General features: G+C 43.1%; 46 protein-coding genes and 1 CRISPR repeat array (2 of these 47 only partly in view). Of the genes, 25 read left to right on the top strand and 21 right to left on the bottom strand.

Annotated features, from left to right (window positions below; translation table 11 throughout):
• From GDK41_RS19830 to GDK41_RS19820, 3 genes are all read right to left on the bottom strand, one after another.
• On the bottom strand, window positions 1–1081 hold the 5' portion of the coding sequence (locus GDK41_RS19830; RefSeq protein ID WP_152088203.1) for a hypothetical protein. The gene continues 563 nt to the left of window position 1, outside the view; 1081 of the gene's 1644 nt are visible here — the first part of the coding sequence; it begins with the start codon at window positions 1079–1081; the stop codon falls past the left edge of the window.
• A gap of 68 nt (window positions 1082–1149) precedes the next feature.
• Window positions 1150–3036: an alkaline phosphatase PhoX gene (locus GDK41_RS19825; protein ID WP_152088202.1), complete on the bottom strand. Its 1887-nt coding sequence runs from the start codon at window positions 3034–3036 to the stop codon at window positions 1150–1152.
• A gap of 181 nt (window positions 3037–3217) precedes the next feature.
• A complete protein-coding gene (locus GDK41_RS19820) occupies window positions 3218–3763 on the bottom strand; it encodes a lipocalin family protein (RefSeq protein ID WP_152088201.1) in 546 nt (181 codons plus the stop codon).
• Between the two features lie 105 nt (window positions 3764–3868).
• On the opposite strand from GDK41_RS19820, the gene GDK41_RS19815 reads away from it, so the two are divergent.
• The 3 genes from GDK41_RS19815 to GDK41_RS19805 are packed head-to-tail and all read left to right on the top strand — an operon-like array spanning window position 3869 to window position 5271.
• Window positions 3869–4321 (top strand): YaiI/YqxD family protein, encoded by a 453-nt coding sequence (locus tag GDK41_RS19815; protein WP_152088200.1) that lies wholly within the window; start codon window positions 3869–3871, stop codon window positions 4319–4321.
• Window positions 4318–4845, top strand: coding sequence for a DUF6942 family protein (locus tag GDK41_RS19810; RefSeq protein ID WP_152088199.1), 528 nt, complete (start codon window positions 4318–4320; stop codon window positions 4843–4845). The genes GDK41_RS19815 and GDK41_RS19810 overlap by 4 nt, the downstream gene beginning before the upstream one ends.
• A gap of 42 nt (window positions 4846–4887) precedes the next feature.
• Complete coding sequence (locus GDK41_RS19805) at window positions 4888–5271, top strand: response regulator (protein ID WP_152088198.1); 384 nt, start codon at window positions 4888–4890, stop codon at window positions 5269–5271.
• Here the strand turns inward: GDK41_RS19805 and GDK41_RS19800 are convergent.
• Genes GDK41_RS19800 through GDK41_RS19785 form a run of 4 tightly spaced genes read right to left on the bottom strand, consistent with a single transcriptional unit; the run spans window position 5243 to window position 11071 of the window.
• Complete coding sequence (locus GDK41_RS19800) at window positions 5243–5908, bottom strand: class I SAM-dependent methyltransferase (RefSeq protein ID WP_152088197.1); 666 nt, start codon at window positions 5906–5908, stop codon at window positions 5243–5245. The genes GDK41_RS19805 and GDK41_RS19800 overlap by 29 nt on opposite strands.
• The gene (locus GDK41_RS19795) at window positions 5908–9570 is read right to left on the bottom strand and encodes an AAA family ATPase (protein ID WP_152088196.1); all 3663 of its coding nucleotides are present in this window, start codon (window positions 9568–9570) and stop codon (window positions 5908–5910) included. The genes GDK41_RS19800 and GDK41_RS19795 overlap by 1 nt, the downstream gene beginning before the upstream one ends.
• On the bottom strand, window positions 9567–10778 hold the full coding sequence (sbcD, locus tag GDK41_RS19790) for an exonuclease subunit SbcD (protein WP_152088195.1): 1212 nt from the start codon (window positions 10776–10778) through the stop codon (window positions 9567–9569). The genes GDK41_RS19795 and sbcD overlap by 4 nt, the downstream gene beginning before the upstream one ends.
• Window positions 10779–10831: 53 nt before the next feature.
• Complete coding sequence (locus GDK41_RS19785) at window positions 10832–11071, bottom strand: hypothetical protein (RefSeq protein WP_152088194.1); 240 nt, start codon at window positions 11069–11071, stop codon at window positions 10832–10834.
• A gap of 501 nt (window positions 11072–11572) precedes the next feature.
• Between GDK41_RS19785 and GDK41_RS19780 the strand changes: the two genes are divergently transcribed.
• From GDK41_RS19780 to GDK41_RS19770, 3 genes are all read left to right on the top strand, one after another.
• Window positions 11573–12166: an HAD family hydrolase gene (locus GDK41_RS19780; protein WP_152088193.1), complete on the top strand. Its 594-nt coding sequence runs from the start codon at window positions 11573–11575 to the stop codon at window positions 12164–12166.
• 90 nt (window positions 12167–12256) lie between these two features.
• Window positions 12257–12982, top strand: coding sequence for a YebC/PmpR family DNA-binding transcriptional regulator (locus GDK41_RS19775; protein WP_152088192.1), 726 nt, complete (start codon window positions 12257–12259; stop codon window positions 12980–12982).
• A gap of 67 nt (window positions 12983–13049) precedes the next feature.
• Window positions 13050–13400, top strand: coding sequence for a cupin domain-containing protein (locus GDK41_RS19770; RefSeq protein WP_152088191.1), 351 nt, complete (start codon window positions 13050–13052; stop codon window positions 13398–13400).
• A 7-nt stretch (window positions 13401–13407) separates the two neighbouring features.
• Here GDK41_RS19770 and GDK41_RS19765 read toward each other — a convergent pair whose 3' ends face one another.
• The 7 genes from GDK41_RS19765 to GDK41_RS19735 form a co-directional block, all read right to left on the bottom strand.
• Window positions 13408–14142, bottom strand: a complete 735-nt coding sequence (locus tag GDK41_RS19765; RefSeq protein WP_152088190.1) for a 5-oxoprolinase subunit PxpA — start codon at window positions 14140–14142, stop codon at window positions 13408–13410.
• 8 nt (window positions 14143–14150) lie between these two features.
• On the bottom strand, window positions 14151–15944 hold the full coding sequence (locus GDK41_RS19760) for a glycoside hydrolase family 3 protein (RefSeq protein WP_232056593.1): 1794 nt from the start codon (window positions 15942–15944) through the stop codon (window positions 14151–14153).
• 129 nt (window positions 15945–16073) lie between these two features.
• On the bottom strand, window positions 16074–17402 hold the full coding sequence (locus GDK41_RS19755; RefSeq protein WP_152088189.1) for a sensor histidine kinase: 1329 nt from the start codon (window positions 17400–17402) through the stop codon (window positions 16074–16076).
• An 18-nt stretch (window positions 17403–17420) separates the two neighbouring features.
• Window positions 17421–18803: a sigma-54-dependent transcriptional regulator gene (locus GDK41_RS19750; RefSeq protein ID WP_152088188.1), complete on the bottom strand. Its 1383-nt coding sequence runs from the start codon at window positions 18801–18803 to the stop codon at window positions 17421–17423.
• A 104-nt stretch (window positions 18804–18907) separates the two neighbouring features.
• Window positions 18908–21343, bottom strand: coding sequence for an ABC transporter permease (locus GDK41_RS19745; RefSeq protein WP_152088187.1), 2436 nt, complete (start codon window positions 21341–21343; stop codon window positions 18908–18910).
• 10 nt (window positions 21344–21353) lie between these two features.
• Complete coding sequence (locus tag GDK41_RS19740; RefSeq protein ID WP_152088186.1) at window positions 21354–22082, bottom strand: ABC transporter ATP-binding protein; 729 nt, start codon at window positions 22080–22082, stop codon at window positions 21354–21356.
• Between the two features lie 9 nt (window positions 22083–22091).
• Window positions 22092–23342: an efflux RND transporter periplasmic adaptor subunit gene (locus tag GDK41_RS19735; protein ID WP_152088185.1), complete on the bottom strand. Its 1251-nt coding sequence runs from the start codon at window positions 23340–23342 to the stop codon at window positions 22092–22094.
• A 263-nt stretch (window positions 23343–23605) separates the two neighbouring features.
• On the opposite strand from GDK41_RS19735, the gene GDK41_RS19730 reads away from it, so the two are divergent.
• Window positions 23606–24496 (top strand): hypothetical protein, encoded by an 891-nt coding sequence (locus GDK41_RS19730; RefSeq protein ID WP_152088184.1) that lies wholly within the window; start codon window positions 23606–23608, stop codon window positions 24494–24496.
• 8 nt (window positions 24497–24504) lie between these two features.
• On the opposite strand, the gene GDK41_RS19725 is transcribed toward GDK41_RS19730, so the two are convergent.
• Window positions 24505–24945, bottom strand: a complete 441-nt coding sequence (locus GDK41_RS19725; protein WP_152088183.1) for a DoxX family protein — start codon at window positions 24943–24945, stop codon at window positions 24505–24507.
• Window positions 24946–25162: 217 nt separating this feature from the next.
• Between GDK41_RS19725 and GDK41_RS19720 the strand changes: the two genes are divergently transcribed.
• The 7 genes from GDK41_RS19720 (at window position 25163) to cas6f (ending at window position 34742) form a co-directional block, all read left to right on the top strand.
• Window positions 25163–26029, top strand: a complete 867-nt coding sequence (locus GDK41_RS19720) for an AraC family transcriptional regulator (RefSeq protein WP_152088182.1) — start codon at window positions 25163–25165, stop codon at window positions 26027–26029.
• 329 nt (window positions 26030–26358) lie between these two features.
• Entirely contained in the window at window positions 26359–27336 is a 978-nt protein-coding gene (cas1f, locus tag GDK41_RS19715) for a type I-F CRISPR-associated endonuclease Cas1f (protein WP_152088181.1), read from the top strand.
• On the top strand, window positions 27333–30743 hold the full coding sequence (gene cas3f, locus GDK41_RS19710; protein ID WP_152088180.1) for a type I-F CRISPR-associated helicase Cas3f: 3411 nt from the start codon (window positions 27333–27335) through the stop codon (window positions 30741–30743). The genes cas1f and cas3f overlap by 4 nt, the downstream gene beginning before the upstream one ends.
• A gap of 46 nt (window positions 30744–30789) precedes the next feature.
• The gene (csy1, locus tag GDK41_RS19705) at window positions 30790–32082 is read left to right on the top strand and encodes a type I-F CRISPR-associated protein Csy1 (protein ID WP_152088179.1); all 1293 of its coding nucleotides are present in this window, start codon (window positions 30790–30792) and stop codon (window positions 32080–32082) included.
• Window positions 32079–33017 (top strand): type I-F CRISPR-associated protein Csy2, encoded by a 939-nt coding sequence (csy2, locus tag GDK41_RS19700; RefSeq protein ID WP_152088178.1) that lies wholly within the window; start codon window positions 32079–32081, stop codon window positions 33015–33017. The genes csy1 and csy2 overlap by 4 nt, the downstream gene beginning before the upstream one ends.
• Before the next feature lie 36 nt (window positions 33018–33053).
• Complete coding sequence (gene csy3 / locus GDK41_RS19695; RefSeq protein WP_152088177.1) at window positions 33054–34082, top strand: type I-F CRISPR-associated protein Csy3; 1029 nt, start codon at window positions 33054–33056, stop codon at window positions 34080–34082.
• Between the two features lie 9 nt (window positions 34083–34091).
• Complete coding sequence (cas6f, locus tag GDK41_RS19690; RefSeq protein ID WP_152088176.1) at window positions 34092–34742, top strand: type I-F CRISPR-associated endoribonuclease Cas6/Csy4; 651 nt, start codon at window positions 34092–34094, stop codon at window positions 34740–34742.
• 152 nt (window positions 34743–34894) lie between these two features.
• Window positions 34895–37385: a CRISPR direct-repeat array (repeat unit 28 nt; unit sequence GTTCACCGCCACACAGGCGGCTCAGAAA).
• A 211-nt stretch (window positions 37386–37596) separates the two neighbouring features.
• Here the strand turns inward: cas6f and GDK41_RS19685 are convergent.
• Window positions 37597–38406: a sulfite exporter TauE/SafE family protein gene (locus GDK41_RS19685; protein WP_152088175.1), complete on the bottom strand. Its 810-nt coding sequence runs from the start codon at window positions 38404–38406 to the stop codon at window positions 37597–37599.
• A gap of 455 nt (window positions 38407–38861) precedes the next feature.
• On the opposite strand from GDK41_RS19685, the gene GDK41_RS19680 reads away from it, so the two are divergent.
• Both GDK41_RS19680 and GDK41_RS19675 read left to right on the top strand, forming a co-directional pair.
• Window positions 38862–39839 carry a DUF1852 domain-containing protein gene (locus GDK41_RS19680; protein WP_152088174.1) on the top strand — a complete coding sequence of 326 codons (978 nt, stop codon included), beginning with the start codon at window positions 38862–38864 and terminating at the stop codon, window positions 39837–39839.
• A gap of 25 nt (window positions 39840–39864) precedes the next feature.
• Window positions 39865–40893: a methionine synthase gene (locus GDK41_RS19675; protein ID WP_152088173.1), complete on the top strand. Its 1029-nt coding sequence runs from the start codon at window positions 39865–39867 to the stop codon at window positions 40891–40893.
• Window positions 40894–40982: 89 nt separating this feature from the next.
• Here GDK41_RS19675 and GDK41_RS19670 read toward each other — a convergent pair whose 3' ends face one another.
• The 3 genes from GDK41_RS19670 to GDK41_RS19660 form a co-directional block, all read right to left on the bottom strand.
• Window positions 40983–42578, bottom strand: coding sequence for an ATP-binding cassette domain-containing protein (locus GDK41_RS19670; protein WP_152088172.1), 1596 nt, complete (start codon window positions 42576–42578; stop codon window positions 40983–40985).
• 264 nt (window positions 42579–42842) lie between these two features.
• The gene (locus GDK41_RS19665) at window positions 42843–43865 is read right to left on the bottom strand and encodes a hypothetical protein (RefSeq protein WP_152088171.1); all 1023 of its coding nucleotides are present in this window, start codon (window positions 43863–43865) and stop codon (window positions 42843–42845) included.
• A gap of 292 nt (window positions 43866–44157) precedes the next feature.
• Window positions 44158–44547 (bottom strand): hypothetical protein, encoded by a 390-nt coding sequence (locus tag GDK41_RS19660; protein WP_152088170.1) that lies wholly within the window; start codon window positions 44545–44547, stop codon window positions 44158–44160.
• A 448-nt stretch (window positions 44548–44995) separates the two neighbouring features.
• Between GDK41_RS19660 and GDK41_RS19655 the strand changes: the two genes are divergently transcribed.
• The 8 genes from GDK41_RS19655 to GDK41_RS19620 all read left to right on the top strand — a co-directional run bounded on the left by GDK41_RS19655 (window position 44996) and on the right by GDK41_RS19620 (window position 55449).
• Window positions 44996–45463: a DUF3293 domain-containing protein gene (locus GDK41_RS19655; protein WP_172971690.1), complete on the top strand. Its 468-nt coding sequence runs from the start codon at window positions 44996–44998 to the stop codon at window positions 45461–45463.
• A 275-nt stretch (window positions 45464–45738) separates the two neighbouring features.
• Window positions 45739–46458 (top strand): glycoside hydrolase family 25 protein, encoded by a 720-nt coding sequence (locus GDK41_RS19650; RefSeq protein ID WP_152088168.1) that lies wholly within the window; start codon window positions 45739–45741, stop codon window positions 46456–46458.
• Entirely contained in the window at window positions 46446–47342 is an 897-nt protein-coding gene (locus tag GDK41_RS19645) for a hypothetical protein (RefSeq protein ID WP_152088167.1), read from the top strand. The genes GDK41_RS19650 and GDK41_RS19645 overlap by 13 nt, the downstream gene beginning before the upstream one ends.
• Window positions 47343–47758: 416 nt before the next feature.
• Entirely contained in the window at window positions 47759–50377 is a 2619-nt protein-coding gene (locus tag GDK41_RS19640) for a TonB-dependent receptor domain-containing protein (RefSeq protein ID WP_152088166.1), read from the top strand.
• A 46-nt stretch (window positions 50378–50423) separates the two neighbouring features.
• Complete coding sequence (locus tag GDK41_RS19635; RefSeq protein WP_152088165.1) at window positions 50424–51287, top strand: substrate-binding periplasmic protein; 864 nt, start codon at window positions 50424–50426, stop codon at window positions 51285–51287.
• Complete coding sequence (locus GDK41_RS19630) at window positions 51284–52948, top strand: methyl-accepting chemotaxis protein (protein WP_152088164.1); 1665 nt, start codon at window positions 51284–51286, stop codon at window positions 52946–52948. Before GDK41_RS19635 ends, GDK41_RS19630 begins: the two co-directional genes overlap by 4 nt.
• Window positions 52949–53010: 62 nt before the next feature.
• A complete protein-coding gene (locus GDK41_RS19625; protein ID WP_152088163.1) occupies window positions 53011–54234 on the top strand; it encodes an Nramp family divalent metal transporter in 1224 nt (407 codons plus the stop codon).
• A gap of 105 nt (window positions 54235–54339) precedes the next feature.
• Window positions 54340–55449, top strand: coding sequence for a DJ-1/PfpI family protein (locus GDK41_RS19620; RefSeq protein WP_152088162.1), 1110 nt, complete (start codon window positions 54340–54342; stop codon window positions 55447–55449).
• A 124-nt stretch (window positions 55450–55573) separates the two neighbouring features.
• Here the strand turns inward: GDK41_RS19620 and GDK41_RS19615 are convergent, their stop codons facing one another.
• Window positions 55574–56086 carry a pyridoxamine 5'-phosphate oxidase family protein gene (locus tag GDK41_RS19615; RefSeq protein ID WP_152088161.1) on the bottom strand — a complete coding sequence of 171 codons (513 nt, stop codon included), beginning with the start codon at window positions 56084–56086 and terminating at the stop codon, window positions 55574–55576.
• Between the two features lie 263 nt (window positions 56087–56349).
• Window positions 56350–57129: a thioesterase II family protein gene (locus GDK41_RS19610; protein WP_152088160.1), complete on the bottom strand. Its 780-nt coding sequence runs from the start codon at window positions 57127–57129 to the stop codon at window positions 56350–56352.
• A 221-nt stretch (window positions 57130–57350) separates the two neighbouring features.
• On the opposite strand from GDK41_RS19610, the gene GDK41_RS19605 reads away from it, so the two are divergent.
• Window positions 57351–57671 carry the start of a bifunctional 2',3'-cyclic-nucleotide 2'-phosphodiesterase/3'-nucleotidase gene (locus GDK41_RS19605; protein WP_152088159.1) on the top strand. 1722 nt of this gene lie beyond the right edge of the window, so only the first 321 of its 2043 coding nucleotides appear in the window; it begins with the start codon at window positions 57351–57353; the stop codon falls past the right edge of the window.

The raw sequence follows: 57671 nt of genomic DNA, 5'->3' as shown, positions 1-57671 counted from the left end.
TGTTTACGCCGCGATCTCCGATATACAGCGTCTGAGGCAATTGTTCAAAAGATTTTTCTTTGGCTTCTCGATAATAAGAAGAAGCTAGGGCTGCCTTTGATTTAAAGCGGTGTTTTTTCATATAGCGCACTTCTTTCATTCTTGGGGCGTTGTAGATAGCGCCATCTTTTGTCACACCGATGTATCTTACCGTATGTAAAAACTCGGTCCCCTCTGGATACAATTGATAATCGAGCGTATCACTTGTGTCACCAACATAATGGCTCTGTTTGTTCAAGTGCGAGATTTTACTAAGTTGGCCATCATTATTGAGGTCCTTGCCAATTCTTTGTTCGTCTATTTCTGGTGTTGATAAACCGTCTAAGCCCTTAAGTGCTATTTCAACCAAACTTAAGTTTGCTAGATATACATCCTGATTGTACACGCCCTTAAGGTTTCTAAACGCCTCTGGGAGACGGATCATCACATCGCCTGTTGAGCCATTGGTTGGCCAAAACGTGCTTGGAAAAGGTTTGTAGTTAAAAGCGACCCACCCGCTGCCGTCGCGAGCAAAACCAAGTTTATCAAACGCTTTTTCAGGGTATGCTAGATTCTCAATTGGAGTAACTTCGCCTTGCCAATCATTGTTGTTTTTTTGCTTGGCGATAAAGTCACTGAAGTTATCATGATTGATCCAATCCAATATCTGTTCGTCAGATATATTTTTAACTAATTCTGTTCGATCAATAAATAGGTTTTTCCAATGGTTTTTAGTGCCAAGATCTGAAAAGTCGTAACTACCTTGCAAGTGCCCATCAAACATTTGATTTGGTCTGTTAGTGTCACTTTTGTCGGTTTGGTGACAAGCGTAGCATGGGTTATTTACGCCATCGGTTTTTGTATAGCACTGTGGTGGGATGACGGACTCTGCATTATAAGTCTCATTATGCTTGAGGTACGCTGTAGCGGGAATATCTTCACCTACATTGTAAGGGGCATCCAGCACAGTATCTTGAGAGTGTGTGACATGATGTTGTTGTGGTTGATCACAACCTGCTAGCAAGCTTAATGCGATAAAGGCAACAAAAGTAGGGTATTTCATTTTTATGACTTCCATATTTTGGGCAAAAAAAACGGCAGCTCTTATGAGCGCCGTTTTAGAGTGTGTTGTTACTTAGATCTTGGGTCGTAAAGCCATAGAGTGTTGTTCTCTTGGAAACCGTCTTCACCAATGATGATACGGCCATCACGCATAACGATTACGTTATCTGGCTGAGAAAGTTGATTAACGTCACAGCGCTCTGCACCTGTTAGGCTTGAACGATAAGTACCACCCATTACAACGGGTTCAATGCGGGTTAAGTTGTAGTTGTTATCAATCGCTGCACGGTACACACCGCCACAGTCTTTAACACGGCTTGAAAGCTGGATGTCGCCTTCACCATCTATCATGGTGTTATCAATGTCTGCGATGCCGATGTACATGTATGCTTTGTCAACTATTTCACCAGCAATAACATCTTGACCTGTTACAGCTTCAAGTACGCGATCATGGTTGATGCTGATCCCTTCGAGTTTACGCCACTCTGCTGTTGCGCCTTTAAGGCGTGCAGCTTGTCGAGACTCTAAAAATGCAACACGGTCATCCATTGGCTTACCTGCGGTTACCGGGCTACCGCCTTCGGCTTCTGTTGGATAAGTTGCTTTACCGTCGGCCCATGCTTGCACGTCAGCCATAGAGATATAGCTCGTCTTGCCTGCAACGTAATCAGCTGTTGTAATGTTGTCGTATTGCGCAACCCAAGTTTCAATATTCGCGTTGCTGCCGCTTGCAAGCTCAACCCACTCAATATCAAAACCAGTTACAGCAGGGTCATTTAAACCTTCATCTTGTTTTAGTTTCGCACCATACAGAGTACCTGAACTTAAATCTTCAGGTTGATCCGCAATGAATTTAAACAATACACCACCGGTATCATCTTGTGATGAATAAACGGTACGGCGGTCAGGCATTACAACTGAATTTTCATGCTCATAACGGCCAATGGTGAAATGCTTAACAACATCAGGAGACGCGCTAGTTGGGTTTTTTACTTCTGCAATGTAACCATAGCGATAAGGGTTAGGGAAGTCAGGGGCTACGAGCGCTTCAATGCCATCAGTCCTTGTATTTGCTGGATCATTCCAGCTTGCGTCAGTGGTGGTATCTACCTTTGAGTTAACAATCCACTCTTCCGATGTTAATGGTGTGCCCCATGGAGATACTGAGCCAAAACAGTTGGCAGCAGTACCTTGAACGCCATCAAAGTTAACCATCATGGCTTCTGTGACTGACCACTTGCCTTTGGTATCTTTACTCATTTTTAAGCGGCTCATGCCACCTGGGTATGATTCCCAATTGGTAAATAAGTAGCCTTCGTTATCTGAAGTCGCAATAAAGCCATTGAAATCTGGGTTATCGTTTTTGATGATTTCTTCTTTGCTGTTGATGCCGTAGTGTACACCTAATCCACCAGAAACACCCTTTGCACCTAGCTCTGAGAATACATCGCCGGTTTGACCTAACACTTGATATTGGCCAATTGCTGAAATAACAGTTTGTTGTTCTTGTTCGGTTGCTGGCACTGGAGAGTTAACAATATTATTAGGCAGGTTGTTAAAATCTACACCTGTTAAAACGCCAACAGTCCCCTTATTGAACGTTTTGCCATCCTTTTCAACGGTATTGCTATCTGCAGGGTGCTGGACATTGAAAAACAAATCGCCTTTTTCTGTTAAGTATAAGCCAGTAACTTCGGCACCACTTGGCACGGTTGCAATGCGCACAAGGCCTGCACCACCATTTTTACCATCAACACCGTTTTGTCCATCAGCGCCATTTTGACCATTTGCTCCATCTTGACCATTAGAGCCATTAGTACCGTCTACGCCATTTTGGCCTGCTGCACCTTGTTCGCCTTGAGCCCCTTGGGGACCTTTTGCTCCATCATCACCATTACATGCTGTGAGCGCAAGTGTGACGGCACCTGCGATCAAAGAAAACGCTAAACGCTTCATATTGTTACTCCAGTTTACAATTGCTAATTATTGTTGCGGAGGCAATAGCTTGGTTTGTTGCTGTTACAGGTGCCTGACAGTAATGTTAAAGTTTTCAGACAGTTAAAAGACTATCTGAAAACTGGCATGACGTATTGTGTCATCAAACTGTAAAGGGGGTTTACAGATAAAATCAGTGATTTCATTCAATATCATTATGTTGAACGTAGATTAGTTGCTCTACTGCAAAGTTGTATTGTTGTGCAGTTTGCACAAAATCATCGATGATGGATTGACTTACTGTTGGTGTGCGCGCTAACAGCCATAAATACTCTTTATTATAGCTAGTGACATAGGCGTATTGATACTCGTCTTGTTCTAACTCAAAAACCACATACGAACCATAAAAAGGGCCAAAAAAAGACACTTTCAAATGTCCAACGCGGTTACTACCAACAAACTTTGCAACGCCATCAGCTTGCTGCCACTCTTTGTCTTGGGTGTGATAGCCACGATTAACGACTTTAACTGAACCATCTTCATTTAAAGAGTATGTTGCAGTGACATTATTCATATTGCGCTCAAAGCTATGATCTAAACGTGCTATTTCGTACCACTTTCCTTGATATTTCTCTAAATTAAAGTTACTAACGGGCCTAATATCTTCAGGTAACCCGGTGCACGCACTGAGCAAAGTTACGGATCCTATAGAAACAACTAACGGTTTTATTATTGAGCCTAACAACATGTTAATTCCAAATTTTGGTTATTTATATAAATAATAGTAGGTTACGTGAGCAAGAAACGTTAAGATCAACTTTATACCAAGTGAGATATAAAGTGAGTGAATACGATGAAGATTTGGGTTGATGCAGACGCTTGCCCTGCCGTTATAAAAGAAATTATATTCCGAGCTGCGCAACGTACTCAAACTGTTACAACATTAGTGGCAAATCACTCAATGCGGGTACCCGCTTCGCCATATGTGAGCCTTTTGCAAGTAAATAAGGGGTTTGATATCGCCGATAATGAAATAGTAAAACGTATACAGTCGGGCGATGTTTTGATCACTGCTGATATCCCTTTAGCCGCTGAAGTTATAGAGTTAGGAGCCTTGGCTATTAACCCCAGAGGAGAGGAATATACGACTCATAACATTAAGTCGATTTTAAATATGCGTGATTTTATGGACACCATGCGCAGTAGTGGCGTAGAAATGAGTGGTGGTCCAGCAAAGCTATCAAACGCAGATAAACAAGCCTTTGGCAACGCGCTAGACCGCTTACTTACCAAAGCCAGGTCATGAAAATACTAACTCATGGATTTGGGCAAGCAAGTGGTTTGGTTGCAATATATATTGAGCATATGCCACCTATGCTGGAATATAAAAATTTAGAACTTGTTCAGCCACTTAGCATTGGTGAGACTGAAATGATAAGCCTAGCGTCTGGGAATGGTTGGCGAAAAATATTTAATGTTTATGCCAAAATACTGGGCCAACTAAAGCACAGAGATCACAATTTTACTAACTATGGAAGCTGGCAGGCCTATCGGGAGCAATGTTTATTGCAAAGCCACAGTCAAGAAGCCTTACTATTTAGCCCGCCAAAGTTAGATAATCCCAAATACCGCTTTCATATTATTGCGGGAAGAACCTACGCGAAAAAGCTATTAAGAGATCATATTTTTACCAACTCACTTGTTTGGCTAGATACGGAGTTTGCAGTGGATAAAACGCATAACCTCGTAGTTTGCCCCTTCTTAGACTATCGACAATTAAGTAATATAAAAATCAACAAACTATGTGACATATTACATAGCTTGGACTAGCCTCTATACTCTACTTTGACTGCTTTTAAGGATATAAAAAGCATGAAAATACTCGTGGTCGATGATATGCCTCTGATGCGCCATGTGATGATCAATATGCTACGACGCTTAAAGTATAAAGACATTACGGAGGCAACCGATGGCGCGCAAGCATTGAGGCTGTTAAAGGCGCATAACTTTGATTTATTGATCACAGATCTCAATATGCCGAGAATGAGCGGCAAAGAGCTTATTGGTAATGTCAGGCAAGATCAAAAATTGACTGGTTTGGCGATTGTAGTGGTGACATGTGATGATAATAAACAAACCATACTTAACCTAATATCTGAAAAAATAGATGGTATGATTGTTAAACCCTTTACTCTCAATACGTTACAAAAGCAGCTCCAATATGTTGCTAATCGGCGCGACAAACTACCCCTGTAAAGCCTAGTGCTTTGAAATAATGATGTGGCGTATCAAATCCCGTTTGTGCAAGTAGCTCAGATAAGCGCATTCTATCTAGTGGGTAAAACTCATGATGTAGGTTGTGACGCATGCGTTGCTCCCCAACCTCTGTTAATCCTAATTGTCTGCATGCGAAAAGCTGAGATTCTCGTTCAAATTCTGTTTCTGGAGCAATCAAATCGGCTAAAAAGAAAGGGGCTTTATGGGGAAGCTGACTGCGAATAGCTTTTAGTAACGCTTCTTTATCACCGTCATCAGGTAAAAAGTGTAACACGAGCAAGCATAAAGCTGCATCAATGTGCTCGCCTGTTGGCGTTAACGGACCATTGACGATTGTGACTCTGCTGCTCAAACCTAAGTTAGTAAAATTACGATCTGCAATAGCAAGCATGTCTTCAGAAATATCTTGCGCAATAAAGTGCCAAAGAGGATTTATTTGCGCAAGCTCAATGATATCTTTGCCGGTACCTGCGCCGACGACCAAAATGGTAGCCTCATCGGGTAATAGGGTTTTTAATTGTGCGGCGGTTAGCTCGTGGAGTAGCTCATACCCTGGTACTAAACGAGTGATACGTTGATCGTAGTTTAGCGCTTCATCAGCTTTAAAATTTGGCATTAAGCTTGTCCTTTTATTTGAATGCTGGAGTAACCACCGGGCTGTTTTTTAACGTGTACTTGTGTTGCAACACGCTCTGTCATTTCACTAACGTGAGAGATCACGCCGACCTTTCGGCCTTGTGCTTGCAATGAGTCTAGCGCATCCAGCGCAACACTCAAGGTCTCAGGGTCAAGTGTTCCAAACCCTTCATCAATAAATAGCGAGCTTATCTGCACTTTGTTCGCCGACAGCGACGCTAAGCCCAGCGCTAATGCTAAAGAAACCAAAAATGATTCACCCCCTGAGAGGGTGTTAACTGAGCGCTGTTCATCGGCCATGTCTTTGTCGATTATGGCGATGTTAAGTGAGTGGCCTATCACTGTTAGCCGATACCTTTTCGATAAACTACGCAAATGCTGGTTGGCATACTGTAGTAAAATTTTCAGCGTTTGCGTTTGCGCTATATTACGTAGCTTTTTGCCTGTGGCATCTCCTAGCAATTTGTCTAGTAAGTACCAATGTTCATACTGTGTTTGCAGCTGTGTTAGGGTTGCTTGTTGCTGAGCGCGTGACGTGATGTTTTGTTCATGCTGCTTTAACCGACTGTTACATTCCAACCACTGAGCTTGCGTTGATTCAATATTTACATGAATTTTATCTAGTGACTCTACCAGCGCTTGTTTGGAGGCATTGCTGTGAGCCTGCGCGGCATGATGCTCAATTTCTTCAAGAAGATGGCTCAGTCGAGCATGAGCCTGCGTATGACGCTGTTGTTGTTGATGGTGTGCTTCAAGTACTTGCTCATATTGCTCAAATGGCGTTGATAGCAGCTCACTGACTCGTTCCGTTGTAAGTTCTTGATGTTGCTCTCGTTGCGTATTTAGCCATGTGTCAAAGCGCTCTGCTACGGTATTTTGTTGTGTTTCATTATCATCAAGCTGAGCGCGTAAGTGAGTCAGTTTAAGGGCTTGTTGGTGTTTTTCATGCTCAAGTCGTGCAAGCTTTTCTTTGGCTTGATTGAGCTGTTGATTCGACTGCTCTAGCTGAGTTTGCAGTGATCCAAACCAGTCATCAACGTTATGTTCGAGCGCGAGTAATTGGCTGCGCTGCGTATCGAGCTCGAACAGTGTTTGTTGTAGTTGCGCAAGTTGCGTTTGTTGCTGAGTAAGTTGATTGCTTTGCAAATGATGATGGTGCTCACAACTTTCTAGCTTGGACTGCAGTTGTTGCTGCGTTTGTACTAACCCTTCGGCTGTTTTTTGCCAGACATCATATTGTTCAACATCAGCACGCAGTGAATCAAGCGCATTATGTGGGTTGTGCTCAAAGCTCAACCACCAAGTATCGTCACTAAACAGCTGTTGTGCATCGTTTTTGAGCTTTGACAAGTTTTGTTGATTGTCTTGAGTACTCTGTTCGCAAGCTGCGATAGTGTTTGTTAGATGCTGCAATTGCTGTTGCGCTTCAGTATATTGTTGCTTACATGTACTAAGGGACTGCTGCGACGACTTAATCTTTGACCATAACGTTTGTTGCTGTTTACTGAACTCACTATATCGCTTGAGGTCTTGTTCAAGCGCTTGCACTTGTTGTTGTGCTTCATCACTATTTGGGTAAGCATCATAGCCAAATACTTTTAACTGTTCGCTAATTTGTGCTTGTTGCTCGATAAGTTGCGCTTTGCGCTGCAAAGACACTTGCAGCTGGGCGTTCACTTGCTCATGCGCAACCATTTGCTCGTTATAGCGTTGCTGCGATTGTTGCTGAGCTTTAACTGCGCTTTGCTGCTGTGCTGAAAAGTCGGCAATGAGTGCTTGCCAGTGACTGTCAATATGCTCTACGCCATAGGGGTGCTCGGTGGCACCGCATACCATACACTCTTCGCCCTCTTTAAGCTGCGCTCGCAGCGCGCTGATATTGTCACTAGCGCGTACTTGAACTTGAGTGAGGTTTTGTTGGGTTATTAGCGCGCGTTGTTTATGTAATTCAACCTGTTTTTCAGTATCTTGAAGTTGTAATTTGAGCGTTGTTTGTTGATGGCGACCTTTATCAATGCTGGTTGCAAGTTGTAAAAGCTCATGCTCACATTTTTGCCCTTGCGATGATAAATTAATCGCAGACTTTAAATCATAGTGTTGTTTTTGTATTGCTTCATAATCTAAAGACGACAGTTGTTTCTCAACTTCTAGCTGCTGCAATTCAAGCTCATTGAATGACTGTTGCTGCTGCTCTATTTGCACTTTTAACGGGTCTAGCTGCTGTATCAGCGCTTGATGCTGCGTGCGCTGCTCGTTGCACTGGTGCTGATACTGCTCAATGCGATCAGAACAATCCTTTATATTCTCAAATATGCTGTTTAGATGTGACCAGTGTTTATGAGCACTTGCAAACTTACTGCTTTGCGCGAGCTGTGTTTGAATGTCATCTTGCTGTGCTTTATTTTTACTAAGTTGATCAGTTAAATCTGTCAGTTGCGCTTGATTATCTTCTACGGTTTGTTGCGTTGCTTTTATTTGTTTTTGGCTATCAGAAACTTGTTGCTGAGCAACGCTGCGCTGATTATCTAAAGCCCGCACTTGTTTGACCTTAGGCTCTTGCCCTTTTAGCTGCTCAGTTGCGGTTTGCTGAGCCCTTTGTGCTGAAGCGACCGTATTTTGTTGTTCGCTAATTTGTTGAGAATAGTCTTGTTTGCTCAGTTCGCTATGCTGTGCTTGTAGCTGACTATGCTGAGCATTTAGCATTTGCGCTTGTTGCCTATTGTCGGCTATTTGCTGTACAACTTGGGCTAATTGAGCCTGCTCTACAGCTGGTGCTTGGGCACCAAGTTGTGTATTAATCTCAAGTAAAAGCTGTTGATATTGGTCATGTTTTTGTTGCAGTTGCTCATTGGTATTGAGCCATTGCATATCTTGTTGATATTGGTCTCGCTGGGTTTGTAATTGTTTGAGTTCATTATCAAGGCTTTCTAACTGTATATTTAGTGCAGTAAGTTCTTCAGTAGTTAGAATTTGATAGTGGGCTAAACTTTGTTTTGTTTGTTCAAGTTTTGATTTTTTTTCTTTGTGACGCTCAAAAATTGCCTGACCAAGGCGGCTAAATTTGTCGGTGCCAGTTAAACACTCAAGTAATTGTGCGCGTTCATCCGCACTGGCTTTCAAAAATGCAGCAAACTCATGCTGAGCGAGCAATACCGCTCGCGTAAACTGCTCGAAACTTAAACCAATCAACTGCTCGACTTTATTAACTGTTGCACTGCTTGATTGAGTGAGTACAGACTCATCACTGCAACGAATTAGCAGATGCTCTGCTCGCTTAAGCTTGCCATCAGCTTTTTTTCGAGCGCGCTCTATTTTCCAACGAGCAATATAGCGTTCACCATCTTGCCCTATAAACTTTGCTTCAGCCTGTCCTTGAGCGCTGCCACGGCGCAAAAGGTTTCGTGGGTCATTCAGTTTTATTTCATCACCATTAAAGGCGACTGTATTTTTTAAATCGTTCTTCAGCCTTGCAGTCTTGCCGTATAGCGCTAAGCAGATCCCATCCAATAATGTACTCTTTCCAGCGCCAGTATCACCGGTTATCGCAAACAAACCGCTTTGACTGAGAGGCGGTGACTCAAAGTCCACATCAGCATGAGTTAACGATGCGAGGTTTTTTATAGACAGGCTAAGCAATTTCATAACTGAGTCTCTTCATCCATTGAATTAATAACTTGGGCTAAGCATTCTTTTACTTGTTCAGGAACTGGGTCGTCTTCGCCAACTTGCTCAGAAAAAGCGAGGCTGAGCAGTGCCATTGGGTCCAATTGTTCTATTTTGCCAAGATCTTCAAAGTAGTCATCATGGGTTTTTGTCTGCCCACTTACCCGCTCTATGCCACAAAATAAAAGCGGTTTGTCATTGAGTGCCTCGTCAATTACGGTACGAAACTGGCTGCTTGTTTCATTACTGTTCAAGCGCAGACGGATATAACTCGATGGTTTTTCATCGTCAAAACTCAATTCATTAATAAGTTCGCACAATGTTGTTAAGTCTGCCCCACCCTGCTCAGGCAATAGAATAAGTTGTTGGTATCTGGGAACGTAAAGGGGCTTTACACTGTTGAGTTGTTTACCAGAAAACTCAGCGATTAATACTTGATGCTGATAGTTTTTTTCTGAAAATGACATAGGTAATGGTGTGCCGCTATAACGAATGTGTTCACTTTTGGCGACAACTTGTGCCTTGTGAAGATGCCCTAAGGCGACATAATCAGCTTGTTGGCTAAAAACATTAGCATTAATTGCTTCAAACCCGCCTATTGAGATGTTTCTTTCTGAATCACTAGATATATCACCGCCTTTGGCATGGAGGTGACCCATTAATATCAGTGGTTCATTTTCAGATAATGGCAGCGCGTGTTCAAGAGCCTGCTGGTATGCGAGGGATACCGCCTGTTGGTAGCTGATCTCCGACGTGATAGTGATATCAGCTGCTCTTAAAAATGGCATAGCGACAACATGTGCACTGCCATTTTTAGTTGCTATCGATTTGACCACTTTTTCTGGTGCATGCTTATCGAAACGACCAACAACATGGGTGTTGAAGTGTTGCAAAAGCGGCATTGCTGTCTCGATGCGATTTGCTGAGTCATGATTACCTGCGATCAGGACAATATGCAGATCAGGGCTAAGCTGCGTGGCGTGCTTGATGAAAGAATATAGTTGCTGTTCGGCATAAGCCGGTGGGGTTGCAGTGTGGTATATGTCACCGGCAACAACAAGTAAATCAATAGCTTGTGTTTTGCATGTGTTTGCAAGCCAATCTAGAAATATTTGCTGCTCTTGCGCACGACTATGCTCATAGAACTGTTGGCCTAAATGCCAATCAGAGGTATGCAATACTTTCATTCAGCGTTTCCTTGACGGTAGAAACGCTAATATATCATTGTCAGAGTGCTTGGTTAACGGCTTATTTGCATCCAAGCAAAAAGAATAATAGGCAAAACAAGCAATAACAATAATGCTGGTGTTCTAAACGCTTTTACTTGCTTTGTCTGCAACCTTTTTAAAGCTGACTTTTCATTACATGCTGCTACTTTATCAACGTAAAAATAGCCATCGTCTAAGTACTCTTTGCAATTTTGCTCATCCGCAGGAATGGCAACAAGCTTTTCTTGCTTTTTTAGGATGTAAAAATCCATACTGCTCACCACATTTTTTCTTGCTAAACGGGTTCATTTATACGAGCAAAAGTGAGGCCAGTTTTTTGGAACATTTTTGCACGAAATAAAAAAGTGCGGGATTTTAAAGACAAATTGAGATAAATATCAACAAAAAAATTTGATTTTTTTATTTATTTACAAAATAGAGACAATAATTTCAAGAAATGCAGGTTGGCACGCCATTTTATTGCCGCTTGTCAGGCCCAATATGCAATAATGTATATAAATTATTTTATAACGTTATAAACAGAGGCGTGATCCTGCGCAACAGTTGCGAGATAATATGACGCTTTTATAGTTACAATAATGAATAGCATTGTTGTTGCTTGCGCAATTTAAAAAATATTTTATGGCTTGCGATGGTCTCTGAGTACTTTGCACAATGAAGCTTAGTCGCCTATGGTTAAACAACATTCGCCACTCATGGCAGGGATAATAATGTTACAATTAAACGCACAGGCGTGTTCATATAGTAGTGCTATGATCAAACAAACAATTAAAGGGGTGATCTTCGATTTAGATGGCACCTTAGTCAGCTCAGATTTAGACTTTCAACTGATCAAAGCGCAAGTAGGTTGCCCCAAAGACCAAGATTTACTAGATTTTATCGCACAGCTCCCCTCTCCTTATATGCGCCAAGAAGCCATGCATATTGTTCATCAGCATGAGATGTTAGACGCACAGAATGCACAGCTTTTACCGGGGGTTGCTGAGAGTTTGCAACTGCTTGAACAAATGCAAATTCCGATGGCTATTGTGACGCGAAACTTTGGGCGCGCGGCTAAGCTAAAGCAAGCACAATGTAACCTGCCCATTTCATTGTTATTGACACGGGATGATGCACCAGCAAAACCAAATCCGAGTGCTCTTTTGCATATTGCGAAGCAATGGCAATTTTCATCTGCACATTGTATGTACGTTGGTGATTACTTGTATGATATTCAAGCTGCACATAACGCCAAAATGCGCTCGTGTTTATATGCGCCAGACGAGGTGCCACACTATGCTAGTCAAGCACATCATATATTGCGTCATTTTCAAGAGCTTCCGGAGCTTATCAAGGCGTTTACATAGCTTTGCATAGGCAATCCCCATCAAACGCTAGCCCAATGACGAGAGTCTTGTTAAAATCTCGTCAATTTAATCTATAAAACGAGAATTAAGATGGGCAGAGCATTTGAAGTCCGCAAAAACGCCATGGCAAAAACGGCGGCGGCAAAAACCAAAGTTAACTCAAAATATGGTAAAGAAATTTACGTTGTAGCTAAAAATGGCGGCCCTGACCCTGAAACAAATTTGTCATTACGTCGCCTCATAGATAAAGCTAAAAAAGATCAAGTACCCGCACACGTTATTGATAAAGCAGTTGAAAAAGCGGCAGGCGGCGCAGGTGAAGACTATGCGGCTGCGCGTTATGAAGGGTATGGACCGGGTAATTGTATGGTGATCGTTGACTGCTTAACTGATAACCCAAATCGTACGATTAAAGATGTGCGTCTACCGTTTACCAAAACAGACTCAAAAATTGGCAGTCCTGGTTGTGTTGCGCATATGTTTGATCATTTCGCTATTTTAGGTTTTGATGGCGATGATGATGAAGCGGTATTAGAAGCGCTCATGATGGCTGATGTGGATGTGACTGATGTTGAAGTAGAAGACGGTAAAGTGTCTGTATTTGCACCACACACTGAGTACTACAAAGCAAAAACGGCACTTACAGAAGCGTTTGATGGTATTAACTTTGAAGTGGATGAAATCACTTTTGTGCCTCAGACACACATCGAAATCACGGATCCAGACGACATCGCCAACTTTGAGAAGTTTATGGGTATGCTTGAAGACTGTGATGATGTGCAAAACATTTATCATAATGCGATTGTTAAAAACTAGTCGCGAGTACGTGTTGATAATAAAGCCGGGCAATTAGCTCGGCTTTTTGATCTATAGGAGCCAAGTCATGAGTCATGTGGTAAGTACAGAAAACGCCAAGCATTATACTTGGGGTGAGGTGTGTGATGGCTGGCACTTAGTGGCAACTGACGCATTAAGCGTGATCCAAGAGCGTGTACCTGCAGGGGCGCAAGAGGTCAAACACTTTCATCATTTTGCACAACAGTTTTTTTATATACTTGAAGGCGAAGCGTGCTTAGACGTTGATGGTGAAATATTAACACTGCGCAGCGGGCAGGGCGTACATGTGAGCGCTAACACCCCGCATCAATTAAAAAACATCAGCAATGAGGTGCTAACTATGCTGGTTATTTCTACGCCACCAAGTCATGGCGATCGCACGGTTGTTAGTGACTAAGGGTACATTAACTAGATTGAGTTAGTAAAATACTGATCTCTTGAATTTGCGCGATACTTGCTTCGTTGTCGCCATGCACGCATAGCGTATCAGCGCGCAACGCGAGTTGTTTGCCTGACTCAGTAGTAACACAGCCTTGCAGTGCCAATTGCTTAACTTGTGCCATAAGTGCTGTTTTATCATGTACAGCGTTAGCTTGAGAGCGTGGTGTGAGCATGCCATTATCGGTGTAAAGCCTGTCAGCAAACGCTTCAAACATAAGCGAGACACCAAATTCATCAGCAAGAGCTTGATGGGCTTGCTGGCGAGCCGTAGCGAGTACCATCAACTTCAAGTCTTTGGGGTAGCTCGCAATTGCCTGGATCACTATTTTTAGTAGTGATTCGTCGGCCATCATATCATTGTACAGAGCGCCATGAGGTTTAACATATGAAAGCGTTAAGTCTTGGCATTGTGCCATGCCATCGAGTGCTGAAATTTGATAATGCAGTGTATCAGTTAATTCTGTTGCATTCATTTTCATAGAGCGGCGGCCAAACCCTTGTAAGTCTGGATAACTGGGGTGTGCACCAATCATCACTTGGTGCTGTTTGGCCAATTTTAAAGTTTTGGCAATTACGCAGGGGTCGCCTGCATGAAACCCACAGGCAATATTGGCACAGTCGATCACTGCCATAGCTTGTTCATCTAGGCCCATTTTCCAAGCGCCAAAGCTTTCTCCCAAATCACAGTTTAATAGCATAACGAGTCCTATTTTATGGTTACAGGTAAAGTGCCGTTTGCTGGTGCCAAGCCCAAAATTACTTTTGCCAGAGCTGTAAAAGCAGGCCCTGTAACTTGCTCATCAGTTTCAACATCAATGTTATAAGCATAGCTTGCCAATACCGCATCGCTTAAGGATTCAAATTGCTTAATTTCATATGGAGCGCGTAAGCTGATAAATACGGTTGCCTTATTGTGCTTTTTAGCAACAGTTAGCAGTTCTTTGAGCGCCTTTGGTTGCTGTTGAGCCGATAGAGCAAATTTTTCTAGTTTGGCTGCGTCTTCCATGCCGCCTATTTCTACGGCGCTTTGCTGTGGGCTTGCATGCCCTGCAATGACTACACTTGCCTCTGAAATTTGTTGTGCAGCTAAGCTTGGATCAAAGCCTTGCAAGCTATTACAGGTGATCTGTAAAGGGGCTTTACTAAATGTCGATAGCGCTTGGCGCAATGCTTCGCATTTGCGCATGTCGGGCATAATCAAATGAATTTTATTGTTGGTTTTTATATCTAAGGGTAATAGCTTTTCGTTTTTAACTTGCGTAATGGCTGCCAATGCAAGCTCCGCTTCAAGTTTTCGATGTCCGGGGTTACCTAATGTGGCTTTTGCAATAGCGCTTGAAGCTGGGGCGATGTTTTGCAAGTAACGCTGTTTTAGTGCAACTATTCTGTTGGCTGATGCGCGTATCTCATCACGGTTTAGGGTGTTATCTTGGACGGCAAGCGTGAGCGACTTAAACAGCTGCTCTAAGTGTTTGATGTCGTCTTGTGTGCGTATCGCAAGGGGCATCAGAGCGATATCAACACCGGCGTTAAAGGTTTCAATCACCGCTGAGGTGTTATCGAAAAAGTGACTGATACCAGCCATGTCTAATGCATCAGTGATCACGACCCCCTGGTAGCCAAGCTTCGTGCGCAGCAAGTCATGCATGATAGTACGTGACATCGTGGCGGGTTTTAGCATCTGTTGGCCATGCTTATTTTCAAATGTACTACTATCTAGCGCTGGATATTGGATATGTGCAGTCATGATCATACCCGGCGGGTTTTCATCAATCACTGTTTTAAAAGGTGCTAAATCGTTTTGCCAAATAGTGTGTTCATCGTGAGCCACTCTTGGCAGGCCTGTATGGCTATCGACATGGGTATCACCGTGCCCTGGAAAGTGCTTGAGTGCTGAAATAACACCTTGTTGCTCAAATGCTTTAACCTGTGCAGCACCTAGCTTGGCAACAACCTCGGGGTTTTCTGAAAATGAGCGCACATTGATCACCGGGTTCTCAGCGTTCATGTTGACATCAACAGTGGGTGCAAAATTTACGTTTATACCTAAGCTTGCAAGCTCTTTGCCGATAACTTGAGCAACTGCGCTGGCATAATGTGTACCGTGTTTTGCATAAGTGGCCCCAATGCTCATATTACCGGTAAATGATGTAGCTTGTTCGCGGTTAATACGTGCTACACGGCCACCTTCTTGGTCTATTGCTATAAAAAGTGGCTGAGGGTACTTAGATTGTTGCGCTGCCGCTTGCAGTTGGTTGGTTAAGTTTACTATTTGCTCTGCGTCATGCGTATTTTCTGAGAAAAGAATAACGCCGCCTATATGGTGATCGCTAATCACTTTGGCAAGTTGCTTGGGTAAATGGGTCATTGGTGTGCGACAAGTTTTGCTCTGCCCATGGCTGCAAAAATAGCGAAAATCGAGCATTAATTTTTGCCCTAGCTGTACCTCAATAGGTAGGTCCGGTTGTGTGATAGCAGTTGAAGGGGTACTCATGGTCATAGCAAAAAAGATACCTAATGGTTTAATAAGCCTACAAAGCGTCATAAAAAAATGAATCGTTATTCTCGTTATGGTGGCTAATTTAGCATTAACAGCAGGTGATTGATAACCAAAGGCGATGATCTTTACTTAACCTGACGTATAGGGCAGGTCGAGCTGAGCACAACACCCTGCTTGTCCGGTTCTATTGTGTAAGGATAACCGACCATGATGGGCTTCTGCGATTTGCTGGCATAAGACTAATCCGATGCCTGAACCTTGCTGTTTGGTACTATAAAAAGGAACAAATAGGTTGTCACTGTTATTAATCCCAGTGCCGTTATCATAAATATTTACTCTTATTTGCTCTGCGTTTATTTGCCAGTCAATATCGATATGGCAAGCCTGGTTGAGTTGCTCACAAGCCTCTCGCGCGTTTTTGAATAGGTTGATCAAAAGCTGCTCAAATTGCGACGCGTCAATATGCAAATATACGTCATCTTTTTTTATTATGTTAAATACGCAGTCATTAAATGGTTTTTGGCAGTTTGATATAAGCTTTTTGAGCGAATGAGCCTGACACTTTGGTTCGGGCAATCTTGCGAGTTGATGATAACTTTCGATGAAATTGCCCAAGTCGCTGGCTCGTTTGTGAATAAAGGTGAGGTTTTCAGCGATGCTACTTTTGAGCGCTAAGTCAGCTTGTTTATTGATTATCTTCGTCAGAGTTTGCGCTATCGATGCGATAGGTGATAGAGAGTTGTTGATCTCATGACTCATCACTTTAATAAGTCGCTGCCATGCGTGTCGCTCTTCGCTGCGCAGCAACGAATGAACATCGGTTATAAACACTAGCTTATAGGTTTTTCCATCACTTAAGTATTGTGCTACGTGTAAGTTGTAACGCTTAGTTTGCAAAGCAATGGGTAGTTCAATGACTTTACTTTGACCCTCACTGAGCTCATTAACTACCAGTAGTTCTTTAGGCAAAGCGTTAGGTAAATTGTTTGTATTTAGCGAAAACAGCTTTTTTGCTGCGCGGTTGAATAGGGCAATTTGCTGTTTTTCATCGATAGCCAAAATAGCTACATCAATGTGCTCTAACACCGTTTGTACCAGTTGCTGAGATTCTGCCGATTGCCAACGTTGTGTACTGAGCCGCTGAGCTAGGCGATTAATAGCATTAAACAGTGGCGTCAGCTCTTCCTCATGTCGCCCAACACGTGCCCTTAAGGTGTAATCTCCTTGCGCTAATGCTTCAATTAAGTTGGTTTGAGTGCGTAGTTGATAAACCACTTTTTGCTTTATGCGTATGCTGCTCCAAGTAATAACAATAGAGCCAAGTAATGCACATAATGCAACTAGCCACACAGAAACCTGATTATAAAGCATGGTGATGATTAGTATTAACAGCAGTGGTAGGGCTGTTGCTAAATAAATGATACTCAGCTGTTTTTCATAGGGAGTGTGTTTAGGCATAGATGATCTCCACTATGATTATTTAATCGCTTTGTTTAAGCGACGATAAAACGTACTGCGACTTAAGCCAAGTGATTGCGCAGCACTGACTGCGTCACCGTCAAAATGAGCGAGTCGTTGTGCCAAAGTTTGCTGCTCTACTTCGCTTAGCGTGAGTAACGGGCCGTTATCCGTTTGTGCATGACTGCCTGTTGCTTGTACTTGCTGTATTGGCGTTAAGTTTAGGTGCTCAACATCAATGTGTTCGGTTGGAGCGAGAATATGTGCACGCTCCATTATATGACCAAGTTCTCTGACGTTACCCGGCCAGTGATACTGCTGCAAAGCTTGTTGTGCTTGAGCAGTTAAAATACGCCCCTGTGCGGCATACTTCTCAACGGCACGCTGCAAAAAATAATGTGCTAATGGCAAAATGTCGGCCAAACGTTCGCGCAAAGGCGGAATATGTATTTGTACGGTATTAATTCGATAGAGCAAGTCTTTTCGAAACAGGCCTGTTGCAACAGCATGGTTAAGATCGGCATTAGTGGCACTGATCAAACGCACATCGACAGATTGGGTTTTGCTGGCACCGACCTTTTCAAATTGTTTTTCTTCTAAAACTCTCAATAGCTTGGCTTGTTGAGAGTAGGGGGTATTGGCTATTTCATCTAAAAATAGTGTTCCTTCATCGGCCAATTCAAAACGCCCAATGCGTTGAGATTTTGCATCTGTAAAGGCCCCCTTTACATGGCCGAACATTTCGCTTTCAAACAAACTCTCGCTGACCGCGCCCATATTAATGCTTATTAACTGTTCGCTTTTTCGATTAGAAAGGTCATGTAAGTAACGTGCGAAGAGGCTTTTTCCTGTACCATTTTCGCCTGTGAGTAATACACTCACATCGCTTTTTGCGACTTGAGATAATGTTGTAAGTACATGCTTAATTTGCTCTGAATGGGCAATTAAACCAGACACAAAGCCCAATTCGTTTTGTAGCAACTGGTTATGAATAGCCAGTTTTTGCGTACGTTGCTTGGCTTTTGCCAATTGTAGTTGGGTGTGGATGATATTTATCAGTCGCTCATTTTCCCACGGTTTCTGTACAAAGTCGTTGGCACCCACTTGCATTGCTTTAACTGCTATTTCAATGCTGCCCCAACCTGTAATTGCAATAATAGGCAGTTGCTCATCTTCGGCTCGTACTTGCTGGATAAGGGCGAGGCCCTCTTCGGCAGATGTGGTATCTTGGGTAAAGTTGAGATCGGTGATCACTAAACTAATGATATGGTCTTTAAGCAGCTGCTTAGCCTCTGTTGGGCCGCTGGCTTGTAGGCTCGTATAGCCTTCCTCTAGCAGCAATAGGCTTAGCGCATGTCTTATGCCTTCATCATCATCAATGATTAATATTGGGTCGCTCATAAACATTTGTTATCGCACGATTAAGTGAGGTTAGTGTACGACAAAGCATAGTAAAGATAAAAACTATGCTTTGCCCGAGTAACCTAAGCTTGTTTTAATAGGTATTATTGACTGTGTAGCGCGTAAGCGGGTTCATGTTCTACTGCTCGCTTGGTGGGTAAATACGTGGCTAATAAAACGACTGCACTAAGCAATACGGTCAGTACCACCGCAGCAACCGCTACATCAGTAAACTCTACACCAATGGGTACCGACATTGCATACCCAAGGGCTAAGCCAATACCAAGTCCTGGCACGGCGCCTAGTAATAGTTGTTTAGTGCCAGAGATAAGAAACTCGGTGGTTATCTTCTGCTCGCTTGCGCCCAACGCTCGTTTTACACCAATTTCTTGTGTTCGCTGAGAAATCGTATTGGCCATTACCCCGTAAATACCGCTGGCAGCTAATAAGAAAGAGGCAAGCCCAAATAGCATTAATACGCCGCCTACAAACGTAAGCGGTGCTACTCGCTGTGTTAAGCGTGCATCATACAGGTCGATATTATAAATAGGTAAGTCAGGTGCAACTTCTTTAATTGTGTTGGTCAGTGCTGTCTTGGCTGTTGCCAGCTCACTATTGATATCAGCAGCGATAAATATTGATGAACGAGGTGTTTGTGCAAACGGCACATAAACAGACGGCAATTTAACTTGTTTATCTCTGTTAGGCGTATTTTGTATCACATGCTTGGTAACACCAATAATGGTATACCATGGGCCTTTAGTGCTGTCTTCGTTAATAAACTGTATTCTTTGCCCAACAGCAGAGCCTCCATTCATATGTTGCTCCACAAAGCTATCCGTTACAATGACATTGTGGATGTTGGCTTTGTTGTCGGCATCGTTAAAAAAGCGACCATCAATTAGCTGTGCTTCTAGTTTGCTTAAAGCTCCTGGGAAAGTAGCAATTTGATTGGCGCGCGGGTAGCTTGCGAGGTTCTGCTTAGCATACTCTTGGCCTGCAACAGCAATGGCTTTTTGTGTATCGCTAAAGCCCGGCAGTCGAGACATAATCACACTATTTTGTAATACGTTTTGACTGACTAATTGTGCATTTAGTGCGTGTACAAATTGCGCTTTTTGCTCATCTGTTTTGAATTGCTCTGAAGGCAGCGTAACTTGCCCGACAATTTTGTTAGTGGTGTTCACGCCATAGTCTGCGTAAGTCGCTTTAAAACTTGCGGTGATCATGACCGCTGCAACGATTAAAATAGTGATAGATAAAAAGACCTCGCCCACAACTAAGGCTTTGTTGAGCTTACCCGCGTTCTTGCCAAGTGCACCTCGGGTGCCATCGCGCAGTACCGCATTAAAGTCGCCATTGATGTTACGCCATGCGGGTAAAAAGCCAGTAACAAAAATGGTACCAAGCAAAAAGGCAAAAAAGATTTTTAATGTGTAGGCGTCAATGCCAAAGTCCCACCAAAACGGTGGTCTGTCAGTAAAAAATTGGTTGGTAATGGTTTGTGTTAGTTCAAGCCCCCAGCCTAAGACCAATAGGCCAATTAGGCCGCCCAAACCACAGATAAATATACTTTCCCATAATAGTTGGCTTAACAGGCGTCCTGTGGGGGCGCCTAAGGCCACTCTGATAGCGGTTTCTTGCGAGCGCTCGACAGCTCTAGATAGAAGTAGGTTGCCGACATTAACTGACGCCAATATCAGAATTAACACCGCAGCTAAGTGCATAATATACACTACAGGCATACCGCCATCGGCAGTAGACATATGCATGGTTAAGGCATATGCGCCTATTCCTGCGTTCGTTTTGGGGTAGCGTTCAGCGAGGCGCTGCATGATTAAGTTAAGCTCTTGGTCAATTTGCTCTAGGCTAACACCGGGCTTTCTATGCGCTAAGCCAGTTACTTGGCTATTTTGTTCTCTGGTGACTTGTTGGATATTGTCTTTGAGCGGGCGCCATAGCTGAGCACGACGTGGAAAATAATAACCTTCTGGCATCACCCCAATCACGCGGTGGTTTTGACCATTTATTTTAACGCTTTTTGATAGCACATCTTCTTGGCCGCCAAAGTGGTTTTGCCACAAGTCGTAGCCAATAACCGTGACATTTTCACCGCCAACTTTGTCTTCATCACTACTAAATGTTCTGCCAAGCAGCGGTGTGGTGCGGGTGAGCGAAAATATATTGGCTCTGGCATCAGTCGCATTGTATCTGCGAGCGCCGTCCCTGCCTGACACACTAACGACCGTGTTTCTAAATACGCTAAATTCGCTGGCGCTAGTTAGATCTGCTTGGATCTGTGCAAAGTCATGTAGATTAAAATCGCCAAAATTACGCTTGCCATTAAGTGAGGTTGTGAACTCAATAATATGTTCACCGTCTGCAAATGGCAGAGGCTTAAATAACATGGTGTTCATAAATGAGAATAAATAAACACTTAAGCCAATGCCTGTGGCCATCACGAACACGGTTAGTGCACTAAAGCTTGGCTTTTTAGCTAACAAGCGCATGGCATACTTTATATCGTTGTGAATACTCATAACTGTGCCCTTATGCGTTGACGGCTTCAGCATCGTTTGCTTTAGCGCTTTGGGTTTTGTGATCAGAAATAATGCGACCATCGAGCACTTCAATATTACGTTGTGCACGCTCTGCAGAACGCGGGTCGTGTGTCACCATACAAATAGTTGCGCCTTCGCGGTGCAGCTGGTCAAGTAACGCCAGCACATCATGGGCATTTTTAGAGTCAAGGTTACCGGTAGGCTCATCGGCTAAAATTAAGCTTGGTGCGCCTGCAATTGCCCGCGCAATAGCGACCCGCTGTTGCTGACCACCAGAGAGCTGAGAAGGGTAGTGGTTTACTCTATGGCTCATATTAACCTTAGCTAGCGCCTCAGCTGCCATTTGTTTAACTTGCGATTTATTTAGGTCCTTGCGGTAAGTGAGTGGTAACTCTACGTTTTCCATAACGTCTAAATCACTAATTAAATTGAACGACTGAAAAATAAACCCGATTTGCTTATTTCTGATCTCAGCCCGCTGCGCTTTGCTTAAGTTGCTTACCTCATGACCTGCCAGCTGATAACTGCCTGATGTAGGAATATCGAGTAAGCCAAGCAACGATAATAGGGTTGACTTTCCTGAGCCAGATGGACCCGAAATCGCGATATATTCTTGTTTGAATACTTGCAAAGATATGTTGTTCAGCGCGTGGGTTTCTAGGTCGTCAGAATAAAATACTTTGCTTAGGTTTTTTAGTTGTAAAACACATTGAGTCATGATGCTTTCCTAATTAATTCTAAATTGAGTGAAGCTTTCAAAGCGGCTTGGATCAGAGGTGATGATCTGGTCGCCTTCTTGAAGCCCTTGGATGATTTGTACATAACTAACAGACCCTAAACCCAGCTGTACTGGTGTGCGCTCAGCCATTAAACCATCTGAGCTTAGTTTGTAAATACTGGATTGAGTCTGGCTTTGAGAAAACAGAGGGCGTGACACATATAAAGTGTCACTAAGTTCAGCAATGGTGATCTCACCGTTTACGCTGAGCGCTGGGCGTGCGTCACTGGGTAACGGCTCTAAAAACGCCACATCCACTTGGACATTGCCTTGTACAACCTCTGGATCGATACGAGTTACGTGGCCTAGCACTTGATTGTTTTGGGTATCAATCGTGACCTTTTGCCCCACCGCAATTTGCTGGATCTGTATTTCGGGTACTTGTAGTTCAGCAATCAAAGCTTCTTGGTTTGCAAGCTTAGCAATGTTGCTCCCCATGTTAACGTGCTGGCCAACCTCAATCGGTAGAGCGAGAATAATGCTATCAATAGAGGCCCGTACAGTAAGGTCATTCACTTGCGTTTCAATGCGCATCACGCGGTTTTTTAACTGGTTGAGTCGTGCAAAACGGGCTTGCTGTTGCGCTTTTAGGCTCTTAGATGATTCGTCCATTTGTAATTGTGCAGAGCTCAGCGCTTGCTGTGCTTGCTCAAGTGCTATTTTAGCGCGCTGAAAATCTAGTTTAGACACCGCGCCGGTGGCGATTAATTCTTGGTGTGCCAAGTACTCATGCTCTGCACCTGCCAATGCCATTTTGGCGTTGAGCATATCTGAGCGTTGCTTTGCGATGGCGGCTTGCTCAGCTAAGTCACTGGCTTTGTGTTCGGCTTCTAGTGCTGATAATTCCCATTTGGCTTCTGCAAGCTCTTGCTCTAAGCGAGGGTTTTTCAGGCGAACAATCTCATCGCCTTTACTCACTTGCTGACCGGGCTTGTATAGCAGAGCTTCGACTTTGGCATCGCCACTGGCTGATAGCCACTGGACTTTTTCGGGCACAAGTACACCGTTGCCTCTAACCGTAACAGTAAAGCTGCCTTTTTGTACTTGGCTTATCACTAATGAATTGGCATTAAGAGTGAGTTCAGCGCGGCTGAATTGCCAGGCTTGATATGCGCCAATCAGTATTATGGTGATTGCAATGCTTGCGATAACGTACTTACGAAAAGACGTGGATTTTTTTGCTGATACTGCAATGTCCATTAAAGCTCCTAATAAATGCTTGATATTAGGCTTTAGATAGCAGGCAGTATGCCAACGTGTAAGCTACTGAAATATAGGTTGTATTTTTATTCCGGTTGTGTGTAATCCCAAAAATGGGATTAATAATGAGATTGATCCCAAAATTAAGACTGGCGTGTTTATTTTGTGTCTTGCGAAATAGGGTAGCGATTGCCTGACATTCACGGTAAAGTTGCGCCCACTGCAATTGGTTTAAACACTCTTGATTTAGGTGAGGGGCTTTGGTGCGTTACGTCATTTTATTAAGTTATGTTTTTATTAGCTTGATTTGTTTTACCGTAAAAGCCATGGATAGGGTACGTTACAATATTGCTCAGCACATGAATGACCCAAAACAAGCTTATTACCTCTCTATTTTACAGCTGGCGCTAGAAAAAAGTGCTGACAAATACGGTGATTATCAGCTTATTTCACTTTCCCTTGATGAAGCACCGCAAGGGCGAACCCTCGACTTACTGGCTAATAAAGACCTACTAGATGTGCACTGGAGTGTAACCTCGATTGAACGCGAACAACAACTTGGTACGGTATATATCCCGCTATTACGTGGTTTGATGGGCGCAAGGTTGTTTTTGATCCACAAAGACAACGAACAGCAGTTTGCAGCAATCAATAATGTACAAACATTAAGGCAGTATTCGTTGGGTAGTGGTATTGACTGGCCTGATACACAAATATATGAGCGAAACGACTTTGATGTTGCCACGAGTGATGGCTCGCGCTTACATAGTATGCTTGAACAAAAGCGCTTTGATTTGTTCCCAAGAGCAGTGCATGAGCCTTGGGGAGAAATTACTGATAGAGCAGACCTACTTGTTGAACGTAATTTTGCGCTTTGCTACCCAACTGCTATGTACTTTTTTGTCAATAAAAACAATCATAGATTAAGAAAGCGCTTAACCTACGGGTTAGAAAAAGCCATAGATGATGGCAGTTTTGAAAAGCGCTGGTTAGCAAACCCAATTATTGCGAATGCGTTGGTAAATAGTGAGCTACCTAAGCGCCAGGTTCTTAAAATCAACAACCCATATATGAGTATACGTACTAGAGATATCTTAAAAGTGGCTCGCTACCTATACGAGCCAATTCAAGCATGTGTAACGCCTTTGCTGTGAGTGCTATCTTATACAGCTTTTTTAAGGGCATTGGTTTTTTGGTTAATGACTTGGTCGATACTCCACTGACCCGCGCCATGTGCTGTAAGCATTAAGAACCCGCCTGCCATAGCAATGTTTTTGAAGAACATTATAAACTGTATTTGGTCGTTTAAATCAGCATGAAATAACAGTGCGCTGACAACGCTAAAGCCAGCAAATGCTAAGGCAGTGATACGGCTGAGTAGGCCTGTCAGAATAAATAAGCCGCCAATCAGCTCAAAAGCAATCACCAGTGGTAACAGCTCTGCGGGCAATCCGGCGGATGCCATGTATTGTGCGTTGCCATCAAAGTATTGAATTTTGTTTAAACCTGCCAAGATGAAAATAGCCGATAAACCAAAGCGCGCTATTAGTACTGCTGCGTTAGCAAAAAGAGTGTTGTTTGCAAATGGGTTGATCATGTTCATAGTCGTTCCTCAATAAGTAAGTTGTAAGTCAGCAATGGATGACTGATAGGGCTAGTTTATGTTCTTTTTTGTGAAATAAAATTAGTAAATTTTGTTTGATTTATTCTTATTTTAAGAATGATTGGTTGGGAGGGCGTGCTTTTCGCAATTTCAATCAAGACATTCGATTGCGATCCTCTCATAATAAGGTTTTTAAAAATGATGAGCAGGGCACATTGTGTGTAAAGAGTCGTTAGAAAATCGCATTAAACGCGTATGTGATTTCATTCAACATAACCTTGAGGGGCAGCTAGACCTAGCGCAACTTAGTGAGGTGGCCGCCTTGTCACGATATCATTTTCATCGGGTATTTTTAGCGTATACGGGTGTGAGCGTGATCAAGTATTTACAGCTTGCACGCTTAAAGCGTGCCTCTTTTCAATTGGCATTTGAACTTGATATGAAGATTATTGATATTGCGCTTACGGCACAATTTGATAGTAGCGAAGCGTTCTCACGAGCGTTTAAACGTACCTTTTCGCAAACCCCAAGTCAGTTTAGGCAAAGCCCAGACTGGCCAAATTGGTATCGACTTTATGAATTTACTTTGCCTAGTAATAATGACGCGATAGCAGTATCTATCGTCGAGTTTGCGCATACCCCCATTGCATATTTAACTCATCACGGAAATCCTCAACGAGTGTACGAAAGTGCAGGCCAGTTTGTTGCCTGGCGAAAGCAAAGTCAGTGGTCACCCATAGCGCATTGCCGTACATTTGGTATTCCTAATGGTGACCCAAGTACTATGAAAGAAGACGATTTTGAATTTAAAATATGCGGCTCATTGCAGCAAAACATGACCTCGGTACCAGACAACGAGTTTTCTGTAAAAGCGGGTGCCATACCCGCTATGCGCTGCGCAAAAGCCACCCACTTTGGCAGTCATGACACTTTAGAAAAAACCATTTATGCGTTGTATGAACAATGGCTACCGCAAAGCCAAGAGCAACTTGGTGATCACCCTGTATTTTTTGAGTATTTAAACCTTATACACGAAGTAGACGAATGCGATTTACGCACCGATGTGTATTTACCTTTGGCTTAACTGATGTGCAGGAAGCGTGGACAGATAGGTGTAAAGGGGGGTTACAGTGAGCTTTGGCAAGAACTGAGAGGCAAAAGCGGCTCAGACTTACGCCCGTCTTCCTGACGAAGGTCAGGATCTTACCGAGCGCTAGTATGGTGGTGTTTATAAATACTACACAAGCATAAGACAATGATGTTCGGTGTAAATAAATGCGCTCTGTCACTTTATATCTAAAATTTGCGCTAAAGCAATAAAACTTCAATAACTCATCTATTTTTATTGTATTTGCCGAATTTGCGTTTTAGTCTGGAAGTTAATCGTATGTAAATATCAGGTACAAGGCGAGCATGGAAGAGTTAAGCCCAACCGATCTGAAAACCATTTTGCACTCAAAGCGTGCCAACATGTATTACTTAGAGCATTGCCGAGTAATGCAAAAAGATGGCCGTGTTTTATACCTCACAGAAGCGAAACACGAAAACCAGTATTTTAATATTCCCATCGCAAACAGCACGGTTTTAATGTTGGGTAATGGCACCTCTATTACCCAAGCTGCCATGCGAATGCTTGCCCAAGCAGGTGTGCTGGTGGGGTTTTGTGGCGGCGGTGGCACACCGTTGCATATGGCCTGTGAGGTAGAGTGGTTTACGCCACAAAGCGAATACCGGCCTACCGAGTATTTACACGGTTGGCTGCAATTTTGGTTTGATGATGTAAAGCGGTTAGAGGCGGCCAAAACATTTCAACATGCTCGTATTCACTATCTCGAAAAAGTGTGGAGCAAAGACCGAGAGTTGAAACTTGAAGGGTTCGAGTTTCATCACGATGCAATTCAAAATGCACTGAGTACGTTTCACAAACGCACCGATGAAGCGAGCAAACCATCAGAATTATTACTTACCGAAGCCCAACTAACCAAGGTGCTTTACAAATACGCTGCCAATAATACCGGCGTTAAAGGTTTTACCCGTCAGCATCAAAGTACCGACAAAGCCAATGACTTCTTAAATCATGGTAACTACTTAGCTTATGGACTTGCAGCCAGTTGCTTGTGGGTGCTGGGCATTCCACATGGATTTGCGGTCATGCACGGCAAAACTCGCCGAGGGGCTTTGGTGTTCGATGTGGCAGATTTAATTAAAGACGCGCTGGTGCTGCCGTGGGCATTTGTGTGCGCAAAAGAAAACGCCACAGAGCAAGAATTTCGTCAGCAAGTACTCCAAGCATTTACTGATCATAAAGCGCTGGATTACATGTTTGATACGGTAAAGCAAATTGCACTGCAAGCACACTCAAAAGAGCACATTGAGGCAAATAACTTATGATGGTGACGTTTGTCTCTCAGTGCGAAAAAAACGCCCTCAAAAAAACGCGGCGAGTGTTAGACGCGTTTGCTAACCGCATAGGCGATAATACATGGCAAACCTTGATCACCGAAGATGGCTTACTCACAGTTAAAAAAATGCTGCGCAAAACCGCCAGCCGCAGTACAGCGGTGAGTTGTCATTGGATACGCTCACGTTCTAGAAGTCAGTTATTGTGGGTAGTGGGCAATCGTAATAAATTTAATCTTGAGGGGGTGGTGCCGGTGAATTGGACAAGGCGGAACCTACTTAACAGTGAAATTGAAAGCGATTGGCACTTTTTGCCTTTGATTAAAGGTTTGGTTGGGATTGCTGCATTGTTGCATGATTGGGGCAAGGCCACTGAGCTGTTTCAAAGTAAATTACAGCCGAATAACCCAAACCAGTTTAAAGGCGACCCAATACGCCATGAATGGATCTCACTATTGTTACTACGCGGCTTTATTGACTCAACAAGTGAGCATTCAGATAAAGCATGGTTGCAGGCGTTAAGTCGTGGCGATATTAATGAACAAAAAGTTCAGGCTGCGATTAAGCAAAGCCCACTTAGGCCAATGGCGCAATTACCACCTATTGCAAAGCTTGTTGCATGGTTGGTGGTATCTCATCATCGCTTACCTTTGCCAAAGCAAGGTTCGCCTGATGATTATAAATCAGAAACAGCTAAGTCGCTTGATGACATGCTTGCTAAAATCACGCAGCAGTGGGGCTATGAAAATAGCTATAACAAACAGGAATTTGAAAAGCGCTTAGGGCAGTGCTTTGAATTTCCCAATGGCTTAATGAGTAACTCCAAGCCGTGGCTTAGTCGAGTTAAACGCTGGTCGTCAAGTTTACTTGATTATCAAGCGCTTGCTATAAAAGCGATAGAAACGGGCGGCTATCGGGTGCTAGTGCATCATGCTCGGCTGTGTTTAATGTTGGGCGATCATTATTATTCATCTCAACAAGCAGATAAAAAATGGCAAAACACCACGGGCTTGTTCGCAAATACTGACAGAGCAACCAAGCAGTTAAAACAAAAGTTGGATGAACATTTAGTGGGGGTGGCGCGTTATGCCACCCAAGCGGCGCACTTATTACCTGCGTTCGAGAGTGAACTACCTCAGGCAACAGACATAGAAAGCTTAAGAAAGCCAAGTCCGAAAGACTATAAATGGCAAGACAAAGCCGTTGCTCAAATTAGTCAATGGCGTGCTTTGCAAGCTGAAAAAGAGCACAAAAGGTTTGGCTTTTTTGCCCTCAACATGGCAAGTACAGGCTGTGGTAAAACATTTGCTAATGCCAAAGTTATGCGCGCCCTGTCGGACGATAGCAAAAGCCTTCGTTATATTTTGGCTTTGGGCCTGCGCACGTTAACTCTACAAACGGGTGATGAATACGCGCAAAGGGTAGGGTTAGACAACACTCAGCTGGCGGTTGTGATCGGTTCAAAAGCGGTCATGGAGTTACATAAAAAACATAAGACTGCGGCGCACACCAGTCACTTTGAACAAACCGGCTCGGAATCTGAAGCGCCGCTATTAGACGAAGATGTTGATTTTGAATGTGATATTCCGCAAGAAAACCTCACTACCGTGCTAAATAGTGAGCGCGATAAGAAGTTTTTATATGCCCCTGTGCTTGCTTGCACCATTGACCACATCATCAGCGCAATTGAAACAACCCGCGGTGGTAAATACATATTACCTTCTTTACGGTTAATGTCGTCTGACTTGGTGATAGATGAGGTAGATGATTTTACAGACGGTGATTTAATTGCGATCGGCAGGCTGATCCATCTTGCAGGTATGCTGGGGCGAAAAGTGATGCTCTCCTCCGCTACCATTCCCCCATCACTGGCCGAGGGTTACTTTAAAGCATATCGCGATGGTTGGCAGTTGTATTGTGCCACCCGCAGTGCGAGCGAACACATAGGGTGTGCTTGGATAGATGAGTTTAATACACATCTTGATACCAATCGTGCGAGTTCACTAGAGTGCGCTATATTGCAGTACCGTGCAAAACACGACGAGTTTATTCAAAAACGCCAAGGCAAACTGGCACAGCAACCTATTTTAAGAAAAGCCGATATCAGCCTTTGTGAGGCGATATATGATAAAAAGCAAGTGCCGGCTCTACAAGTTGAAGGTGAGCAAACAAAGCAATCAGCCTACTTTAGCGTTATTGCCAAAAGCATTTTAGCAAAGCACGATGATCATCATTTTGTGGATGAAAACACTAAGCTCAACGTGTCGTTTGGGGTGGTGCGTGTTGCAAACATTAAACCCTGTGTGGCGCTGGCTCAGTTTTTACTGTCGTATGATTGGCCCGATGACATTGCAGTTAGGGTAATGCCTTACCACAGCCAACAAACACTGCTACTGCGTTCAATACAAGAGCAGCATTTAGACCAAGTGTTAAAGCGTAAAGAAAGTGCCAACGAACAGCCCAAAGCGCTACAAAATACACTCATACGTGAACATTTAAATAAGCTATCAAGCCAACAAAACCAAGTTAAAAACCTTATTTTCGTATTGGTTGCCACACCCGTTGAAGAAGTAGGGCGCGACCATGACTTTGATTGGGCGGTGATAGAGCCATCATCGTATCGTTCAATCATTCAACTTGCAGGGCGCGTACGTAGGCATCGTAAAACAGCGGTCGAAAGCCCCAACGTTGCTTTGCTGCAATACAACTATAAAGCCATTAAAAACGCCCATGTTGATGGTTTAAAAGCCTTTGTTAGTCCGGGGTTTGAAAAAAGCTGTCGCTTAAAAAGCCATGATTTAACACTGCTAATTGATATTAAACAGATAGCCGAGCGTTTAGATGCCAGCGCACGGATCTGTAAACCTAAACATATCAATGTAGGCTATGTTGAAAACTTGACCCAAGCGCAAAGCCTTGCGGAGCTGGAACATGTGGTAACGCTGCACGCCTTGGCTTATTACAAATCAACCAGTTCGGGGGCGCGGGGGCCTGGTACTTTGCAAGGTTATCTTGAACACCACTGGTTTTTAACGGCATTACCGCAAGCACTCACCCCCTTTCGAAAAGGGGCACCCAATGTAAAAACCTATTTGGTGTTTGATCAATACCAGCAGCGTAGCCGGTTTTGTGAAAAAGACCCCCAAGGCCGAGCCATCGACAGAGAAGAAATCCTTAATATAAAACGCATAGCGTTGAGCGCGCACCAGCTTCAACGACTATGGTTAGTCAGAGACTTTGACCAAGCCTGCGCTGAGCTGGCTGATTGTCATGCACATGAACAAAGCCCGCTGACTCAGCGGGTTATATCGCTTAAATACGGTGAGCTGAGCTTTCCATTTAATGAAAACAAACGCTATGCATATAACGACCAACTTGGGCTGGTGAAGGTTGAGTGAACACATTACACACGCTTGTTATGACAAAATACTTTAGGAGGGAACGATGATTGATAAAGCAGTTGATGCGTTTTTTGAAGAAAGAAAAGCCGCATGGCTTAAAAAAAACACAAAAGCGTCAATGTCAGGTGACGAGATACAACAAACGCATATGGAATGCGAATCGGTATTTAGTTTGCAAAACTGGTTACCTAATGCGGCAAAAAGAGCAGGGCAGATCTCTATCTCTACCCACCCATGCACCTTTAGTCACCCCAGTGCACGAAAAAACAAAAATGGCTATGTCAGCTCGATTATCGCCAAAAGTGAAGCAAGTAATGATGGCTTTTTACGCTCAGGAAATGTAGAGGTAGTAGCCGATTCGTTAGGTAATGCGGCGGCGCTAGATGTTTATAAGTTTTTAACCCTAGTGCTAGAAGACGGGCAAACCTTATTACAACACCTTGAGCAAGACACTGACTTAGCACAGCGCTTGTTTAGAACCACTCCCATGCATGAAGCCTCTGACTACGAAGCACTAAAAGAGGGCTTTTTAGCCATGACCGCCCCAAGTAAAGACGTCGTTACAAGTTCAAAAATAAAACAAGTTTACTTTCCACTTACTGCCAAAAATAGTGATGATGTAAGTTATCACCAACTATCGCTACTAACTGCGTCTGGTATTTTATTTGCGCTGAGAAAGCGCTTAGATACGATGCGTTTTGGCGATGAGATAAAGCTGGCCAGAGAGCAGCGTAAAGCCAATTTAGCGCACCCCACTCATTGCGAAGTTAGCAACCTTACTACCATTGGTTATGGCGGCACAAAGCCGCAAAACATCAGCGTGTTAAACAACCAAAATGGCGGTAAAGCGCATTTATTGATGAGTATGCCGCCTAAACTACAGCGCCGAGATATTCATTTTCCACGCAGTGACTTTTTTGCTCAAGTAGTACGCTATCGCCATTGCCAAACGCAGTTTAAAGCGCTCGATGTGTTGTATCGCTTACCTAGCGAGCATTTTAACAATATGCATACCAGAGCAAAACGCGACGAGCTATATCAAAGCGTGATTGATCATGTGATTGAAAAAATGTACCTGATAAGAGAAGTGGCTGTGCAGCAATATGTGGCAACCAGTAGTGGTCTAGCTCAAGCACAGCGTGTGTGGTTATGCCCAGAGCATGAACAACAGCGCTTGGAAACCGACAGTTGGTTAGATGAAATTTGTGATGCCATCGTCAATTTCATGTTTCATGGCTATGAAAAAACGCTGGGTAATAAAGCCATTACGCTCAGCTATGCAGAGCGCCAGCATATGAAGCAAGTGGTACACGATAACAAGGAGTTTTTACGATGATAGGAGCAGTAAAAAAGCTGCTGGTCATACCGCATATGAAGGTACATAACGCTAACGCGCTTTCTAGCCCGTTTACCATCGGCTTTCCTGCAATGACCGCATGGTTAGGCGCGGTACATGCTTTGCAGCGCCAGCTAAACAAACAACACATAGGAGTGGCTTTTAATGCCGTTGGGGTAATAAGCCATGATATTGATTTGCAAACTTACAAAGGGGAGAACGATTACGTTCACTCAATTGTGGGCACAGGCAACCCTCTGGATAAAACAGGCGCAAGATCAGCCTTTATTGAAGAAGCCCGCTGCCACCTTGATGTGAGTTTAGTGATTGAGTTTGACAACATAACCGTTGATGAACGAGCGTCTTTGGTTGAGCAAGTAACACAGCTTTTGCATGGCAAAATAAAAATGGCCAGCGGTGATATTAAAAGCTTTAACACGCCCATTTGCGTGAATGTAACACACGGCGATGAGGGCGAGCTTAAAAAGCTGCAAAGGCTTCTTATGCCCGGGTATGCGCTGATAGAGCGTCGCGATTTAATGATAGCGGCAATGAATGAAGGGCAAGATGCCCTGCAAGCGCTGATTGATTTTACCTCGGTACATTACAGTTGTGAAACCGACGACACCGACAAGGTGACGTGGTTTCGGCACAGTAAACAAGTAAATGGCGCATCGGCGGGTTGGATTGTACCCATTGCCACCGGGTTTTACGGGATAAGCGAGTTGGCAGCGGCTAAAAACCAAAGAGATCCCGATACCCCACACCGCTTTGCTGAAAGCCTAGTCACACTGGGCGAGTTTAAAATGCCCCACCGTATTCTCTGTGTAGAAGATATGTTGTGGCGTTATCACACCCAAGGTGACTACTACCTTTGTCAGCAAAGTCAATTTGCAACACCTGAGCCATGTGACTCAGGGAATGAATTTGAGTAGCACTGAATTTAAAAATTAAAGAAAAGGACAATCAACATGGCTAAAAAAGAAAATACCGCATCAGTATTGGCATTTGAGAAAAAACTCGTAACCAGTGACGGGCATATGTACGGCACAACGTGGCAGGAGCGTACCACACGCTTACAGCCGCTAAAATTAAATGAAAAGTCGGTGCGCGGTACAATTTCAAATCGCTTAAAAGCGGCGATTAAAGGCGACCCTGCAAAACTGAACGCGGAGGTTGAAAAAGCTAATTTGCAACGGGTTGATGCCTGCGCGCTAACACCTGAGCAAGACACCTTGAACTTACAATTTACTATTAAAGTGCTGGGCGGCATTACCGAGCCTGCAGCCTGTAACAATGATTTGTTTAAGCAAAGCTACCGCAATGCAGCGCGTGCTTATATTGAAACACATCAATTTTCGGAGTTAGCACGCCGCTACGCCATAAACTTAGCCAACGCTCGGTTTTTATGGCGCAACCGAGTTGGTGCAGAGCAAATTGAAGTACAGGTGTCGGCTAAAAATAATCAAGTTGAAAAATCGTGGACCTTCGATGCAACGCAATACAGCACCAAGCATTTTGACCATCAAGACGAAAAAATTGACGAATTGGCCACTTTGATAGCCCAAGCACTGAGCAGCGACAACGACTTTTTGATGCTAGAGATAAACTGTTATGCCCAAGTTGGTCGCGCGCAGGAAGTATACCCAAGCGAGGAGTTAGTACTAGATAAAGGCAAAGGCGAAAAAAGCAAAATACTCTATCAGGTGCAAGACATAGCTGCCATGCACTCACAAAAGCTAGGCAACGCGCTGCGCACAATTGATACGTGGTACCCAGAATTTACCGACCCAGAAGCCAGTGCTGGCCCAATTGCCATTGAACCTTATGGTGCCGTCACCAACCGGGGTAAGGCGTATAGAACACCCGCTGAAAAACAAGATTTTTACACCTTTTTTGATGTTTGGGCCAGAGGAGAGCAGTTGCAAGCCACAGAGCACGAGCATTATGTGATGGCCATATTAGTGCGTGGTGGGGTGTTTGGAGAAAGCGACAAATAAGGTGGTTGTATGAATTACTACTTAGACATTACCTTGTTGCCAGACGCCGAAGCCAACCTAGGCTTTTTATGGCACAAGGTGTATCAACAAATTCATTTGTTGCTGGTGGAGCATAAAGTCAGCGAGCAGGATTCTGCCATCGCTGTGTCGTTCCCTTTGTATGGTGACAAGCCGTTTCCGCTGGGCAATAAACTCAGATTGCTTGCCGAGTCTGAACAGCAACTCGTTGATTTAAAGGTAGAGCAATGGTTGTCGCGCTTATCTGATTATGTGCACATTAAAGCGGTAAAAGCTGTGCCAAGTAATATTGCGGAATACGCCTATTTCAAACGTTGGCGCTTTAAATCGCCAGATAAACTGCGCCAACAGGTTGATAGCCGAGCACAAGCTATTGCAGCTAAAAATGGTTTTGCTGTTGAAGAAGTTAAAAGTCGTCTGTTGCAATCAATAGATAGCTTTAAGCAACACTCTAAATTGCCTTTTATCAACCTACGGAGCTTGTCGACCGACAGTATGCTAAGCCCTGCAGAGCGTAGAAAGTTTTTGTTGTTTATTGAGTGCCAAAAAACAACAAAACCAAGTGATAACACACCACTGCTGACATGTTATGGGCTCAGCCGACGCTCAGAAGCCCAGCAAGTTGCGGTGCCGTGGTTTTAAGGCTGCTTGATGCTTTAAAAAACCTTTTGTTTTTGCTCTTTAAAAATCGATATATAGATCAGTAAGTTGCAATAGGTCGATTTTCATAAGGTAAAATCGCTATTTTTTACTTAAGGACTTGTTGTAACTTATTTTTGTATTAGTATTTTATTGTTCACCGCCACACAGGCGGCTCAGAAAAGATAAACATCATCTAGATTCGCGTCAAGCTCGTTCACCGCCACACAGGCGGCTCAGAAATACTGCTGCGTATTTTGCATCTGCATCGGGTTGTTCACCGCCACACAGGCGGCTCAGAAATGCGGTGCCAAGTGCAAACATACGCTGTTCGAGTTCACCGCCACACAGGCGGCTCAGAAACGCAAGTGCCAGCATATCACCCGCAAGCGCGCGTTCACCGCCACACAGGCGGCTCAGAAATTAACCCAAGCTTTGCCGCTTTCTGATACTGTGTTCACCGCCACACAGGCGGCTCAGAAAGAACGAGAACGTCAAGCATTTTTAACCCTGACGTTCACCGCCACACAGGCGGCTCAGAAATGACTTACTCGTTGAATACCCCAATACCCGTGGTTCACCGCCACACAGGCGGCTCAGAAACTTCGGCCACGATTGCACCTACTGCAGCAATTGTTCACCGCCACACAGGCGGCTCAGAAAGGTATAGATGAGAACAAGCAATTAGAGCAGGGGTTCACCGCCACACAGGCGGCTCAGAAATAAAAAAGTGCCTAACACACAAGTTTACACCCGTTCACCGCCACACAGGCGGCTCAGAAAAGTCTACGCCTGTGTTCACATTGGGTTTTGGTGTTCACCGCCACACAGGCGGCTCAGAAATTCCGCAAAGCACACATTAACCAAGGCGCGAGTTCACCGCCACACAGGCGGCTCAGAAATGTTGTATTAGCTGCGTGTTTTGCTCTTGCATGTTCACCGCCACACAGGCGGCTCAGAAATTTAGCTTGTTGCGTTCAGTTCTTGCCGCAGTGTTCACCGCCACACAGGCGGCTCAGAAAGCCTGAGTCATTACCGCCTTGACACTGAACAGGTTCACCGCCATACAGGCGGCTCAGAAAATCCGAACATACTGTCGATAAGTGGGCCTAGAGTTCACCGCCACACAGGCGGCTCAGAAAAGAATGTCCTTTTTTGCTCTTTGGTGTGACTGGTTCACCGCCACACAGGCGGCTCAGAAATAAATGCAATTCAACCATGCCTTGTGGTTCATGTTCACCGCCACACAGGCGGCTCAGAAATAAACCAGAAGCAGATGCGAAATAAGCGGCAGGTTCACCGCCACACAGGCGGCTCAGAAATAACTACAGGATCGGCAAATCCGTTGATGAAGGTTCACCGCCACACAGGCGGCTCAGAAATGTTCGAAATACTATCTCTACGCAATGAAGTAGTTCACCGCCACACAGGCGGCTCAGAAAACAAAACCAATTTCTTCTCTGTAATCGTATAAGTTCACCGCCACACAGGCGGCTCAGAAAATTAGCAACCGAGTAAAAGAACGTTCTTCGTTGTTCACCGCCACACAGGCGGCTCAGAAACATCAGACCGTTCTACGCCCGAATTTACGTTGGTTCACCGCCACACAGGCGGCTCAGAAACGGTGGGTTATTGAGGTCGAATTTAATAAAGCGTTCACCGCCACACAGGCGGCTCAGAAAATACCCTTCGGCATAGGTGGCTTGTTGTTTTTGTTCACCGCCACACAGGCGGCTCAGAAATTCCACACTGGCGCTTTGATTGTGTAATCTTTGTTCACCGCCACACAGGCGGCTCAGAAATATAAAGAGTTGGGTTTAACCAGCAGCACCGCGTTCACCGCCACACAGGCGGCTCAGAAACTATAGCGAAAAGAGCGAAATTTTCGCTCTTTTGTTCACCGCCACACAGGCGGCTCAGAAAGCAATTGCCACCCCGTACGCAAACGCCTTTAGGTTCACCGCCACACAGGCGGCTCAGAAACACAAGTGAAAGCCGCCGTTTTGTCGCACGATGTTCACCGCCACACAGGCGGCTCAGAAAACGTACAAACACTGCATTGTATTCGGGTTGTAGTTCACCGCCACACAGGCGGCTCAGAAATAGTGGCTATGTCAGACAATGCAGACGAAGACGTTCACCGCCACACAGGCGGCTCAGAAAACGCCTGCTGAGTTGGCCCGCCTTCTGCGTGTGTTCACCGCCACACAGGCGGCTCAGAAAACCTAGCCCGTTAAACGGCGATTTTTTACGGCGTTCACCGCCACACAGGCGGCTCAGAAAAATAGGTTTTATTTGCAAGGGTACAGCGTTTTGTTCACCGCCACACAGGCGGCTCAGAAACTCCCGAGTAGGCAACGGCGCTATTTGGTCAAGTTCACCGCCACACAGGCGGCTCAGAAATAAATATATGTTCGTCATAGAAAAGTCCCTTTCGTTCACCGCCACACAGGCGGCTCAGAAAATGTACACGTAGCACATGTTTTTAGCTGTTGCTGTTCACCGCCACACAGGCGGCTCAGAAAGTACGCAGCGAAGCAGGATTGCAGATACAATCAGTTCACCGCCACACAGGCGGCTCAGAAAGATGAAGAGCCAACTGGTGATGACGGCAAATAGTTCACCGCCACATAGGCGGCTCAGAAAAAAGCATTATTAGATATATGCCTCCGTCTTCCTGCCGAGGGGCAGGAGCTTATGCCAGGTTTGTGCCTACTTGCAAACAGATCTAGAAACGAGTTCAGGGTGGCTCAGTTTTAGCTCATGCTAATGCAGTCAGAAGACAATTAGGTGTTTATTGCTGCGTGATGTATCTGAGCTATTGGCTGAGGCTAAAACATACCAGCGCAGAGTGCTATCATTTCACCATCATATTCACGGCCATCACGACCAGCAGTACAGCAAAAATCTTCTTGATGGTTGTAACGGGTAGGAGGTGTGTGGCTTTTGCACCCAAAGGAGCGGTAAACCAAGAGGTGCAAACAATGCCGGCAAGGGCGGGTAAATAAACAAAGCCGGCAAAACCGTCTGATAAAGCAAACTGAGTGCTGCCCGAGCTGATGTAGCCAATAGTGCCAAATAGGGCTATCACGATGCCACATGCAGAGGCGCAGCCGATGGCTTTTTTCATATCGATTGAAAAAAACGTTAGTAGCGGTACTAGTAAGGCCCCACCACCAATACCTATCATGGCCGATAGGCCGCCTGTCAGGGTGGTAAATAAAGTTAACATACCTTTGTTTGGCATTTTGCGCTGTGTAGGCGTGTTATTTTTACTGCTTAAAAACATTTTGATTGCAATAAGTACCACGGTAACTGCAAATACCATACGCACAACATGCTCAGGGAGGTGTGTTGCTAAAAACCCACTAATAAGTGCGCCTAGTGCTACACCAGTCATGATCCAAGGGGCGATTGTCCAAGGCACGTTGCCATTTTTATGATGGGCAAGCGCCGAAGACGTTGAGGTAAATAATATCGATGCCAATGATGTCGCAATGGCTGCGATAACCACTTGCTCAGCGGGTAATATCGAAAAATAAAGTAATATGCTGCTCAGAATGGGTACTATGACCAACCCGCCGCCAATGCCTAACAAGCCTGCCAGAAAACCCACGCCACTGCCAAGTATTGCGCAGTAAAAAATCAATATGATTAACTCATTCATTTGTTGTGTCTCTTATTATTTTTTAAAAAATTTATCGTTTGGTAACAAAGCCTGCTGGTTTGGCTAATGATCAGGATGCTATATGGTTGGCGAGTATATCAACATAGCGCCATTTATAAGCCTTGTAAGCGCTGAATAATCCTCATGTTTTAAGTGAGATAAATTCAATTTGGATGTTTAGGTGTCTAGATGTTTGGGTTTCTATGCTTGTTGTTTGATGCCTTTGCCACGTATTTACAAAATTTGCCCAGAGGAGTGCGGTAAATCATGAATCTGGTTCAAGTTTTATGTGAAATAAAACCGTTTTTCTTCATCTGGCTAACCACGTATAAATTCTACATCTTCTAAGTTAAAGCGCGATAAACACTCGCCTTTAAAGATAATTGTAGCAATAGCTACACACTGTAAAAACACACAGTGAGATAAACGAACAACATTATGGATACCAGCGCATCATGAACAAAGACATTACATTTACGATAAAAAGCAACCGTTTGGATGAGCACTATCAGCCATCAGACAGCACTCGCATTACCACTAATTTTGCTAATTTAGCGCGTGGGAAAAGTCGCCAGCAAAATTTACGCAACGCGTTAACCATGATTGATAATCGCTTTAATGCGTTGGCACATTGGGATAATCCAAAAGCTGATCGTTACAACCTTGAGTTAAAGATCATTTCAGTTGATTTGGACATTGCAAGAAGTGGTCAAGCATTTCCATCTATCGAGGTATTGCAAACGCACATTCTTGATCATCAAACTGGTGAGCGTATTGAGGGCATAGTTGGGAATAATTTTTCTTCTTATGTACGTGATTATGACTTTAGTGTTTTACTGCTCGATCATAATAAAAATAAACCGCAATTTAGCATTCCAGATAACTTTGGTGAGTTGCATGGTAAGTTATTTAAATACTTTGTTGAGTCAAACACGTACAAGTCATGCTTTAAAAAACCACCCGTGATTTGTTTGAGTGTTTCCGATAGTAAAACTTATCGCCGCAGCGAAAATCAACACCCTGTATTGGGCTTTGAATATCACCCCAATGAATCATCATTAACTGAGCAATATTTTAAAAAGATGGGCTTAGCGGTGCGCTATTTTATGCCGCCTAATAGCGTTGCTCCTCTGGCGTTTTATTTCTTTGGTGACTTGCTGAACGATTACACCAACTTAGAGCTTATAAGCACTATTGCTACTATGGAAACGTTCCAAAAAATCTACCGTCCAGAGATTTACAATGCCAATGCGGTGGCAGGTAAGCTCTATCGACCAAATTTAAAAAATTCGGATCACTCTGTTACGCAAATTGTATACGACCGAGAAGAGCGCAGTAAGTTGGCGGTTCAGCAAGGTAAATTTGCGCAAGACTGTTTTATCAAACCTTATCAAAGTGTACTTGAGCAGTTCTCGGCCAATTACGCCTTATAGTCATCGATAATAAAAAGAGCAGAATATGAAAACACTATTACCAACATCAACGGCTGGCAGTTTACCTAAGCCTGCTTGGCTTGCACAGCCAGAAACACTTTGGTCACCATGGAAGTTACAGGGCAATGAACTGGCTGACGGTAAGCAGGATGCGTTGCGTGTGTCGTTACAAGAGCAGCAATTGGCGGGCATTGATATTGTTAGCGACGGCGAGCAAACTCGTCAGCATTTTGTAACCACGTTTATTGAACACCTCGATGGGGTTGATTTTGAAAAACGCCAAACGGTAAAAATTCGCGACCGTTATGATGCCAGTGTGCCAACTGTGGTAGGCCCGGTTGCTCGACAAAAGCCAGTGTTTGTTGACGATGCTAAATTTTTGCGCCAACAAACCAAGCAACCTATCAAATGGGCACTGCCAGGCCCGATGACGATGGTCGACACCCTGCATGATGAGCATTATAAAAGTCGTGAAAAGCTGGCGTGGGAATTTGCCAAAATCTTAAATCAAGAGGCCAAAGAGCTAGAAGCTGCCGGGGTTGATATAATTCAATTTGACGAACCTGCTTTTAACGTTTTTTTTGATGACGTAAACGACTGGGGCATTGCCGCATTAGAGCGTGCTATTGAAGGGTTAAAATGCGAAACCGCAGTACATATTTGCTACGGCTATGGTATTAAAGCCAATACCGATTGGAAAAAAACGCTAGGCTCACAGTGGCGACAATACGAGCAAGCATTTCCAAAGCTACAAAAATCGAATATCGATATTATCTCATTAGAGTGTCATAACTCTCATGTGCCTATTGAACTGCTTGAGCTGGTTCGCGGTAAAAAAGTGATGGTAGGTGCCATTGATGTAGCCACCAACACCATTGAAACACCAGAAGAAGTAGCTAATACCTTGCGCGCAGCCCTTAAGTATGTAGACGCTGACAAACTTTATCCTTGCACTAATTGCGGTATGGCACCGTTACCTAGAGCAGTTGCAAATGCAAAGTTACAAGCGCTCAGTGCGGGTGCCGACATTGTTCGCCAAGAGTTGATGCGTTAGTGGTATAGCCGTCGTTAAGTTCAAGCTTTTACCATGGCACACGCTTGAACTTAGCATTAATAACGAGAGTCAGTCGTCGTCAACCCCCTTTACACTGCATTTTTACTTTGCATCGTTAACGTATGAGTCACGCTGATCTGCTCAACGAAGTATGCGTCATGGCTAACGAGTAAAAAGCTCCCTTTGTAGTCATAAAGTGCTTTGGCAAGCTGCTGCCTTGACCGCAAATCAAGGTGATTGTCGGGCTCATCAAGCAGTAACAATGGTGCTGGACGCTGCTGACTTGCGCATAACAAGGTAAGCTTCATTTTTTCTCCACCGCTCAGTGACGCGATTGGTTGCTCAACTTTTTTATGTTTTAAGCCAATGCCGGCGAGCAGTGTGTAGCAGTCACTTTTGCAGATAGTAGGGCAGTTTTGCTCAACCACTTGAGCCACACTGAGTTGGCTCGGGAGTTGGCTAAAATGCTGGTCAACGTAGCTTAGCGTTGTGTTGACCTTTACTTCCCCTGATATGGGCCTTAGGTTGTTTAGCAATACTTTAAACAAAGTTGACTTGCCGCAGCCATTATTGCCTTTTATATGCCATTTTTGCCCTGCTTTTACCTGCAAGTTAATAGCCGATGCGTTGCCAAATGGCAGCTGTAAATCGAGGAGAGAAACGAGCGTCTTTTTTGCTATGGCCTCTTCTTGTCGTTCGTTAAAGTAAAACTCAATGGCATTATGTTGCTGGCTTTTTAACTGCAGCTGCTCTGTTTTGCTCAGTAGCTTTTGATTACGCTGTAGCTGGTTTTTTTGCTTACTAGCCAAGTTGGCCCCCGCTTTGTCTTTTTGGCTATTTAGCAATACCTTTGCTTGGCTGCCTTGTACCCTTAACTTTTTACCTTGAGATGCGCGTTGCTGAGCTTTTTCTTTGTCTTTTTGAGCTTGTAACTTAAGCTGGACTTGCTGGCGTTTTAGTTCATGTAACTGCTGATGAACTGCTTGCTGCTCTATGTCTTTTTGCAATAAATAATGCTGGATGTTTCCACCATAGTGTTTTAATCCTAAATTACTGAGCTCCCAGATATGGGTGACGTGCTGCAGTAGTTGTTGGTCATGGCTAATTAGTAAAGCATAACCACTAAAGCTATTGAGTTGCTCAAGCAACCATGCGCGCCCATTGCTATCTAAATGATTGCTTGGTTCATCTAAAATAAGCACATTGGCTGAGCTGTTAAATAGCTGCCACAACCTAAGCCTAGCCAGTTGCCCACCGCTGAGCATACAGCAAGGTAAATGTGGGTTGTCTGCAAGCCCAAGGTTTGCTAATTGTGCTGATAGCAATTCGGGCAATCGCCAGTGATCTGCTACTTGGTCAAACAGCGTTTGCTCATAATCTCCCTGAGCTATCGCTTCAAGTGCGGCGAATACTTTTTCGTACCCTAAAAACTGGGCAATGGTGATGTTGCTATTTACAAGTTGCTGTGGCTCTTGGCTGAACATTGCAACTTGCCCGTGCAACTCAACGTGGCCTAGGCTCGGCTCTAATTGTTTTGCCAGTAGCTTACCTAAAATGGACTTACCCACGCCATTATCACCTACCAACGCCGTACGCTGATGTGAAAGGGTGCAACTTAAATTGTTAAATAACATGTCGCCATTGCTAAATTGATAACTTAAATTATATGCGTGCAAAACGCTCATAGGTGCCTCCTAAACTAGGGGCAGCAAACGGGCCAAGTCGTAAACTCGCTAAAGTAGAAAAAGTATGATGATAGGAGGTATAAACGCAAAGCCACGCTCACTAACCCTGTAGATCCAAAAAATAAACTGATAAAAATGGATAACAGGACTTAGTTGTTCATGTTGGCGTTTACTCCAATAATTGAATAGGCGCTTAGTTTAATCTTTGAGAATGTAAAAATAAAGAGCAAACACATTTGGATGCTTGCTCTTCGTGATGTGGTTTTACTGTTTAACCTTTACGCCTTGTTTAATATTGTCAACGTGCACGCCCCCTGAAGTATCACTTTCAATGGCTAGGCTAAGTGCGCCATCAACGTAAATATCACCTGCATCATCATTTATTGTGACATTTCCTTGGCTGTTACTAACACGTAGATCGCCGCTACCATCGTTAATGCTTACATCGCCTTTAGCATCTGTAATTTGAATATTGCCCGCATCGTCGCGAATAGTAATATCTTGCGCGCCATCAACACTTAGGTTACCTGAGCCATCAATAATAAAGAGTGAGCCTGTTAGCTCAACTATATCAATGTTGCCCGAATCGTCGCGAAGATTAAGATTTTGACCACCGATAATATTGATATCACCTGAGCCATCTTTAATATCCATATCGCCAACTATGCCTGACAGACTGATGTTACCAGCGTCATCGGTTAATGTTAGGCGTTTACCGCCAGCAATTGAAATGTCGCCTGAGCCGTCTTCAATCTCTAACACTCCAGTGGCGTTATTGAGAGTAATACTGCCTGAATCGTCATCTAGGGTGATATTAGCTCCACCATTAATGGTGATATCACCAGAGCCGTCTTCAACATTAATATCTGCGTTTAAGCCGTTGATTGTGATATCACCCGATGAATCTTGAAGTGCCAATGCTAAGTGACTTGGCATAGTGATGGTCATGTCGATACGTGGCGATGAGGTGACAAACCCAAAAGATACGTGTGAGTCAACTTCTGCGATAAGCTTTGCAGAATTGCCTTGCTGTTCAAGCGTAAATACGAATTGATTTGGCTCATGGGTGTAAATATCAGCGTTGGCTGTTATTTCTGATGTAGTTGAACTGCCGATAATTTTTATATCCCCTGCGTTTGCACGCGCAGACAGAGATTGTAAATTATTAGCCGATAATTGCAGTTGACGTTGAACATGTTCTTTTGCATCTGCTGAGGCGGTGTTTATATGAACAATACAGCCGCTTAAAGTAACTGCACATAGTAAAGGTGTGATGTGTTTTAACATGAAATATCTCAATCCGTTTTTATTGTTTTAAAACCTAACCAAGCAAGTAGGGGGCCAACTTTTAGTTATTGATTTATCAGGTTTTTTTAACTTGCTGAATGTAACCATTGTGCGATTTTAGTTATAATTACAATTTGTTGGTTAATTTAACCATTAATTAGACGGATACAGTGAGCAAAAGGTTGGAATAATAATAGATTTTTTTCAGAGGATAAAAATAGAAGGTTTAATCGTCAGTGAGGTGGCAATGTGCACCTCACAAATAACGCGATTATTTAGTCGAAGATATTGTTTAGTAAGCGGTAAAGTAGCTCACGTTGACATTACCTTCGTGATATAAAAAGTTGTGTTGGTGATAGTGAATATCGACAACTACCGATGCATAGTCGGTGCGAAACGCATAGTTGTTTGGATCTTTAGGGACAGAGTAGTAGCACTCGGCTTGTGCAAACAAATATACCTCTTCACTGGGTGGAGCAAAATAATAGACAGGGTTTTGCTCACAACTTTGTAGCTCGTATCCGGCATTATTTAACTGCTCTTTTACCACTTGATGTGTGCGACCATATTCTAATACTTCTTGCGTAGAAAAATAACCTGAAGCTAGATCTGGTGTTGCTAATGAAAAAAAGCTAGCAGATGAAATTAGACCAGAAATTGTGGTTAACAGTAATTTTTTCACAAAGAATTCCTTCTAAATTTATAAAGATAAATGCCTCAATGGCGGGTGTATCCTAGCGCCAAAACTTAACTTTGCACGTTAAATTTTAATGACAGTTTAGTTTGAGGTTGCGGTTATAAAATTGATATAAATCAATGGTTAGCGATTTTGCTTTTTCCGTAAACTCTGCATGCCGCGTGTAAAATTTAGTGCGTATTTTGGGGTTTGATTTCACAGTCAAAAAGTTGTGTTTTGTCACATTTTGGAGTTACTATTTATGGTTTTTTTATTTATTAAAAATTGAATCTCTGTATTATTATTGCACAGTTTGTTGCGATTGCTTATCTAGTATTAAAGTATTGTTTTTTGTTATTTAAACACTCAGCTAAATACAGGGCGATACTGTTACCATTGCGTGTTTTCGTTGTTAGTGAGTGTATGTTAGTGCTGAAATAAAAGGATGGATATTTTGATCAGTGAGCATCTATGGCAAGTTTACCAACAAGTTTATTTTCAAAGTTGTGTTTTTAGCAACACCTTACAAGCACCTAGTAACCACTCTATCAATCATAAGCATGGCTGTATTATTAGTCTTTGGAACCCGCGTGGCGCAAAGTGTACAAAGTTAACGAATCGATTGATGGCTAAAAAGGTTTGCAGTCGCCTTAAAGCGCTAGGCTATCGGTATGATTTGCTCTGGGGTGGCGATAGGCGAATGGCGTATAAAGAATTAAGTGCCTTTGTGAGCTGCACGCTCATGGAGGCGAAAGAAATAGCGAGTCACAGCGAGCAATTGGCATTTTATTATGTTTCACACCGAGGCATGCTTTGGCTGGTAAGATCGGATGATATCAAATTTAAAAAGCGGGTGTGTAAAGACATTCAACGGAGAATGCGCATTACGGTGTTTTCTAGGAAGAACCTTGCTTTTAAATAGGCACAATTTTAAGCATGCGTAACCGTCTTTACCAGTTCCAGTACTAGTATCAGAGTGCTGAATGTAGTTGTGCTTTTAATGTTAGTATTTTGAGTACTGACATCAATGCTTGTTTAAAACCAGCTTTATTGCAAAAAACTCAGAGCAATATTGGCTCGTTGTGCTGGCGTGTTAATATTTTGTTTTTAGTTGTGTACTTTTTCTGTGTTTTATATTTAAATTACTGAATAGATTAACATAATTCGCTAGCAAGCAGCGTGTTTCAAGGAAGTTCGATGAGTTATAAACTGCTAACTCAGATAGCTGTATTAACCACTATCGTTATTTTATGCATCAATAGGCCCGTTTTATTTGATGTGTTTGTCCCCTTAAAATCTAGCTCCGAATTTTCTTTAGGTACACACGGTATCGATGTATCACATGATCAAGGAGAGGTAGATTGGCAACAAGTAGCACAAAGCGGTATTGAGTTTGTTTACTTAAAAGCCACCGATGGCATTACCTACACAGATCCTAAATATTTTTATAACCTTGAAGCACTTCAAGCTACAAACCTAAAAGTAGGTGCGTATCATTTTTTTGAGGCCGAAGATGACCCGCAAGCGCAGTTAGAACACTTCTTAACTCATATTAAGGGTAAGCAGTTGAGTTTAACGCCGATGGTAGATGTTGAACTTAAACGTGGTCAAAGTGCTACACAAATTAAAGCAAACCTTAAAACGTTTTTAATACAGTTGCAAAAGCAAACAGGTTGTAAGCCCTTGCTATATAGTTATGGCAGTTTTTGGCAAGCTAATTTGGGCTCTGAATTTAACGATTATCCATTTTGGTTTGCTCAATACAATAAAACGATGCAGCCACCAAAAGAGTTAAAAAATATCCAGATCTGGCAATATTCACAAAAAGGGTCTGTGCCAGGAATTAATACCCCTGTAGATTTAGACAAACTTGTTGATAACCAGCAAGGATTGGAGGCGCTAAAATGCAATTACTAACGTCGATTAGGTCGTTGATTGTCAGCCAGAAATGCCGACTGATAGCCGTGTTGTTGGCTGCCCTGAGCTTAGGGTTATTAACGGCTATCTTGCAGGGGCATTTTGCTGATAGCACTGTCATTAATAATAACAAACAATTGTACCAATCTAATCAATATTACCTACAGCAGGTTGAACATCAAATTATCAATGAGTTGGCCGATGTAAACGCCTTAAACGCTGCGCTTAATGTTGCTAAAAGTAGTCAATTTGGTATTTCGTTTATTGTTGACTTTAATGTAGAAATTGGCAGTTTGTTGACTGATTTATCTAATCTACTTGAAAAAAGTAGTCACTATCTTTTTTGGTCATTAACATTAGTTGGCCTGATACAAGCCTTTACCTTTTTGGCCGAACAGCTTTCTCCTTGGCTTTTTCAAGCGCTGTTGCTGTATATGAGTATTTGGAGCTTTTTGTGTGTTTTGCAGCCCAAGTTATGGTGCCGCCCAAGTTTACAATGGTTAGCAAAAGCATTTGCTATCGTTTTTGTGCTATGTCACATGATAATACCTTACAGTATTCATGTGAGTGCAAAAACCTCGTATTTAGTGGCGAGTGAACTTGGTCACAAAGCTGATATTGGCTACTTTAAAAATGTTACTCAAGAGCTACACGCAGAACTCTCTAGCAATGACTTAAAAGAACATGCAAAACATGGTGTAAAAGTGTTGCATAAGGCACTTGCAGTAAAGCTTTCTGATAAGGTACTCAGGGGCAATAGTGTGGTAACGCATAACCTTGCTCATAAGTTTATTGCATTTGTACTATTGCCGCTGCTGTTTGCTGGGGTGATGTTTATGTTGATGAAACGTTGCCTTAAAAGCTTATTAGTCAGTACCCAATGAGGTTACAAGCGCTATGTATAGAAATAGCGTTGTTACTTTATGGCTACCCTAACTTGTCTCTGCTTGGCATGAAAGCGTATATATACGCAAGTAAGTATCACCGTGCGATTGTAAGCATCTATAATTTTTTATTTATTAAAACATCATTCAAATCAGAACATAACGAGAAGATGAAAGGTGTTTTTAGCATTAAATCTTCCATTATTTAAACTGGTGGGAAGGTATAAATTTTTTGCTTTTATTCTTTTTTTAATTATTAATTTTAAAACCCGCAATAAAAACCTGCTAGCTCACATAATATTTGTGACTTTTAAAAATCCCCAACTATGCTTTATCTAGTTTATTTGTTTTACACGCTCAAGGCACATGGAGGTGACTGACGGCTCTCAATTAAAGTGAAACTAAGCGAGGAAACAATGGGTAATTACAAACCTCACCTACTCTCATGTTTTTGCATGGTGTGCGTATCCACAAACGTTCATGCAGAAACTAACGATGAAGTACAAGCTCAAAGTTCTATTGAAACGATTGTCGTTACTGGTTCGCGGATCAGACGATCGATACAGTCAGAGAGTTCTTCTCCTATTTCTAGTACAGAGCTGAGCGATCTGACGGATATAGGTGCCAACGACATTCGTGATTTGATAGAGGTGCTACCGTTTAATGCTGGCTCTCAAAACAACTCTGATAACTTATCGCAAAACTTTACTGTTGGTACTTCTAACGTCAATTTAAGAGGCTTAGGGGTGTCATCTACGCTTGTATTACTCAATGGCATTAGGCAAGTGACTTCCTCGGTGGTAACCGATCAGGGGGCGAGCTTTGTTGATACTGCTTCGTTGGTCCCTGCACTTGCGATTAAACGGGTAGAAATTTTAAAAGACGGGGCCTCTGCTATTTATGGATCAGATGCCGTCGCTGGGGTTGTTAACTTTATTACCCGAGATGATTTAGAAGGCGGTGAGGTTCAATATGAATATCGCAGCAGGTGGAGCGAAGGCAGCCAAGATGATACCAAAATCGACTTTGCCTATGGTGGATATGTGTCGGATTCTGCTCATATGCTGCTTGCTATCAGTTACTTAGAGCGTTCTAGTTTGTTACTTGACGAAGTTGATTGGTTAAAGCCTGCAACAAGTAGCTTTGGTAATCCGGGCAGTTTCGTTATTCCTTCTTTGGCTGATGAAAATAACCCAAGTGGTCTGACGGTTGCCGACCCCAATTGTGCAGCAAATGGCGGGAGTGTGTCACAAGGGTCCAACGGCAACTCATTTTGCTTGTTTGATTTTGGTCCACAGATCACCGCAGTACCTGACGAAGATAGGCTGCAAGCGTATGCGAGAGCTCAATGGGACTGGAGCGACACGACCCGTATGTGGGCTGAGCTTGGCTATGCAAGAAACAAAATTACCCGAGAAGTGTCACCCAGCTTTCCGGTTTTAAATGCACCAAGCATTTTGGCATCTCACCCCAACAATCCATACGGAGAAGATATATTTTTTAGAGGTAGACCTTATGGGGTGGGTAAACCAACAGAAACTAATTACTATGATCACACCACAACGCGGGTTGCTTTTGGTGCCGATGGTGAGTTAACCGAGGGCATTTATTGGCAAGCGTCGTTTGTCGCAGCTGCAAACGATGCAATCTTAAATCCCAGAGATGTGATAACTGACAACTTCCAAGCTTCCTTACATGGATTTGGAGGTAATAAATGTAGTGGCGGCGCAGCTTCGCAAGCGGGCGTAGGTGAGTGCTATTACTTTAATCCATTTGACCCACAAGACCCCAATAATGAGTTATTAAGAGATTATATAATCGGTGATTATATGGGGGATGCTGAATCAGAAATGCGTGTTTATGAGGCGGTCATCACCGGCGATTCGTTATTTGAGTTGGATGGCGGAGATGCGGGCTTCGCCCTTGGTATTCAATATCGTGATGAGTCAATTAATAATGTATACGACTCGTTTACCCAACAAGATAGTTTTGCTTTTTTAATTGGTAACCAAAACTTTACAGGGGAGCGCGATGTAAAAGCACTGTTTGCCGAAGTGTTATTACCGATGAGTGAAAACCTTGAATTAGGTGCAGCAATTAGATACGAAGACTATGGCGAATTTGGCGGAGACACCACCAATCCCAAAGTGTCGTTTTTATGGTTAGCCACTGAAGAGCTTTCTTTTAGGGGCACGTTCAGCACCTCATTTAGAGCACCTTCAGTGCATCAACTACAAGGTGTGCAAACTAACTTTGCCAACATAACTGACCCTGAAGATGGCTCAACGACATTTGGTGGTAACCGCACGATTGGTGATCCTAATTTAGTACCAGAAACATCGGAAGCACTCAATTTAGGGATGTCTTATGCTTTTGATGAATATACTTTTGATATTGATTATTGGGATTTCTCATTTGAAGATGTGCTGACAAGAGAAAGTCATCAAGCTGTTGTTAATGCAAACCCCAATGATCCCTCTCGGGTAGTAAGAACGTCAGCGGGCACGATTTCTATTGTGAATACTAAGTTTATCAATGCTGAAGCGATAGATACCTCTGGGCTTGATATCAGTGCATCGACAATTTATCGCACTGACTATGGGGACTTTTCACCGCAACTTAAAGCGACTTATTTGCTTAGCTATGACCTAATGGACGCCAGTGGTAAAACTACCGATGGCCTTGGTAAATTAAATAGAAACACTGTGGGTAATCCTTCACCTCGTTTACGCGGCAGTATTGGCCTAAATTGGTCTAGTGGCATGCATCGGGCAAATTTTTACATTCGACATGTTGCCAGTTATACCAATGATACAAGCGGGGCTAACATTGATTCATTTAACACGCTAGACATGCAATATAGTGTGAATTTAGGGCAAGTATTAAAAGAAGATTCTGAAACCAACTTAATTGTAGGTGTGGTGAACGCCACAGATGAAGCACCTCCTTATGTGGCCATAGCGGGAAGCTATGATCCGCGTACAGGTGATCCAAGAGGTCGACGTGCATACATTAAGTTTCAATTTAGCTTTTAGGGCCAGACCAAAAGGGAACCCTAGTTAGTGATGAAGAATAGACAATATGGGTTGTAAAGCGCTTATCGTAGTGTTGTTGTTTGCCAGTTCTATACTGGCTCCCAATATACAGGCACGCGTGATTAACTTGGTCACACTTGAGTATCCCCCTTATGAATTTCAAGGGGCTCAAGATGCCAGCGGTATTGCGGTCGAAATAATACGTGAAGCATTTGCGCGTATCGACCAACCCATAAACATCCAATTTTTGCCCTGGGGTAGAGCGATTAGAGAAGTGAAAGCCGGTCGAGTCGATGGCATTTTTACAATCTACAAAACGCCAGAAAGAGAAACCTTTATGGATTACTCACAAGAGGTTTTGATCCAACAATCAATTACTTTTTTTGCCCTGAAAAGTCACCCTATTTACTATGACGGTCGAATTGCGTCTTTATCTCCGTATCGCATTGGCATTGTTCGCAAGGTGAGTTATGGCGAAGAAATAGATAAAGCGATTCGCTCGGGCACGCTGGAGAACCTAGTGACGACAGACACCGGAATTAATAGTTTTAAATTGCTACTTGCCGATAGAGTTGATGTTGTTGTCAGTAATCAGCTTGGTGGCATTGAAATACTCAAGCGTTTAGGCATTGAAGATAAAGTGGTGTCGCTCCCATCTTATGCCTATGACATTCCGAGCTATATCGCTTTTTCAAAAAGTAAAAAGCTAGGTGCAATGAGAAAGCGAATCGATATCGCACTTCGAGATATGAAAGAAGACGGCACTTATAAAAAAATCGTCGAAGAATATTTAAAGCATTATAGAGAACATCAACCAGAGCTAATGCAACTAAAAGAAATTGGCGCAGCAAAAGTTGAAACACAAAGCATGGCAGCAACGGCGGTGCGTGTTAGAGGGTCTAAAGAATGAAACTGAAGATTAAATCTAGATTGATACTGTTGTCTTTAATTCCCGTTATGATCATCTCGTCGGTTGTGATCACATTAACCTATGTTGAAGCAAAAAAACTCAGCGAAGCGCAAGAAGAACTAAGCCGCAAAGAAATGATGCGCATGAAGCGTGTAGAGCTAAAAGCGTATTTAGAGATTGCCGAGAGCGCACTCAATGACTTAAAGCGCAATAACCGCCCTGAGTCAGAAGTGATTAAATTATTGCGTAACATTAAATTTGGTCAGTCTGGTTACTTGTTTGCGTTCAAACCAGATGGGACTCGGGTGATGCAAGGAGATAGTAGTCAAGGTATAGGTAAAAACTTTATAGATTTAAAAGATAAAAGGGGTAATTACCTAGTTAAAGATATTATCGACTCAGCTAAAAGTGGAGAGGGGTATTCTGTTTACTACTTTCCAAAGCCCAATCAGACTGAGCCAATCCCTAAACTGGCCTATAGCATTTATTTACCTGATTGGGATTTAATTGTCGGTACTGGTTTTTACACCGAAGACGTTGATGCGTTACTTAAATCAATGAAGGAAAAAAATAATAAACAGGTCATAGAGAGCATTCAAGGGATTTTGGTATTCACACTGATAGTGTCTATTGTGGTTGCCATTTTTGGTTTGATAATTAGTAAAAGTATTACCGTACCGCTGCAAAAATTTGAAGAAACAATCGATATATTTGCTGCCAGAGACGCAGACCTAACCGCCCGTATTCCAGACTTTACCCTTCCTGAGTTTGATAGTTTAAGTAAAAACTTCAATATATTCTTAGGCCAACTTCATGAGTTAATTATAAAAGTAGCTAAGTTGACAAACGAAGTGGTGGCAGAAACCAAAGAAATTGCTTCTGCATCTGGCGAAATAAACTCTATTTTATTGCGCCAGCAATCAGAAACCGAAATGATTGCCACTGCAATGACGGAGTTGACTGCATCAGCTGAAGAAATATCACGCAATGCCAATGAAGCGGCTAACTCTGCGCAAAATGCCAATAACAGTGCCCAAGAAACGCAAACCTCAGTGGATGAAGCGACCGGTTCGGTTAATACGCTTGCGCAAAAGCTGGATGAAGCCGGTGAAGTCATATCTAAATTAGAGGGGGATGTACGCAATATTTCTGGCTCTTTGTCTATCATTCAAGAAATAGCAGAGCAGACAAACTTACTTGCACTGAACGCGGCTATTGAAGCAGCAAGGGCTGGTGAGCAAGGACGAGGTTTTGCAGTGGTTGCAGACGAAGTGAGAGAGCTTGCGACCAGAACGCAAAAAAGTGCGGCGCAAATTTTATGCGTGATTAACACACTAACAGATGGCTCTAAAGATGCGGTAAATGCGATGGAGTCGAGTAAAAGTTTTAGCTCTTTAACTGTCGAGAAAGCCGCCTCAGCATCGGAGTCTTTGCAACATATTGTGCAATTTATTCATGAGATACTCAATGTGAATGAGCACATTGCTGGGGCGACCAAAGAGCAAGATATTGTTGATAAAGAAATATCTCAACGTACAGAGTCTATTTCTGAACAAAGTAAAGAGTCTGCCGCAATCGGTGAACGTAATTTAGAAATAAGCTCTAACTTAAGTGAAAAAGCTGGGGAGCTGGCAGCTATCGTAAACCGCTTTAAAATTTGATACTGAACAAAGTTAAAGCTGTAAGTTGCTTTGGCCAAGTACTCTCTTAATAACAGGATGAAATGCATATGCTCAATAAATTGAAGAACTTTGGGCCCGGGGTAATCGTAACAGCGGCGTTTATAGGGCCTGGCACTATCACCGCCTGTACGTTAGCAGGGGCAAATTATGGGTATGTGCTGTTATGGGCTTTGGTATTTGCAACGATAGCAACGATTGTTTTGCAAGAAATGTCGGCACGAGTGGGCATTGTGACGCAAAAGGGCTTAGGGGAGGTGATCAATCAGTCTCTTGCCGACTCTTTTTGGAAGTGGCCTTTGTTCGCGCTGATTATTATTGCTATCTGTATTGGTAACGCCGCTTATGAAGCTGGCAATTTAGTCGGCGCTGCATTGGGTATTGAGGCGATCACTAATCCAAATAAGTGGATATTTAGAGGCTCAATTATTGCACTAACAGCGATTGGGGCGATTATTTTGATGCAAGGTACTTATCGGCAAATAGAGCGTATTTTGATAGGTTTGGTCTCAACGATGGCTTTGGCCTTTATCATCACTTTTTTCTTGGTAAAGCCTGATTTTTCTTTATTGTTCAAAGGGCTTGTTTCGCCTGCGATCCCTGATGGTAGTTTACTGACTGTAATTGCACTGATAGGGACCACGGTGGTGCCATATAATTTATTTTTACATGCCTCAACAGCAAAATCTCATTGGTCTAAGCCTGAAGACATACCTAAAGCGCGTTCAGATACCATTGTCTCCATTGGGTTGGGTGGGTTAATTGCAATATTGGTTACCTCTACGGCAGCTGCGAGTATTTTCACTTTGGGGCTCAGTGTTAATAATGCGCTTGATATGGCGATTATTTTTGAGCCAACTTTTGGCAGTTTGTCAAAATATTTGCTGGGTATTGGGTTATTTTCGGCCGGTTTAAGTAGTGTGATCACCGCACCGCTTGCCACAGCATATGTTATCTCCGAGCTGCTAAACCTCAAAGGAGACGTCAACTCTAAATCATTTCGTCTCATCTCTATTAGTATTATCGTTATAGGCGCGCTGCTATCAATGGCGAATGTTAAGCCAATTCAGATTATTATTTTGGCGCAATTTGCCAATGGGTTGTTGTTACCTATTATTGCTGGCTTTTTGCTCTATGCGATGAACAACAAAAGTATGCTAGGGCAATACGCTAATACGAAGTGGTCGAACTTTTTGGGCTTTTCTGTACTGCTATTTACCGCCTTTTTGGGGGTAAGACTGATAGCAAAGTCGTTGGGCCTATATTGAGCTACATTTATGAAAATTTAAGGTGAGTACTTTATTTTTTCACGGTTATTTCACATCGCTTCTTTTAACTTTGGTGCCTACATTAAAAGTTAAGAGAAGCCAATCATGTACAAGTTAATACTACCTACGTTTTTATTTGCAGCCAATTTTACTGTGTATGCTGGTGATGCACCCAATGTTGTGATGGTTCTAAGTAGCCATGGCAAACTCGATGCTAATGGAGAGTTGGTTCAGCCAGGTTATGAGTTTGATGAGCTAAGTAAAGCTTATCGTGTTTTTAAGGCAAATGGTTTAGATATTACGTTTGCAAGCCCTGCAGGGGGTAAACCAGTTGCTGATAAGTTTGATGAGAGTAAGCCATACAACCAAGCATTTTTGCAAGATACACATGCTGTATCGGCTCTAAGCGCAACATATAAAATTAGTACGCTTGATGCTGATGAGGTAGATGCCGTATTTGTGGTTGGTGGCAAGGGGCCAATGTTTGATTTGCATCAGCATCAACCGCTGCAAACGTTGCTAGCGAATGTTTATGAGCAAAAAGGGGTGGTTTCTGCGGTATGTCATGGTCCTGTAGCGTTTGTTGATGTAAAGCTCAGCAATGGCCAATATCTCGTTGCTAATAAGCGTGTGAATGGCTTTACAAACCAAGAAGAAATGGCATTTGGTAAAAAGTGGCGACCACATTTTGACTTTTTACTGGAAGATAAACTTAAAGAGCGAGGAGCTCAATTTACCCAAGCAGGGTTGATGTTAAAGCATGTAGAAAAAGATGGGAATTTGATTACGGGTCAAAACCCATTTTCAACCGCTGATGCGGCCACAGAGGTTGTTCGCTCTTTGGGTTTAGAGCCAGTAAAGCTTGAACCTAACAAAGACGACAAAACCATGGCGTGGGTTGCCAAAATAATGGCTGAAGGTGAGCAAGCGGTTGAAGCTTACCTACAGAATAAACAAGATTACGACACAATGTTAGTTGCGATGTCTGGTATTTACCAATTGCAGTTTGCTCAGAACGATACGGCAGTCAATCGCGCCGTAACCTTGCTAGAGTTGACGCAAAAGGAGGTAAATCATCCAATGCTTGATATAAACTTAGCGCAAGGGTATATAAAACTAAACAAACACCAACAGGCTAAAGCTGTGGTTGAAAAAGTGGTTAAATCACACCCTGACAACGAGCAAGCCAAAGCGCTATTAACTCAGTTGAAATAATCTATGTAGCCTGAGCTCGGGGTAATGGATATGACAAAGTTGGTTATATCAGTCCATTACCAGACCAAATTATACAGTGCTGTAGCATGTTGCTTATCCAGAGTTCAGGTTACGTAAGCACTCACTATGACACAGTGTCTTTTTTATACTGTGTCATCTTTCCTATATTCACGGGTTTAATATCAATAATTGTTAGGTCTCGCACATGGCTCATCGAACGCCATAGTAATTTGTGTCCTTTACTAAAGCTCAGCCATTTTACGCGGTTTTGCCAGCGCATTCTCTCTACTTCTGTTGCTTTTCGCAAAGGCCCTACTTCTGCTATTAGGCGTACGGCAGGAGGGCAATAGAATTGCCCTTTAACTAATGATTTTAACCAAAACCATTTGCTGCTGTTAACGGCGAGAATACTTACTGTGTTGCAATACTGAAGGTTACTTGGCAAATCTTTGGTGAATTTCTCGAAGTAGTAAGCATGGCCTTGACCACCTGCTAACTGACCTAATATCAATGAGCCAATCGGTGTTACATGAGGTAAACCGTGCCCATCCACAGACGCAACCGAGAAATGTAGTGACGAACGTAAAGTGGCTTTACAAAGTTGTTTGGTTTCTTGCCATTGTTGTTGTGTGATCATACGTTGTCCTAACCGAGTCATGGCCAAGTATTTTAAAACCGTATAGTAAAACCAATATGCACCCATGCTTACTAATTTTTACGGAGGAAACTTGGCACTCGCTCCATTATTTAAAAATGTGTATCACGCCGTTTTTGCTCGTCACTCATGAACTCCCTCTGTCTAAACACAATCAGCCCAGTTAACAAACCTGACTATTTGCTGTCGCTCTCTACCTGGCGTGCAGTAAGCGTGACTAACACTCAGATGGTGTTCCATGGCAGCTAGCTAACTTGACTTAGTACCCTTTGTTCATGAATATTTTCAATGATATTGCAGACCTCAGTTCCAACTTGGTCATTATGACTATCGATAAAGAAATGATCGCCAGCGAAATACTTAAAGGTAAACTCGCCAGAAAAATAATTTTGCCAGTTGCGTTGCTCCTGTTCAGTGATCTCATCTTTTTCACCCGCAAACACGCTGATATCGCAAGAGAACTGCTCTGAGCCTTGATATTTATATGTGTCAGCTAGTTTAAAGTCTGCGCGCAGCACCGGCATAAAGAGTGCCATTAACTCTTCATTTTCGAGGACTGCGGGTGGTGTGCCATTGAGATTTTTTAACTCTGCAATAAAAGCATCATCTTCCAGCAAATAAATGTTCTTAGCACTGCGGTCTTTACCTGGGTATGCACTGCCTGATGCGATAAAATGACACGGCTTGGGAAGTCCTTTTGTTGTTAATTTGCGTTGTATTTCAAAAGCGACTCTTGCGCCAAGGCTGTGCCCATAAAATATCATGTTGCTGCTTAAATGGGGGGTTAGCTCATCAATAAGCGTATCAGTGAGTGTGTCCATACAGCTTACAGGGGGCTCACTAAAGCGGCTACCACGTCCGGGCATTGAAATCATTATTTGCTCAACATAACTGGGCAGCACATCTTGCCAGTTGCTAAAAGAGCGAGCGCTACCGCCTGCATAGGGAAAACAGATTAGCTTTAAAGTGGCATGTGGGTTTGGTTTTGGAATATGTAACCAGGGTGTTGTTGGCAAGTAACTCATTTTAATGCTCTTTTTTTCTTGATGATACGTTTGATATATAAAATAGAGTGTATCTGGTTAATGTACAAAAAGAAACCTGTCAACTTTACGTATATAGTCTTCTTTTTTTGTTCCTAAAAGTCATAATTTTGGCATCAATTTGCCATGAATAATTCGCCTGATTGTCTTTTTTCGGCTCTATAGTACTTGCTCTATTTTAGATAAAACAAAGAGCACGGATTATGAAAACAAAGTTACTACCATTAGCAATATTGTGCGGCTCAAGCGCATTATTTGCTGGCTGTTCTGATTCAGACAACAGAAAAGAAGTTAAAAAAGTAGAAGTTCAAAAGCCAGTCGGAGTAAGTGAAGGAACCAAGATAGAAGTACGTTTACTAGAAACCACAGACTTGCATGCAAACCTGCTGAACTTTAATTACTTTGCTGATAAACAAGATGACAAAGTTGGCTTAGTCAAAACGGCTGCACTTATTCGCCAAGCGCGTGAGCAAGCCACGAATTCAGTACTGGTAGATAACGGTGATTTGATCCAAGGCAGCCCC

This window comes from Pseudoalteromonas sp. A25 (assembly GCF_009176705.1).
Lineage (GTDB): Bacteria > Pseudomonadota > Gammaproteobacteria > Enterobacterales > Alteromonadaceae > Pseudoalteromonas.
This window is presented reverse-complemented; position numbering and strand designations above follow the sequence as displayed.

Excerpts from the sequence above, each read along its gene's own strand:
- GDK41_RS19825 (WP_152088202.1), bottom strand. The coding sequence starts at position 3,036 with ATGAAGCGTTTAGCGTTTTCTTTGATCGCAGGTGCCGTCACACTTGCG.
- GDK41_RS19820 (WP_152088201.1), bottom strand. The coding sequence starts at position 3,763 with ATGTTGTTAGGCTCAATAATAAAACCGTTAGTTGTTTCTATAGGATCC.
- GDK41_RS19815 (WP_152088200.1), top strand. The coding sequence starts at position 3,869 with ATGAAGATTTGGGTTGATGCAGACGCTTGCCCTGCCGTTATAAAAGAA.
- GDK41_RS19810 (WP_152088199.1), top strand. The coding sequence starts at position 4,318 with ATGAAAATACTAACTCATGGATTTGGGCAAGCAAGTGGTTTGGTTGCA.
- GDK41_RS19805 (WP_152088198.1), top strand. The coding sequence starts at position 4,888 with ATGAAAATACTCGTGGTCGATGATATGCCTCTGATGCGCCATGTGATG.
- GDK41_RS19800 (WP_152088197.1), bottom strand. The coding sequence starts at position 5,908 with ATGCCAAATTTTAAAGCTGATGAAGCGCTAAACTACGATCAACGTATC.
- GDK41_RS19795 (WP_152088196.1), bottom strand. The coding sequence starts at position 9,570 with ATGAAATTGCTTAGCCTGTCTATAAAAAACCTCGCATCGTTAACTCAT.
- sbcD (WP_152088195.1), bottom strand. The coding sequence starts at position 10,778 with ATGAAAGTATTGCATACCTCTGATTGGCATTTAGGCCAACAGTTCTAT.
- GDK41_RS19785 (WP_152088194.1), bottom strand. The coding sequence starts at position 11,071 with ATGGATTTTTACATCCTAAAAAAGCAAGAAAAGCTTGTTGCCATTCCT.
- GDK41_RS19780 (WP_152088193.1), top strand. The coding sequence starts at position 11,573 with ATGATCAAACAAACAATTAAAGGGGTGATCTTCGATTTAGATGGCACC.
- GDK41_RS19775 (WP_152088192.1), top strand. The coding sequence starts at position 12,257 with ATGGGCAGAGCATTTGAAGTCCGCAAAAACGCCATGGCAAAAACGGCG.
- GDK41_RS19770 (WP_152088191.1), top strand. The coding sequence starts at position 13,050 with ATGAGTCATGTGGTAAGTACAGAAAACGCCAAGCATTATACTTGGGGT.
- GDK41_RS19765 (WP_152088190.1), bottom strand. The coding sequence starts at position 14,142 with ATGCTATTAAACTGTGATTTGGGAGAAAGCTTTGGCGCTTGGAAAATG.
- GDK41_RS19760 (WP_232056593.1), bottom strand. The coding sequence starts at position 15,944 with ATGACCATGAGTACCCCTTCAACTGCTATCACACAACCGGACCTACCT.
- GDK41_RS19755 (WP_152088189.1), bottom strand. The coding sequence starts at position 17,402 with ATGCCTAAACACACTCCCTATGAAAAACAGCTGAGTATCATTTATTTA.
- GDK41_RS19750 (WP_152088188.1), bottom strand. The coding sequence starts at position 18,803 with ATGAGCGACCCAATATTAATCATTGATGATGATGAAGGCATAAGACAT.
- GDK41_RS19745 (WP_152088187.1), bottom strand. The coding sequence starts at position 21,343 with ATGAGTATTCACAACGATATAAAGTATGCCATGCGCTTGTTAGCTAAA.
- GDK41_RS19740 (WP_152088186.1), bottom strand. The coding sequence starts at position 22,082 with ATGACTCAATGTGTTTTACAACTAAAAAACCTAAGCAAAGTATTTTAT.
- GDK41_RS19735 (WP_152088185.1), bottom strand. The coding sequence starts at position 23,342 with ATGGACATTGCAGTATCAGCAAAAAAATCCACGTCTTTTCGTAAGTAC.
- GDK41_RS19725 (WP_152088183.1), bottom strand. The coding sequence starts at position 24,945 with ATGAACATGATCAACCCATTTGCAAACAACACTCTTTTTGCTAACGCA.
- cas1f (WP_152088181.1), top strand. The coding sequence starts at position 26,359 with ATGGAAGAGTTAAGCCCAACCGATCTGAAAACCATTTTGCACTCAAAG.
- cas3f (WP_152088180.1), top strand. The coding sequence starts at position 27,333 with ATGATGGTGACGTTTGTCTCTCAGTGCGAAAAAAACGCCCTCAAAAAA.
- csy1 (WP_152088179.1), top strand. The coding sequence starts at position 30,790 with ATGATTGATAAAGCAGTTGATGCGTTTTTTGAAGAAAGAAAAGCCGCA.
- csy2 (WP_152088178.1), top strand. The coding sequence starts at position 32,079 with ATGATAGGAGCAGTAAAAAAGCTGCTGGTCATACCGCATATGAAGGTA.
- csy3 (WP_152088177.1), top strand. The coding sequence starts at position 33,054 with ATGGCTAAAAAAGAAAATACCGCATCAGTATTGGCATTTGAGAAAAAA.
- cas6f (WP_152088176.1), top strand. The coding sequence starts at position 34,092 with ATGAATTACTACTTAGACATTACCTTGTTGCCAGACGCCGAAGCCAAC.
- GDK41_RS19685 (WP_152088175.1), bottom strand. The coding sequence starts at position 38,406 with ATGAATGAGTTAATCATATTGATTTTTTACTGCGCAATACTTGGCAGT.
- GDK41_RS19680 (WP_152088174.1), top strand. The coding sequence starts at position 38,862 with ATGAACAAAGACATTACATTTACGATAAAAAGCAACCGTTTGGATGAG.
- GDK41_RS19675 (WP_152088173.1), top strand. The coding sequence starts at position 39,865 with ATGAAAACACTATTACCAACATCAACGGCTGGCAGTTTACCTAAGCCT.
- GDK41_RS19670 (WP_152088172.1), bottom strand. The coding sequence starts at position 42,578 with ATGAGCGTTTTGCACGCATATAATTTAAGTTATCAATTTAGCAATGGC.
- GDK41_RS19665 (WP_152088171.1), bottom strand. The coding sequence starts at position 43,865 with ATGTTAAAACACATCACACCTTTACTATGTGCAGTTACTTTAAGCGGC.
- GDK41_RS19650 (WP_152088168.1), top strand. The coding sequence starts at position 45,739 with ATGAGTTATAAACTGCTAACTCAGATAGCTGTATTAACCACTATCGTT.
- GDK41_RS19645 (WP_152088167.1), top strand. The coding sequence starts at position 46,446 with ATGCAATTACTAACGTCGATTAGGTCGTTGATTGTCAGCCAGAAATGC.
- GDK41_RS19640 (WP_152088166.1), top strand. The coding sequence starts at position 47,759 with ATGGGTAATTACAAACCTCACCTACTCTCATGTTTTTGCATGGTGTGC.
- GDK41_RS19635 (WP_152088165.1), top strand. The coding sequence starts at position 50,424 with ATGGGTTGTAAAGCGCTTATCGTAGTGTTGTTGTTTGCCAGTTCTATA.
- GDK41_RS19630 (WP_152088164.1), top strand. The coding sequence starts at position 51,284 with ATGAAACTGAAGATTAAATCTAGATTGATACTGTTGTCTTTAATTCCC.
- GDK41_RS19625 (WP_152088163.1), top strand. The coding sequence starts at position 53,011 with ATGCATATGCTCAATAAATTGAAGAACTTTGGGCCCGGGGTAATCGTA.
- GDK41_RS19620 (WP_152088162.1), top strand. The coding sequence starts at position 54,340 with ATGTACAAGTTAATACTACCTACGTTTTTATTTGCAGCCAATTTTACT.
- GDK41_RS19615 (WP_152088161.1), bottom strand. The coding sequence starts at position 56,086 with ATGATCACACAACAACAATGGCAAGAAACCAAACAACTTTGTAAAGCC.
- GDK41_RS19610 (WP_152088160.1), bottom strand. The coding sequence starts at position 57,129 with ATGAGTTACTTGCCAACAACACCCTGGTTACATATTCCAAAACCAAAC.